The sequence below is a fragment of the Acetobacterium sp. K1/6 genome, assembly GCF_034438075.1.
GTDB lineage: Bacteria > Bacillota > Clostridia > Eubacteriales > Eubacteriaceae > Acetobacterium > Acetobacterium carbinolicum.
Genome location: NZ_JAXQGA010000010.1, coordinates 57,251 through 114,921, shown reverse-complemented (window position 1 = coordinate 114,921; position 57,671 = coordinate 57,251). Strand labels below are relative to the sequence as shown.

Below are 57,671 nucleotides of genomic sequence, written 5' to 3'. Positions count from 1 at the left end.
GAACCTCCTGTTTATTAGCGCCATAATAATAACCACCATCGTCACTGCAGATAGGATGTCCTTCGCACCTGAGTGCATTAACAATGTCACGGATCTTCCTTCCGCTCATCTGAAACCGAAGTTCTAATCCCTTACTCTGAACAGCCCTCCCTGCACCTGTGTGATTTCTTTTTAAGTGAACTAAAAATCTCTCATTTAAATTTACATGTTCCACCTCCTCGCCTCCTTTTCTGGTGGGATAGTTTCTAGAAATAAAAAAAGGCCGCTTGATTCACTGCATATTGCAGTTTTTCAAGCGGCCCATTGGATTTATGGCATAAAAAATGTACGGTTTAAATGCCGTACCCTTATACCATTGATTATTCATTTGATTGAGTTCTAGTACTATTATCTTTTACATGTTCATTCCTCCCATACCTTGCTTTTGCTCATTGTCCATTGTTTCCTCAGAAGGCTTTGTAATTACTTTGAACTGATCTTCCCCAGGAACGATGCCCAGTGTTCTACCATTATCCCATTTCATGTGAAGTGTACCTGCATCGTCAACAATTTCAACGGTTCCCTGTGTCCCAGACTCAATAGGTGCATATGGATCATCCATACCGATGAGTTCAATTCGAGTGCCTACAGGGTACTGCTCTTTGATGCTTTCAACTTCTCTTCGAGATTTAAATCCGTTCATATTAGCGATACCTCCATGTTGTTTGATTTCTTGATTGTCATGTACAAATCTAATCCCTCCATTTCGTTTTGTGGCAATAAAAAAAGCCACACATCCTACAAATTTTGCTTTTGCAGAAAGGTAGCTTATTTAAACTTAACTTGGAACACTGCCGCTCTGTATTTGGCAATGAGTATTGAATGAATGATTGCTTTGAATGCCTGATCACCTATTAAAAACTTGTCAGCGATTTCATCCAGTCTGATATATTCTTTTGCTGTGTAGATGGTCTTTGCCATTTGATAGATAGCATAGCCATCAGTATTGATACCGCTTAGATTCATTTTCTTAAAATCAAAACTATCAGCATAAACATGATCCTTAGCTGCAGACCAGAGTTTATCATCAGCAGACAATAGAAATAAAACGGCCAGATGGATTGGACTTCTATTTTCGACTGGAATCTCTTGTAGGCGACAGACAGAACCGAATCTCCCTCTGTGTGATTGGCTTATGAAAAAATCACCTGCGCAGTTTCTAATCAAATGCTCAAGACGACTTTGAAGCCGGTGCGACTTACACTCATGAAAGCAACTTGAAATGAATCGATCATAGGATGCACCTCTACCATTACTTTTCAGACATTCAATATCTAAATCAAATCTAAATTGCTCTGGTAAGTTTGGCAAGACCTCTTCTTCTTTTTCTTGTGCATCTACCTTTCCAAATCCGTGTACCACAATTATTCCTCTACCCCTTGGTGAGAAATTTGGAACCAACATCATCAACTGCTCTAGCTCTTGAAGTTCTGAATCATTCATAAAATACTTTGACATCTTTTTTCCCTCTCTTTCAGAATTTTGAACATAAAAAAAGAGGCGGAGTCTGATGGTCATCCAAGTTGACCTAAAAACTTCGCCTCATAATCTTAACTTTTTTATCAATTTAATATTATTGTTTTACTTACACTCTCTTTTTTTACACATAGATATTCTATTTATGATTGGATTAAATTATCTTAGGTAGTTTAATGTCAAATTTACCACCTAATGCGGCTGTACCTATTCCAACAGCAATGAGCACTACAAAACTTGCGGTGCTAAGAGTCTTCCAATTAAACTCTTTCTTTTCTGAGTCTTTTTTATCGGCTAGCTGGACAGCTTCCATTTCCTGTACTCGTATATCTTCGTCCTTTTTATCCACCATTCGGAGAATCTCCATCTCGCGATCAATAATTTCATTCTGTTGTTCAGGAGTCAAATTTGGATTATCAAGGCACTTGCTTAAATCGGAACGCACTTTATCAGCAAATAGAATATACTCTTTCCTACTTTCTTGAAAACTCTCAATTTCTTTGTTTAAGATATCATACACTTGATTTGTGCTCTCATCATCACTTGAAATGATTTTATCAAGAATCTCTTTGTACTCAACCAACGAAGACTGAATCAGTTTTGAAAGTTCAGGAAACTGCGCAAGAAACTGCTGCGCCACTTCTGGACGCAACTCATTCAGTTTTGAAGCGTAACTCAACACATTACTATTTGGTATATTTCTGAAATCAGCCTTCTTAATAAGAGACAGGACTTGTTTTTCTACATCAGTATATTCCATATTCATACGCCTCCATTTGTAATGGTTTATTACCAATTTAACATTAATCGCATCTAAATTGATCCGCAACATTTACCTCATATTATACACTTATTCAACACTCAGTTGTTCCTTACAAACTGACCCCAAATCATCGAATTCTTCAATTTTGAGATATGTCATCTATATTTTAGCCCTTTTTCAGGGGTCAAAAAACGTCATTTTTTTATCTGTTTTTTGCCCAAAATTCAGGCCAAAACCACTATATGTTGTGGTCCACCTCTACTTTTTATCGCCCGAACCACTACGCGTCATCAGAATTATCGCTTCTACGTGCCCCCCATGCGGAAACATATCCACCAACTGTACCTTCTTCACCGCATACCCCGCCGCCACAAAAAACGGCAGATCCCGGGCCAGCGATGTCGCCTTACAAGACACATATACAAACACCTTGGGTTTAAAATCGAGAATTTTAAAGATCGCTTTGGGGTGGATGCCGTCCCGGGGCGGGTCCAGAATAATCACATCGGCCTGATCATGGAGGTTGGCCACTTCCACCATCACGTCGCCGGCGATAAACTGGCAGTAGTCGAGGCCATTCTTGGTGGCATTGGCCTTGGCGGCTTCGACCGCTTCGGCGACCAGCTCGATGCCGACCACCTTTTTAGAAACGGGCGCCAGTACCTGGGCAATGGTGCCGGTGCCGCAGTATAAATCATAAATCACTTCGTTTTGTTCCTGACCGACAAAGTCCCGGACGACGGAATAGAGTTTTTCGGCTCCTAAGGTATTGGTCTGGAAAAAGGAAAAGCTGGTGATTTCAAAGGTCAGTCCTAAAATCTTATCTTCAATTTTATCTTCGCCGTATAGAATTCTAGCCGTTTCGGCTTTGACCACATCGGCGACGCCATCGTTTTGGGTATGCAGAATTCCCCGGATCTGGCCGATAAGCGGTAGCTCCAGCAGGCATTTAACAAAGGCCGCTTCGTCCAGCGTTCCCTGGGTGGTGGTGGCCAGATTGATCAGCAGATCGCCGGTGTGTTTGCCCTTGCGCACGACCAGATGTCTTAAAAAGCCTTCGTGACTGCGTTTATGAAAATAGCTGTCCCCGGTTTGGGCAAAATAGCCCAGCACCGCCGTTTGAATCTGGTTAAAATCTTCATCGGTAATCTTGCAGCCATCGGTTTTGACGATATTATAAAAGCTGCCCTGTTCGTGAAGTCCCAGCATCAGCGGGCCCTCTTTTTCGTTATCGCCGAAAGAATACTCCATCTTATTCCGGTAACCAAAAACCTCGGGGCTGGGGACAATCCCCTCATAGGCAAAGTCTGTTATCCCGGCCTGATTAAGCAGGTTTAAGACGTAGCTTTCTTTGAGTTTGAGCTGTTCTTGATAGGGCAGGTTCTGGTAGGTACAGCCCCCGCATTTGGCAAAGACAGCGCAGGCGGCGTCAATTTCATTAGGAGCTTTTTCCAGTACTTCCACGATCCGGCCTTCATATTTTTTTCGTTTCTTGGCAATATTCACCCGTACCCGTTGGCCCGGCAGGCCGTTTTTCATAACGACTTTTTTTTCGCCATGCATGCCCCAGGATTTACCGGGGAAATTAAATCCTTCTATCGTTAATTCAATCTCTTCATTCTTTTTCATATGGACTCCTTAAATTTTCTTGTTGCTTATTTGGGGCTGTTTATTCAGCCGGTCTTCGCTGTTATGCTTTGGTCAGTTCCTGAAAATAGCGGGAAACGGCAAACATCCGGGCCCCGTTGATAATATCCTTGATGCTGATGGTGATTTCCTCGGGCGATTGTTTCATCCCGTTTTGCGCCCAGTCAATGATCATCCCCACCACCCCATAAGATAAAAATTCGGCGGTGAATGTTTTCTTCTGGGGCGTCATCACCGGGACTGCTTCCGAGTTCATTTTGCGATCACGGGACAGGTGTTCAATCATTTCCATAAAAATTTCCTTGGTGACGGTAAACAGATAGTTCTGAAATTCGGTGCCAGCGATCTCTTTTAGGGTCGTTTGATAAAAATGGCTATCACTTTTCATCGTCGTTAGTAGCTCCAGCACCTTGACGTCCCAGTTTTCGATCGTCAGATCTTTTCTGATCACGAGGATCGCTTCCTGATAAACGATCCAGTTGATCAGATCGTATTTATCCTGAAAATGATAATAAAAGGTCTGGCGGTTCAGACCACACTCGGCGGTAATTTCAGCGATGGTGATTTTTTCAAAACTTTTATTAGTTAGAATATGCTTAAAGCCTTTGGCGATGGCTTTTTTGGTAATTGACGCATCGGACATGCAGATACTCCTCATGATCTTTTTTAAGAATAATTATATCATTTCAGCTTGTTATTTCAAAGTGATCGACGGCAAATAAAAAGAACCCCACATATTGATGATATGCAGCGTTCTTTTTATTTTGGTCTATATATATTGAATTAAAGATTTTTGCAATTGAACTGGTCATTGTGCAGTGTGCGGGCGAGGGTCTGACCCCCTGGTCATCACTGATCGCCCCTATCTTAAATATTTAATTCTACTTATTTAGAATGACTGGTCTGAATTCAGTTCGGCTTTGACCGTCATATCTTTTTTATCAGCTTTCCGTTTCTTAATCATGGTCAGTAAAATCGTGGCGGCAAAGAACACCACCAGATAAATAGCCAGAATCAGGAAACTATGCCAGAAGTCACCCGAAATCGCACCGGTAATGGTGTCCTTAAACACCACTACTGAATAGGTCATCGGCATAAAGGGGTAAAGCACCTGGAAGAATCTTGGCACCGTTTCGATCGGGAAGGTCCCGCCACAGGAAGTCAACTGCAGAATCAGCAGCGTCAATGCCACAAATTTCCCGGCATCGCCCATGTGGATAATACAGAACTGGACAATCGCCAGGAAGGTCATCGAGACCAGACAAACTGATACAAAGTATAAGCCGGTATGGGCGATTTCCAGCCCTAAAGCATATTTAATGATACTGCCCAGCAAAATCGCCTGGGCCAGGCCCAACAACAGGTAGATAAAACTGCGGGCGGTTTTATTACTGCTTTCCCGGGACAAAATCTTGAATTTCTGATCGGCATCAAAATAGATCCCAAAGAAGATAATCAAGGCCCCAACCCATAGCGACAGGGACATAAAGTAGGGCGAAAAGTAGGTGCCATAGTTGGCAATCGGGTCAATAATCTCATCGTCCACAGTTACCGGCTCGCTGACATAGGTGCCCAAACCATTTAATTTGGCGGTATCGGCATTGGCATCATTCACGGCGGTGGTGACGCCGTTCTGGGCGGTAGTAATGCCGTTGCCTAACTGCTGCTGACCATCGACCAGGGTCGTGGCACCACTCGCCAGGGTGGTAGCACCGTCAGCCAGGGTATAAACGCCATTGGTCAAGGTGGTGGCCCCGTTTGATACCGCAGTAGCGCCGTTTGTCAGTGATGAGGCGCCATCTGAAACGGCACTGGCACCATCTGAGATACTATCAGCGGCATTGTTTAATTGACCGGCGGCGGCACTGACGATGGCAATCCCATCATCCAGATTGCTGGTACCGGCGGCCAATGCCTGGGTGCCGGTAGCAATGGCATCGGATGCTCCGCTTAACTGACTGCCCGCCGCTTCCAGTTGGGCAATGCTCTCGGCATTATCGCTGGAGGCCATATTCGAAATAAAGGCCGCAAACTGGGGATCGGCCATTAATTCGGGATGTTCGCCGACAAAGTCTGAAATAAAAGCCGAAGTCTGGTTGACATTGCCAATCAGGGTATCGACCCCAGCGGTATAGGCCTGAATCCCCTGATTAAGCTGCTCGGTTCCGTCAGCCAGGGTCGATGCGCCATCACTGACCTGGGCTGAACCGCTTTTGAGGGTACTGATGCCATCATTGAAATCAGTAAATTTTGCGGCAAATTCTGATGTTCCGGCGGCCAGGGTTTGGGTCCCATCGGCCAGGGTCTGACTGCCGGCGGCGAGGGCCTGGGTGCCAGATGCCAGAGTCTCCGAGCCCGTTGCCAATTCCCGGGAACCGGCGGCCAGCGAATCGGTGCCGTTAGCTAAGGTCTTAGAGCCCGTCAGCAATTGGGCCGAGCCACTGGAAAGCTGGCTTAACCCATCGTTAAGGGTCCCCAACTGACCGGGCACCTTGGCGACCTGATCGGTCAGATTGTTGACGATTTCGCCAGAGATACTCTCGCGTAAGCTGGTTTCCATTTGCAGCTCAGCTTTTCCTAAAATCTGACTGGCTAAATAATTTCGTTTTTCGTTGGGCGAAAAGATAATGCTGGCCGCCTGTTTATTGACGGTGGCCGCAGACGCAATATTTTGTGAAAAACTGCGCGGCACCACAATCATGGCATAGTAATCATCCGCTTCGGTCCCGGCTCGCCCGGTGGCTTCATCGGTGATCACGTACTTAAAGGTGCCATCCTTAATCAGTTTATCGAGAAATTCGTCACCGAGATTTCGCTGTTGATTATTGATGCTGGCGCCCACATCGTTATTGACGAGTGCGATTGGTAAATTATCCAGTTTTGAGTAGGGATCCCAAAAGGCACTGAGATAGAAAAAACTATACATAAGGGGAATAATAATGACGCCGATGATAACGATAAGTCTCACCGTATTGGCTTTGTTGACTCTATTTTTATTCATTTTTGCTCCTTTCATGTGCGTAAAGGAGTATAGCACGACGCTGTTCAGCTTGTAATTATACGATTGATTAAACTTGTCTAAAATCCCGACAACTTGGCTGATTTGTCTTAAAATGAAAACGGTCTCCTTATTTTTCTTAAGGTTTTGAATATGAATCTAAAAAAAAGAACCACTCCTTAATGAAGTGATCCCTCTTTTTTATTGCTTAATTAACCGGCATAATAATTTAGCTTATCTACCAAAACGCCTTTTGACTGGAGCCCGACAATGGTTTCGACGACTTCGCCGTTTTTGAATATTTTCATCGTTGGCACACTCATTACCCGGTATTGCTGGGCCAGGCTCTGAGTCTGATCGATATCGACCTTATAAACACTGGCTTTGTCTTTAATCTGCTCAGCGACGTCTTCTAAAACGGGAGCCAATGCTTTACAGGGCCCGCACCAGGTCGCAAAAAAATCTACCAGGACAACGCCTTTTCCATTTATCACCAAGTTATCAAATTCTGTTTGATCTAGTATCTTTGCCATTTTTTATCTCCTTTTTTTTAATCTCTTTAATTTTTAGCCAGTGGCGTATTTATTTTTTGTGCAATTTCTTCCAGTTCGTTCAAACACGTTGTGTTATCCAATGCTGGTCGCTCATCGGTATGGGAAAACTGAACAAAGCCGATTTCATCACAACTCAGGGTTTTTTTATACCATTCCAGGGTGTTATCAATGGCCTGAAACTGACGTGGATAATGAGGTGCCCCACCGACGCCAATAATCAGAATTTTTTTCTTTTTGATCGATGATTTATCTTTAAGGTTATAAATCATCTGGGTTCGATCAATCAGGGCCTTTATTTTTGATGGAAAAGCACTAAAATAAACCGGACTGGCCACAATCAGCAAATCACAGCTTTCCATTTTCTGATAAATCCCGGTCATATCATCTTCAATCACACATTCTCCCTGATGCGGAATACAATAATCACAGGCGATACAAGCCTGAACGTTTATTTGATTAATATTATATTCAAATAACTCGTACTCCACATTAAGTTTGCCAATAAAATAGTCGACGGCTTTCTGAGTGTTGTGATTATTTCGATGACTTCCCATAATTGCTACAATTTCCATTGGTATTTCCTTTCCTGCCTTTAGTTACTTAGGACTATTATACCCGACTTTTAGTAATATTAACACTATCGAATTATCTGATGCAAATTCTTTTTACGTCTTTGTTAACTTTTTTCAAAAAAGAAAAAAACCGAAGCCGTGTGAAAAGCGCTCGGTTTTTTCTAAAAACTTTGAAAGAGGGTAACTTGTTATGACTAAATAATACTCTATTTCTCTTAAGATTTCCTTAAAGCTATCATATTTTGACCAATTTTTTTAAAGTATCTATGAATTTCCCGGTACATTGGATCTTTGCACTACAAATTTTTCCCTGTGTTTCATATTGGACCATATATTTTCGTTTTCCGTCCATATTTGTCAGGGTGAAATTGCGCGTCTGTCCTTCAACTTTTTTTGCTTCCTCAATTGGCAGAATTTTTTTAATTTCCTCAATTTTTACTTCCAGGACGGTTTTCTTCCAGAAAAATATTTTTCGGTCAATAATTAACCGGTCGTGGGTGATAACCATCTCATAGATGGTTGTAATATAACGTAACGAAATCAAAAAGCCACCCATCATAATTACCAGGCTGATCACACCAACGATGGTTTTTAAACGATAATCTTCCAGGGTATTGGCAAACTGATTGTATAAAAAAGTATAGCCAACCACCACCACCATTAATATCCCCAGGGTTGTGATGCTGATTTGTTTGCTCTCAAGGGTTTCCCGTGCTTTAACTGCCATATGTCCTCCATATTTCTAAAGTCATTGTCATTATAACCCATTGATCCCATAAAAAAAAGAGCTTTAGCTCTTTTTTGATTGTTATTTTCTAGTCTTCCGGCGAAAAATCTTCTTTTCCGACACCACACAATGGGCAAACCCAATCGTCAGGAATATCTTCAAAAGCGGTTCCTGGGCTCACACCACTATCCGGGTCCCCGACCTCAGGATCATAAACATAACCACAAACATCACATACGTATTTCTGCATTTTTCCTCCTCCAGATTTCATCTGTCATAATTTTATTTCTTGAATATATATTTACCCCGGTATCTTATAATCTAACACCATAAAATAAAATCTGTTTTAAAACAATGCCACGTTAAAGGCACCTTCCAGAAAATCTGAAAGGTGCCTTTTCTTAACACTTCTAACTAGTCTTGAACAATTGCTTCTACTGGACATTGTTCCGCGCAAGCGCCACAGTCAGTACAAGTAGCTGCATCGATAACATAGATATCGCCTTCAGAAATTGCTTCTACTGGACATTCATCCATGCATGATCCACAAGCTATACATTCGTCTGTAATTTTATAAGCCATTTAAAAACCCTCCTTTTAGCATTAACAACATCTTTATTATATCCTTTTTTGTAGTGAAATCAAGATGATTATTTGTCTTTTTTGACTTTTTCGAATTTTTTTACTTCAATTTCTTCCAGAAGGTATCTTTTTACCTCCGTTTCGTCTTTATTGACCTGAATTTTGACGAAAACGGTTTCTTCCAGAATGCTTAACTTAAATACTTCACCCTCGCCATCGGCTGTAATGACTCTTTGTCCCACCTTGGGCAATTTTTTGGAAACTTCTTCGTAAAACTCCTGTTCATAGGTCAGACAACATAAAAGCCGACCGCAGATCCCTGAAATCTTAGTCGAATTAAGGGAAAGGTTTTGTTCCTTGGCCATTTTAATCGACACCGGTGTAAAATCACCCAGCCATTGGGCACAACAGGTGGTTCGTCCGCAAACGCCCAAGCCTTTAAATAGTTTGGCCTCATCGCGAACCCCAATTTGCCTCAGCTCAATCCGCACCTTAAAGATGGAAGCCAGATCTTTGACTAATTCTCTAAAATCCACCCGACCTTCGGCCGTAAAATAAAAGATCGCCTTTTTCTGATCAAAGGTGTATTCGACATCGACCAGTTTCATTTCCAGCTTGTGTTTTTTTGCCTTGGTAATAAAAACCGCTTTGGCATCCTGCTCGCTTTTCTTGAGCTTATTAAACTCAATGGTATCGGCTGCTGTTGCTTTACGGATAACCGGTTTGACCGGAGCCACTATTTCTTCCTCATCCACCACTCTGGCGGTCAAGGCAATTTCGCCATACTCAACGCCCCTGACGGTTTCCACAATAACCGGATCAAACTGTTCAAATGCTATATCCAGCGGATCAAAATAGTATATTTTGCCCACTTTTTTAAATCGTACGCCGACGACTGATTTTCCCATTGGATTTATCCTTTCTGAATTTTCATTATCTTAATGAAACACTTTTCCCATTGTAATCTTAAGTTAACATTATATTGTATCGTCGCCATCATTTCAAATAAAGTTTTAATAATGGCCTGATTTTTTTCGTTTTCCAGCAAATGGTGGTACGCTCTGTGGGCCGGGTTGGGCTCGCCATGATTCGGCAGGGGATGACCTTCCAGCAGCAAACTCACCTCATAAAACCAGTGAATAAAAAACTCCAGGATCGCCTGACTGGTGGCCTTATCTTTGGATAACACCTCCGCCAGGGTAAAGACCTTGATCTCATCGCCCTTTAAAAGGCTGTAAAGCTCCCTGAGAAAATGGGTCCGTTCTTTCTGGATCTCGCTATTACTCAGCAGATATAAGGCCATTCCCGGGGACCCACCGGCGGCCCCCACAACCTCCGAGACCGTATTCTTATCGAAATCAGTTTCTTGACAAAGAACGGTCTCCAGATCGACAAGACTCAGCGGCTGAAAATGATAACTCTGACAGCGCGATCGGATGGTGGGCAAAATGGATTGGATATGACTGGTGATGAGAATAAAAATATTATAACAAAGCGGCTCTTCTAATGATTTTAGCAAACTGTTCTGAGCTTCAGGGGTCATTCTTTCGGCCCCATCCACGATATTAATCCGCCAATTACCAGAGTAGGGTTTAATTGACAGCTCACTGATCATTTCCCGGACCTGACTGATCTTAATGCTGGCTTCACCGGCTTTGGGACCAATAATTTTAACGTCCGGGTGGTTTTCATGATCAATCTGGGTACAGACCGGACAATGGCCACAGCCTTTATCACGCTGATCCTGACATAAAAGCGCTTTGGCGAATTCCCGGGCCGTTTTCTTTTTTCCGAGGCCGTCGATTCCTGAAAAAAGGTAAGCATGACTGACCTCGCCGGTCTTTATTTCTTTCTCAAGATGACTGGTGATGGTTTGATGCCCCTGTATCTTTTCAAACATTTTTTTCCTCTCCAAGACAGTGACTAATTCGGTTTATTCTTTTTGCTATTATTGCTATCATCGCTGTCATCCCAATCCTCAGTATCCAGCCCCAGTTCTTCATCTAATTCGGCACTGAACTCTTCATAATCCAGAAGTTTTATCGCCTCTTCTAAATCACTCTCTTTGACAAAAACCTCAATATGAGCCGGCGTAAAATTTCCCATGAAGATACTGCGGATGGGTCCACCAAACCCTTTTTCTTTAGTGATTACCGGTATCCCGTTGGCACTTAGATAATTTTTAAGCAGGATAAAATCCATATCTGAGTCGGCCATGGTTAAATAGATATATTGATCTTCAATCATTTTTTTTACGCTCCTCTATGCATTCCCAGATTTCCTCATGGATGCTTTTTATACTTCGCAACTGGTTATTTAAAACACAGTTTATTTCCGTCCATCCGTATTCCGAAACCAGGGCCAAGGCACTGTGGTAGGAATCCCTCAGATGCTCCGGGCTGCTTTCGTGGATGTCTTTTTCCTGTTTGCCCGTTATTTTATTGTTCCGATTTTTAATCAGCTGCTGATTGATCTCCGGGGGAATGTTAAGAAAAAACACCTGATCCGGAATCGGCAGACCATAGAGATTAAATTCATAATCCCACAGCCAGTCAAGAAAACGTTTCCGTTCCCCAGGATCTTTTATTTTTCCCGCCTGATGGACCATATTAGAGGTGGTATAGCGATCGACCAGGACCAGTCCGCCCTGATTCAGAAAGTCCTCGTAATCTTCTTTATAGGACGCATAACGGTCGGCTGCGTAAAAGGTGGATGCAATGTACGGGCTGATGGTGCCGGGATCTTTTCCGAAGGCCCCTTCCAGATATAATTTTACCATGGCTGAGGATTTTTTGTCATAGCGGGGATAAGCAATTTTTTTCACTTTTTGCCCCTCTTTTAACAGCCGGTCATAGAGCAGCTCTGTTTGGGTTTGTTTGCCACTGCCGTCCACCCCTTCGATGACGATGAGTTGTCCCTGATGATTCTTTTCCATTTTTACCGGCTCCTTTTTTATGATTGTTATTTCTCTTTTTGTATCAATCCCCACCACCGCGACCTGCTGATCCAACAGATCATTCAGATAAACGACCATTTCCGGGCTGATCCGGCTGCCGGGCAGTAAAACCGGTATCCCCGGGGGATAGGGAATAATGAAATCCCCGACGAGCTGGCCAGCGGCCAGCTCCAGTTCTATCTTGCCGCGGTGTTCCGAAGCAAGGGCTTCCCAAAGAGGCATTTCTGTTTGCACCGCGGCGGTAAAATTTATGTGCTCCCAAAGACGGGTCTTTATTTCTTTTTTTTCAGGCAAACCCTGCCTGACGATTTTATTTATATCACAGATAGCTTGGGTTATTCTTTTTAAATCATCCTGGCTTGTTCCCATCCCAGTCATTGCCAGCACGTAATGATCTGCTGAAAGCTCACATTGAATGCCATACCTTGCTGACAGCCACGCTTCCACTTCGGTTCCCGTAATACCCCGGGTCACAAAAAGCCACTTGCTGCGGTCATACCGATTAGCCGGGTCACTGCCCTCATACAGGGTAATCGGCTGCTTGTCGTTCTGATTCCGGCAGAATTCCTGATGGGCCAAGGCAATGGTATTAAAAATAATTTCGCCCTTTTCATAAGCGGCGTCGACGGCCTCTTCTACCGAAATCATCAGCGGATAACTGGGTGACGAACTTTGGAGTAAGCTAAGAAACGATTTAATCTTTTGCCGATCGACCAGGCTGCCCTGAAAATGAATCAGCGAGCTTTGAGTCAGGGACCCCAGTAGTTTATGGGTACTCTGAATCACCACATCGGCTCCGGCCGACAGGGCGTCCAGGGGCAGTTTATCACTAAAAGCCAGATGAGCGCCATGGGCTTCATCTACAATTAAGAATTTTCCCTGTTCATGAAGAATTTCGGCAATTTTTTCTAAGTCGCTGGTGGTACCGTAATAGCTGGGGTTGGTCAGAATCATGCCCCCAATTTGGGGATTTTGGGACAGGGCCGTCTGGACCGAGGCGACACTGATTGAGCGGCCAAAACCCAAATCCTCTTCAAGCTCCGGGGTGATAAAAACCGCTTCAATGCGACCCAGACTAAGCGCTCCAAAAACCGCCCGATGACAGTTAGTCGGCACCAATAACTGTGCTCCCGGGGAACAGGTCCCCATAATCGCACTGTGAATGCCGGTGGTGGTGCCATTTACCAGAATCGCCGCTTCGTCGCTTTGATAAATCGTCGCCAGTTTAGTCTGGGCCTGGGCAATGATCCCCTGGGCATCGTGGAGATTATCGGCACCGGGTATTTCCGTAATATCGTAGTCGTATAAGGCAAACGCTTCACCCCGGCCCTTATGTCCGGGCATATGAAACCGACAGGTATTCTGGCTGTTAATTTTATCGAGTTCGTTTTTTATGATGCTCTTTTTTATATCCATCTTTTTTGTCATGCTCATTTTTTTCATGACTTTATTCTAACACAACCGTCTGCCTTTAAACTGAGAAATTTTACTTTTATCCTTTAAACTTCGTGGGAATTATTATATAATGTTTGCGCAAATACATTTATGAGGTGAAAAGAACAATGTCCAGTGAAAAAATTATTAATATCAATATGGAAAATTTCGAAACCGAAATTTTATCCTATAATGGCGCTGTCATGGTCGATTTTTGGGCAGAATGGTGTGGGCCTTGTAAAGCGCTGTCCCCGACCATTGATGAAATTTCTCAGGAGCTTGGCGAAAATATGAAGGTTTGTAAGATCAATGTGGATGAAAACCAGACCCTGGCCCAACAATTCCGGGTCATGAGTATTCCCACCGTGGTTTTCTTTAAAAACGGTGAGGCGATCAATCGATTCGTTGGTGTCCGTGACAAAAACGAATACCTCGACACGATGAAAAACCTTTAATCCGGTACTTTAAAAAAGTCTTAACAGCACGATGCTGTTGAGACTTTTTTTAGTGTGTGCTTTATTAACAAGGATCAATTCCCGGTTTTGGAGGCGGGGGGAAAAACGGAAATGACACACTTTTATGGATGTGGTAAAATGATTATAAAAAAGTTAATGGCCGTTCACAAGGGTTGTAAACGGTAAATGGCGATTATTTATATGAGTCTCACATCATTTCTTCAAAGCGGAGCGTCTATGAAAAATATTATTGCTTTTGTTTTAGTAGCACTGATCCTATTCCCGGGATTCACAACACCCGGTTATGCACTGTCGACGTCGCAATCTGATTCTATCCAAACCTTGTTGGATGATGCCTGTCGTGTCTCAGGTGTACCCGGGATGTCCCTCTCAATACTTGCGAATGACCAGGTGTACTACTTTTCTTCCGGGTATGCAAATCGTGAAAAGCGACAAGTCGCAAATGAAAACACGCTCTATGAGCTGGCTTCGGTCAGTAAAGCTTTTACCGGCATGGGTATCCTGCTAATGGAAGAACAAGGGCTACTGTCAATGAATGACCCGATCCAAAAATATTTACCCTGGTTTACCTTAAACTATCAGGGGAAACCCGTTGATATGCAAGGTGTCACCCTTAATACCTTTTTACACCATACCAGCGGCTTAACAAATCGCCTTCACAGTCAATACATTCCCCAGGGCAATACGCCGGATATGCTAAAAAAAACCGTCGCAATGCTCGTCGATACTAATCTGTCATTTTATCCGGGTGAGCAGTATGATTACGGAACGGTTAATTATGATGTCTTGGGTTTGGTTATTGAGGTCGTATCCGGTCAGCGCTATGAAGACTACATGAAAAAACAAGTGTTTCAGCCGTTAGGGTTAAACCAGACCTATGTTTACAAAGAAGCTGCTCAAGCTACCGGACAATTAGCCCAGGGCTACCGCTCTTGCTTCTTTATCACGACCCCCTATGATGCCCCGGATTTTACCGGGAATAAACCGGCCGGCTACATCATCTCATGCACCCATGATATGGCTCGATGGATGGGCATCCAAATGGGGATTGTTTCGGATATACCCGAAATATTCCGTAAGGTTATTAAAACCTCGCATCAGGGGGACCAATCCGTTTCGGATGTCAACGGCATGTTTTATGCCGCGGGATGGTCCGTCAATTCCGACCAAACAATTATTGAGCACGCTGGCGGCAACCCCAATTTTGCCACCCAAGTGGTCCTGCTGCCAAGAGAAAATACCGCCATCTGCTTGTTGAGCAACGGCACAAATACGAACCTCAATTTAGTGTTAAAAGTTAAGGATATCCTGGCGGGTAATCTGGCTCAGTCCTATCAAATAAACGCGACCCAGTTTCTTGACATCGCCTTGTCCTCGGCCACCATTATTTGTGGGCTCTTGGCGCTGCTGTTCTTTGTTTGGGGTTTACGCCAAAAGAAAATGCCCAAGCGACAGCCTATAACAAAAAAGCACATCATCGCAACGGGTAGCTGTCTGATTGTGACTCTAATCTGCTGGGCTTTGCTTGTACTTATCGGGCCGAATTGGTCAACCATCCTGATTTGGCAAACGTCTAGTATGCTTACCGCTTTACTTTCACTGGCCTTATTCGCAACCAGTATTACCTGGTTTGTAGCCACGCGCCGCTAAGCTTCATGGCTGGTTGACTTACAACCATTTTCAACCAGCCAGCAAATCGTTCTAATTATTATGAAACTTTTCCGCCGGAGGGAATACCATCGACCGTCACCAATGACAATTTTTTGCCCTTGGTCGCGGCTAAAATCATCCCGTTGGATTCCAGACCCCGGAGGTTGACCGGTTTTAAGTTAGCCACCAGAATGACGGTTTTTCCAACCAGATCTTCCGGGGCATAATATTTGGCAATACCAGATACCACCTGACGTTTTTCCTGACCCACCAAAAGCTGTAAAACCAGTAATCGATCGGCATCGGGATGGGGTTCACAGGCCACCACTTCGGCCACCCGCAACTTCACCTTGGCAAAGTCGTCAATGGTGATCAGGCCCTCCGGCAGTTCTTGTTGCGTTTCGGCATCCTTTTCTTTTTTGGCTTTCGCAGCTTCTTTGACCGGTTTAGCTTCCTTTTTTTCAAGCTCAATCCGCGGGAACAGGGCGTCGCAACGTTCAATTTTGAGGCCTTCGGGATAGCCCCCAAAATGCTTTAAGCTGTCCCAGGTTAAACAATCCGCCGGACATTTTAGCTGTTCGCCGATTTTTTGGGCGGTTTCTGGCATTGCCGCGGAAATCAGCACCGTGACAATCCGTAGCGCTTCGGTCAGGTTATACATCACCTGGGCCAATCGGGCTTGTTTTTCCGGGGTTTTTCCCAGTATCCAGGGTTGGGTTTCATCAATATATTTATTGGAACGGGAAATCAGTTTCCAGGTTTCTTCCAGGGCCCGGCTAAAATCCAGTTTGTCCATGTAAGCACTGACAAGCCCCGGGGTTTTCTCGGCCAGTTCAATCAGGTCACGGTCGATTTCAGCTTTTTCCCGTTCTTTGGGAATCACACCGCCAAAGTATTTATCGGTCATCGCCAGGGTCCGGCTGAGCAGGTTGCCGAGGTCATTGGCCAGATCGGAATTGATATGGCTGACTAGCAGGTCTTCATTATAAACGCCGTCGGAACCATAGCTCATTTCCCGAAGCACATGGTAGCGCACGGCATCGACGCCATACTTTTCCACGAGTACCACCGGATCGACCACATTCCCCACCGATTTGGACATTTTGCCACCTTTTAGAAGGATCCAACCATGGCCATAAACCTGTTTGGGTAGCGGTAATTTTAACGCCATCAGGATAATTGGCCAGTAAATGGTATGGAAACGGATAATATCTTTGCCGACCAGATGAACATCAGCCGGCCAGTACCGATCCATCAGGTTGGGTTTATCATTGAGGTAACCGAGGGCTGAGATGTAGTTGGGCAGGGCATCAATCCACACATAAACGACATGTCCGGGATCAAAATCCACCGGTACCCCCCAGGTAAAGGAGGTCCGGGAAACGCATAAATCCTGCAAGCCGGGTTTAATAAAGTTATTGATCATTTCATTTTTTCGCGATTCGGGCTGAATAAAGTGAGGGTTATCGTCAATATATTTCATCAGACCATCGGCATATTTTGACATTCTAAAGAAGTAGGCTTCTTCCGAGGCTTTTTCCACCGGCCGTCCACAGTCCGGACAATTCCCATCGACTAATTGACTTTCGGTCCAGAACGATTCGCACGGCGTACAGTACCAACCTTCATAGTTGGATTTATAAATATCACCCTGATCATAGAGCTTTTTAAAAATACGTTGAATCGTTTTTTCATGCTCGGGATCGGTCGTTCGAATAAACTGATCGTAGTTGATGTTCATCGTCTCCCAGAGGTTTTTGATCCCGGTGACAATCCCATCGACATAGGCCTGAGGCGCAACTCCTGCGGCTTCGGCCACCTTTTCAATCTTTTGGCCATGTTCATCGGTACCGGTTAAAAAATAGGTATCATAGCCCTGCAGTTTTTTAAACCGGGTAATTGTATCCGCTGCCACCGTGGTATAGGTATGGCCGATATGCAGGTTTCCACTGGGATAATAAATGGGGGTTGAAATATAAAATGTTTTGTCTGTCATAAACTTCTCCTTTTATTGATTCTTCCGTATTTGATGGCTTAATCCACAAAAAACCCCCCGTCCAGTTAAGGGCGAAGGGTTCGCGTTACCACCTTAGTTCGCACTATTCTCACAAATAATGCCTTCATAAGTTATCTAAACTTTCAGTTTTATCGCGTCAAGCGGTCCAGGCTAAAACATTCACCCAAACTTACTCCGAGGCCATCTTCAATGCTTTTTCTGTCACCGGCTTTCACCATCCCGGCTCGCTCTTCACAGTGCCCACACCTACTCTTCTCTTCATCGTAATTTTTTATTGCTTTTTTAATTGCTATCCCTATTATACTTTAATTCCAGATTTTTTCAAGGGCTTTATCGTTTAACCGCATTATAAACATCCCGCCTGGAAATATTCCGGTCTTTGGCCACGGCTTTCATGGCTTCTTTTTCCGGCAGGCCCGTATTCAGATAATATTCCAGATGTTCTTCGAGACTCAGGCTTTCCAGTTCCAGTCCAGCTGCGGCGTTGCCTTCGTCGGCGGTCCGGCCTTCAATACAGAGCACATATTCGCCGCGGGGGGACTGCTCCTGATAATAATGAAGGTGTTCCTTGATCGTGCCATAGCGGGTTTCCTCGTAGCGTTTGGTAATTTCTCTTGAAATACTCATCTGCCGGTGACCCAGACCCTGCTGATCAAGAATTTCCAGGGTTTTTGATAGCCGGTGGGGGGATTCGTAAAGGACGACGGTAAACTCCGATGCTTCGATTCGTTTAAGGCCTTCTTTAACGGCCTTATTTTCTTTGCCTAAAAAACCGAGAAACAAAAAAGAGCGGGTATTAAGTCCTGACAGCACCAGACCGCAGAGTCCGGCGTTAGGGCCGGGAACCACTTCCAGCGCAATGTCATTCTCAACACAGCTTTTTACCAGCACCGATCCCGGATCAGAGATCAGCGGCATCCCGGCATCGGAAATCAGGGCGATGTCCTGGCCTTGTTTTAACAGTTGCATGAGGCCTTCACTGGACTGTTGTTCGTTATGTTGATGATAGGCCACCATCTTTTTGGAAATTTCAAAGTGATTGAGCAGCTTAATCGAATGTCTCGTATCTTCAGCAGCGATCAGATCAACCTCCTGCAAGACTCTTAATCCCCGGATGCTCATATCGTCCAGATTCCCGATTGGAGTACCAACAATATATAGTTTTCCGGACATCTATTCGTTATAGAGGTTTCTGGCCACATACACCCCATTGGCGGATGCCTGCATCAACCCCCTGGTTACCCCGGCACCATCACCCAGCACGTAGAGATTCTTAATGCTGGACTGAAAGTTTTTATCGACCGTTACCTTATTGGAATAAAACTTAACCTCCACCCCGTAAAGCAGGGTTTCGTCACTGGCTAAACCAGGTGACACATGATCCAGGGCCTGAATCATTTCATCAATGTCCTTCATAATCCGGTAGGGCAAGACTAAGCAAAGATCCCCGGGCACCGCATCAATTAAGGTCGGCTGGATGTTATTACGCATCAGCCGTTCCTGAGTGGTGCGCCGACCTCTTAAGAAGTCACCGTAACGCTGAACCATGATCTTGTTGCCGGTAAGCATGTTTCCCAGGCTGGCAATGTGCTTGCCATAAGCCACCGCTTCCCTAAAGGGTTCCGTAAAGCTTTTAGAAACAAGCAGCGCAAAATTGGTGTTGTTCGTTTTTAACTTATCGGATTTATAGCTGTGGCCATTGACCACTGCCAACTGGTTATCATAGTATTCAGTCGAAACCACGCCGCCGGGGTTTGAACAAAAGGTTCGGACACTGTCATCAAAAGTAGGGGTATAATAGACCAGCTTACCTTCGTAAAGGGCATCATTAATTTCCTGCATGACCTCGTTTCGGGTTTCTAACCGAATCCCGATATCAATTTTTCCGACCTTTGTTTCAACCTTGTAAGATTCACACATCGAAGTAAACCATTCGGAACCATCCCGACCGACCGCCACGAGCACCTTATCGGCCCTGTAGGTTTCACCCTTGGCCACAACCCCAACAACCGTGTTATCTTCGACCACTAGACTTTGCACCGCAGTCCGAAATTTAATTTCAATGCCCAGATCATTAATTAAGTAGTTTTGAATCCGCTGATAAATGGTATAACCGACCTCGGTGCCCATATGGCGGACCGGACATTCAATCAGTTTTAAATTGCTCTGGATCGCTTTGGTGCGGATATCGCGGATTTTTTCGGGATTATCCAACCCATGAACCCGTTTGTCGGCACCAAACTCGATGTAGAGATCATCGACATACTTAATCAGATCGACCGTCGCATTATAGCCGATATATTCTGGCAATTCACCACCAACATCGGGTGAAAGCGACAGCTTGCCATCCGAATAGGCTCCGGCGCCAGCAAAACCGGTGGTAATATTACAGGGCTTGCAGCCAATACAGACATTGGTCTGGCGTTTCGGACAAATCCGTTTTTCAATGGAATTGCCTTTTTCTAACATCAGGATCTTTAGGGTCTTATTTTTCTTCGCCAGTTCCATGGCAGCAAAAATACCGCTAGGTCCCGCTCCGATGATTATCACATCATATTTCATGTTGTTCTTCCTTTATGCAAACGCATCTGGGCCGTAGTCATCATTGTAACCTGGCGCCAGATCGTTGAATTTTGTATATTCGGGAATCCATGCCAAACGAATGGTTCCGACGGGACCATTACGTTGCTTGGCAATGATTAATTCTGATAAATTTTTGAGCTCCGGGTTTTGATCATAATAGAATTCCCGATACAAGAGCATGATTACATCGGCATCCTGCTCGATCGAACCCGATTCACGCAGATCCGACATCACCGGGTGATGATCGGTCCTTGCATCCGGCGCACGACTAAGCTGAGACAGCGCAATCACCGGAGCTTCCATTTCCCGGGCCAGGGCTTTAAGACCCCGGGACATTTCGGAGATTTCATTTTGCCGGTTTTCACTACGGTTGCCGCCGCTCATTAGCTGCAGGTAGTCAATCACAATCAGATCCAGGGATTTCTCGGTTTTTAGCCGTCGACATTTGGAGCGAACCTCCGAAACCGTGATCCCCGGGGTGTCATCAATAAAAATGCTGGCCCCGTAGAGGGTATTATAACCAACCACCATCCGCTCCCAGTCTTCCTTACTCAGGTTACCGGTACGGACGTTATTGCTGTCCACCAATGAGGCGGCACAAAGCATCCGTTGAACCAACTGCTCTTTGGACATTTCCAGGCTGAAAATAGCCACCGACCGATTATCTTTGACGGCAGCATTTTGGGCAATATTCAATGCAAAGGCGGTTTTCCCCATCGATGGCCGGGCCGCCACAATAATCAGATCCGACGGTTGTAAGCCGGAGGTAATATGATTAAGCTCGGTAAAGCCCGTTTCGATGCCGGTGAGCTTGCCTTTTTTACTTTCAATGGCTTCTATTTGAGCCAGAGTGGTGCTAAGGGTTTCTTGAATACTTTGAAAATCACCGGTTCGTCGTCCCTGAGAAACCTTGAAGATTTCCTGTTCGGCCCGGTCAATCACATCCCCGATATTTTCATACTGACCATAACTGTCTTCCAGAATCTGAGTCGCGGTTTGGATAAGATTTCGAATCACCGCCTTTTCATGAACGATCTGGCAGTATTCCAGATAGTTTCGATTAATTGGCACCATCTCAATAAGCTCACTAAGATAACCAACGCCGCCAATTTTTTCCAGCACTCCGCGGTTCCTAAGCGAGTTGATCAGCGTGACGGTATCGATGGGTTTTCGTTCGTTGTGCAGATCAAGCATCGCTTCATAAATCTCTTTATGGGCCCCCCGATAAAAGTCATGGGGCGATAACAACTCTTCAGCCCGGGCAATATTAGACTCATCCATCAGGATGGCGCCTAAAACAGACTGCTCCGCTTCTAAATTATGTGGTGGGACTTTGGCATTTTTCACCACTTAGTCTCCTAGGCTTCGCCTTTGATAATAACGGTCAGTTTTCCCATGACACCCTGGTAGGTTTTAATTTTAACCTCAGCGCGGCCCACATTTCGCAGTGGCATCTCCAGTTCAATCTTACGTTTATCAACCTTGATGTCCTTTTGCTTTTCCAGCGCTTCGGTAATATCTTTACTGGTAACCGATCCAAACAGCTTGCCATCTTCTCCGGCCCGTTCGGTAATGGTAATTTCTGTTTGATCAATTTTTTTTGCCAACTCAACCGCTGCCAGTCGCTCCGTTTCAACCTTATTCGCTTCATCCGCCTTGTTTTGTTCCGCCATGGCAATGTTTTCCTTATTGCCAATAATACCCTTGCCGGTTTTAATCAGGAAGTTTCGACCATAGCCATCTTTAACTTCAACAATATCACCTTTATTTCCAACATTTTTTACATTTTCTAATAATATTACTTTCATGATCCATTCTCCTTCTTATATTCTTTAATGGCGGTGAGTAGTAGCTCTTTTCCGGTTTCAAGATTATTTTCCCCCGGGAATTGCGCTCCGGCAATGGCTAAATGCCCGCCGCCGCCGAGTGTTTCCAAGATTACCTGTACATTGACTTCGCCCATCGAACGGGCGCTGATGGCCAAACCTTCATCATTTTTTAAAATAATAAAGGAAGCCACAATCCCTTTGATGTTTAGCAGTTCATCGGCTGCCTGGGCAGCGATAACCTTGCCATAATCAGTATTGTTTTCAAAGGTTGAAATGGCAATGTTATCAAAGTATATTTTAGCATTTTTGACCGCATCCGACTTTGCCGTATACGTCGTTAAGTCATCCTGCAGCAGGATCTTACTGATAATCGTATCCGCGCCTTTTCGTTTTAAATAGGATGCCGCTTCAAAGGTTCGCACCCCGGTTTTCATGGTAAACATTTTGGTATCCATACAAATCCCTGCCATCAGCGCGTTGGCCTCAATGACCGTCAGATGATTCTTCTCATCAAAATACTGGAGTAGCTCCGTTACCAACTCACAAGTCGATGAAGCATAGGTTTCGGTATAGTTCAGCAAGGTTTCCTTAATTGCCTTCCCGGATCGCCGATGATGATCGATAACGACAATCTTAGGGATCTGATCGACGAGACCTGGCATTTCCAGATAATTCACCGTTTGGGTATCAACGATGATCAGTAAGGTGTTTTTAGTCGCATAGTTTTCTGCTTCTTTAGGAGTGATAAACGCATCCTGATAGGCTTCGTTTTCCAGTAAATAGTCAAAAAGTGATTTAATCGAGTAGTTAATTTCGCGAACGACTATTTTTCCTTCTTTACCCAGAGATTTACAGGCTCCCAGCAAACCTACCGCTGAGCCCAGACAATCCATATCCGGATTCTGATGCCCCATTAGCAAAACGTGATCGGCTTCTTTAATCAGCTCTTTCAGACCATGAGCCTTAACCCGGGCCTTGACCTTGGTTCTTTTTTCGGTGGCTTCAGTTTTGCCGCCGTAAAATGACATTTTTTCATCTTGCCGAACCACCGCCTGATCACCACCCCGGGCCAGGGCAATATCGAGTGCCGACTTGGATAATTCCTGGGATTCGACAATTCCCAGAATGCTCTCCGAGATTCCAATACCAATACTGAGGGTTATCGGAATTTTTTCATCGTTTTCAATTTCCCGAATCTCATCTAATATTTTAAAGGTTTCTTTTTGCAGCGCACAGATTTTGCCCCGCTCAAAAATCATTAAATAGCGATCACTTTCATACTTGATAATGGCACTGCCAAGCTGCTTGGCCCATTCGTTTAACTTAAGATCCACCTGTCCCAAAATCGCCGAGCGTTTATGACTGGGGATTTGTTCAATGATATCATCATAATTGTCGATGACAATATAGCAAAACAAGGGCGAATTTTTTCGATACAGTTGGCGTTGCTTACTCTGTTCGGTGATATCAAAAAAATGGAGCAACTCAAAACTGTGCACCTTATCTGAAAAGGCGTTGGTGACCACCCCATAATCCCGCTCTTCATGATGGAAGGTAAATTCATCCGCTTTAACCGCTTCGGCCAGATTAAAATCCAACTCGTTGACGATGTTTTTTTTGAACAAGCCTTCTTTCTCTTTCTTAAAGGCCTTTCCAAAAGCCTGATTATACCAATAAATCATCCCCTCATTATCGACAATGGTCATGGCGATGGGCATTTCATACATCCGCTCCTGATTGATCTTATCCAGATCGCCGTATATTTCATCAATCGCCTTATCGATCTTAATCTCATCAATATTAATGTTTTGGGTATAATAAATAATCAGGATCACAAAGATCGCCACTCCGGCAATACCCCAATAAATATTATAAAAGCCAAGAATGACCGAAACAAGCAACTCGGCCGCAATAGCAAACCGGACAACACCTTTCTTCGATTCTTTCATTTTATCTGGGACTCCCTTCGATAAATCTGGCGAATTCCGATGTAAGTATCAGCCACTCCGACAATGGTAATAACTGAGCTGAGCAAAAAACTGAGCAGAACGACTAAAACCTTCACCCCTGTATTTTTTATTTTTTTGTAATCCAGGTAGTTAAAAATAAGCGCAATACCCATCACAAAAAAAATAATATTTGTAAAATTCATGACGGTCACAATGTAAATGAGCGGAATACTGGTTACCTGAAATAGACTGATAATAAAATCACCCAGTAAGATTACCATCAGAAAATATTTGAGTGTGACCGGCATTTCCCATTGGCTCAGCGGTTTAAAGGTTTTTACCGGATAACCAATTCGTTTTAAGATCATGTCTGAAACTAAAACATTTATCATTCCAAAAACAACTGGCATTAACAGAAATGTGCTAGGCAGTGCCAGTTTCATCATTTCAATATTCATTGCCATGTCATCTTTAGCGATTGATACTTGTTCGGCATCGATTAAATTGGTACTTTCATAAAGCGTTATCACCTCACGGGTACTCTGCTCCAGGGTCTGAAACAGCAGATCGGTAAAACTGATCCCCATCACAAACTCATAACCGACAACCACCGCGATCAGTAAAATCAAAAAACCAATAATACCGATAACAACTTTTTTTAATGGCGCTAAATCACGATGATATGCAAATCCTAAACTGCACCCGACAAAGAGCATCAGGGCCCCAAAGGAAATCCCATTGAGGGGTCCTAAAAACAGACCGATTAGAATGGTGGCCGCGACGCTAGAAAGAATACTGACCTTCAAACCCTGGCGTTTCCCCAAAATTACCATTGGTACCGGTATGAAACATACTAATAGTATAAAGAACGGCAGATAATAGCTGATTAAAGTAAGCATGACTCCCAGTGCACAAAATATCGCACCTTCTGTTATTCCGCGTGTTTTCATTAATCCTCCAAATTGGCAACTTAACTGTTCACATACGCAGTTTATTTATGCGTAAAAAGTTACCAAACCATTATATCACAATAAAAGAAAATGCCCATTATTTTTGTGCGTGTTTATCCCGAATTTCTCAAGAATGCGGTTTTTGGTATTTTATCGTTTTGGCTATCGGAATAATCGACTTCCCAAATGATTCGCTCTTTGTGGGCCCCGTTTATCCTCGATAACATGCAAAAAGCTGTTTGTTTCAGGACCTTCCTGAAACAAACAGCTTTAAAATTTCTAGTTATTTGAGCTATATGGTAAAAGGGCAACGTTTCGCGCACGTTTAATCGCTTCAGTTACCTTTCTCTGATGTTTAGCACAGGTCCCAGTGGCTCGTCTTGGTAGAATTTTACCACGTTCGGAAACGAATTTCTTCAGTGTGATTACATCTTTATAATCAACATTTTCTACTTTTCGTTCGCAGAACTCACAAACTTTTCTTCGCTTTTTAAATGGTTTTGGCATTAAATTTTTCCTCCTATCTTAAAAAGGTATATCGTCATCATCGGCCATTAAATGAAAATCTTCATCTAATCCCATTACTGACATATTATTATTATTTGCGCTTTGTGGCGCTGAAGTTTGTTGGAAACCGGCGCCGGCGTTAGAAGATTTCTGGCCGGAAGACACGAAATTAATCTCATCTGCAACAACTTCTGTGATATAGCGTCGTTGACCATCCTGTGCTTCGTAACTTCTTGCTTCTAGTCGTCCAGATAAACTGATTTGGCTTCCTTTAGTCAGATATTGCGCCGCAAATTCTGCCTGTTTTCCCCATACCACAATGTTAATAAAGTCGGCTTCTTTTTGACCGTCTTTATTTTTAAAGCGACGATCGACAGCGAGACTAAATCGGGTAACTGCTTTACCTGTGGTGGTGTTTTTCATCTCAGGATCTCGGGTTAGTCTTCCTAGTAAAATTACTTTATTCACAGAATTGCCCCCTATTTCTCTTTTTTAATTACAATACTTCGAATAAACTGTTCGTTTATTTTGTATAAATGATCCAATGCATCAAGCACTGAGTTCTCAGCTTTGAAGTCGATTAATACGTAGAAGCCTTCTTGATACTTTTTAGCAATTTCGTAGGCTAATTTTCTTTTGCCCCATTCATCGACTTTTTCAATTTCTCCAGCCGCTTCAATAACAGCTTTTACTTTGCCAACTAATTCTTCAATCGCTTCTTTTTCAAGATCCGGTTTTAAAACAAATAATGTTTCGTACTTTCTCATTCCATTTCACCTCCTCATGGACTATGGCTCACTTTTCCAGCAAGCAAGGATTACAGCTTTTAATTATATCATATCTTTCAATTCATGCAAGTGTTTTGTTTTAATATTTTATTCACGCCGGCAGAACGACATTAAAAAGAATTGGCGTCAAAAATGTTTCAATAAATGCCGCAACGAAGAAGAGTGGGATGACCCATAATACGTAAATACGCAAACATCCTATAAATGCCTGTTTCAATTCGCCTTTAATACTTCTTTTTAGAATTGCTTTAACTAACTTAAAGCAGATATTAACCCCTAATGTCACCCCAAGGATCAGTGCCGGGATCTCAATAATCCCATGTGGTAAAATACCAACTAAAAAGACAAACCAACCAAAGCCGTTTGTTTGATAGACGGCTCCAATAAGCCCGATCACGATGGCATTGGAGGCCAATGAAAACATTGGTAAAAACAAAAAAGGAATCATTCCCAAAAGGATGCTGATCCCACTGGCGATGACGTTATTAAAGAAAATTCCAAACCATAATTCGACGCCAGTGCTGTTAAGAAATTCCTTTTGATTGAATAAAGACTGCAATTCTTTAAAATAACTTTGACTCAATCCGGGATCATTTAGAAATAGTAAGGTATTTAAAATAATCATTATTCCAAAAAATGCCAGACAAAAATAGTATGTCGATTTTAGATTTTTTTCAAAGTACGTTTCTGCACCATTCCAATGGGTCATAAAATAAGTTTTCATTTTTCTACCTTGTCCTCATTGATCACAACTTTTTTTATCTGCTTATTAAACTTGGAGCGCGGTAGCATAACAATATGGCCACAACCAAGACACTTAATCTTGATATCCGCCCCCATCCGGATGATTTCCCACTGGAAACTCCCACAGGGGTGCTTTTTTTTCATTTCAACCCGATCCCCAAGTTCATAAATCTTTGTTTCCATGTTTCACCTCAGCTTTTTTCATGCATTTTTTTAATTGCTTCGCGATTGTAAATAACGGTTTTATTATATGGTATTTCGATCCCTCTTTCATCAAAGACTTCTTTGATGCGCTGTCTTAGGGTATTTTCAGCCATAAATTTAGATGAGGCGTCCTCATCGCAAACGACACGAATATTAACTGCCGATGGATCCAGTCGGGTTACACCCAGTATTTCTGGTCGTATTTTAAACAGATCCTGATGATTCTCATGAAGATCCGTACATATTTCTTCCAGTATTTCCTTCACCTTGTTAATGTCTTCCTCATAAGCAAAACCCACATCGACAATGGCTTTTACATATCCCTTGGAAAAATTTATTAAGCGGTCAATTTTTCCGTTATGAATAATAAAGAGCCCGCCATCAAATTCCCTGACACTGGTGGTGCGGATGCCAATACTCTCCACGATCCCATAGTGTGTCTCATCGATGATCACATAATCGCCGACACTGAATTGATTTTCAAAGACAATCACAAAGCCGCTCATTACATCTTCGACAATACCCTGGGCACCAAAACCAATGGCCAGTGTTCCGACTCCAGCTACTGCCAGTAGTGAACCCACATTAATAAACTGACCCAGGATAATCAAGCTCGCCAGGGTCCAGACGCCGGCTCTAATGGCGGCTTTTGTAACATGGTTTAAGGTCGTGATTCGACGGATATCCCGGGGTTCAAGACCGAGCTTTTCGGGGTCAAAAACCCGATTGACCACACCATAGGTTATTTTTAGGCTGATCACTACAGCAATCAGCACAATTACCGAAACCAGAGTTTTTTGTAAAAGATTCGAAAAATCGATTTGGCTTAAATAAGATGAAAAACTTGCTGTTAAAGACTCCATTATTATCTCCTATTGAATTCCGATATAGCTACGCACAATTGGTACCACTATTTGAATCAGACTGCTATTCTCGGCCGTTGGTAAATTTGTGACACCGCCGGTTGAAAGATTGATTGCTGAAAAGATCCAAAGCATAACGGCGATGATTGAGCCCCCTAAAATCAGCCCAAGGAGCGTTCCCGCCAGACGATTGATTGTTCCAATGACGGGCATTTTGGTGATCCCGAGAAAAATAATCTGCAGGATCCAACATAAAATAGTGACCCCCAAAACAATGATTCCAAAACTGATGCTTTGAGCAATCCCATGCCTAATCAACCCCGCTATCGCGGTTAGGCTCTGGTCCACTACCGATTGGCCACCGCTTATGAGCGCGTCTCCCAACAGCGAGGTGGTTAAGCCACTTTGCTGGGCCCCAAGATCGATCAGCGACTGCGAAACAGCTTCCACATTTATGGTTTCGAACAGGCCATTAAGTACGCCTGACTGAATCAGCCAGTCTGCCAGCAGTGGTGAAAAAATCCAGGCTATTACAAAAGATGCAATAAATCCCCCGAAACTAATCAGGGTATTTATTGCACCTCGTTTGTATCCTGCGATTCCTGAAAGCAAGCAAATCAGGATGCAAATAAAATCAAGTGATGTTAATGATGATAAACTCATTTTTTATTCCTGTAATATTCTTCAATATCTTCTTCATTAATAATCCGCACTGCGCTGGTTTCTTTTAAAAACGACTTATCGTCTGTTTCTTCATGCTGATTTATACCTTTGTTTAAATCATCCCGTTCAATGCGATTCGATTGGTTCCATTGATCGACCGAATCCGACTGCGCCTTGCTAGCAGCCTTAGCTGCTGCTATTTCCGGTATCGCCGCTGGCTTAATATCCGTTTCAAACGTTGGCGGAACTTTTTCAGCGTTAAAGCGTTTTTCTTCCCCAGTGGCGTCAACACTCTCGAAAAGACCGGATTCGGACCTTTCTCGACGTGGTTTTCGGTAATTTATTCGTTCTGGTGCAACATAATTCTCTTCAATGATTACCCCTGTCATGCTCATTGTTTCGGTATCCTTAGGTGTGAAACCTTCATTGATCTGTTCATTAGAAAGTCCATCCAGACCAATACTTTCCCGTTTCGGCATTTTTGATTTTCGACGGGGTTTTCTCTTGTCTTTCTTTGCTTCTGCTTCAAACTCCAAATCCCGCTGATCTTCCGCTCTCGTCTCTTCCCGATATTTTCGGCCGATGATTCGTCCTAAAATAATGCCAAAGAGCTGAAATACAATTGTCAGAATTAAGGCGATTCCGAACAGGATAAAGATTGATATTTCACTGCCAATCAGTTGATAAATTAACCCATATGGCAAATACCAAAAGATCGTCGGCGCGGCAATAAAGGAAAATTGATTCCAGATACTATTGGTGTCCTGTCCCGGATTCATAGTGGCAACAACGGTTAATGTGACCGTTAAAACAATAATTGGTATCAAGCTGTAAACTACATATTTAAGTGCCCTTGGCTTTTCATTTCCACTGATGTTTTTAAAACTGATGGCAAACAAGATTATCCAAAACATCCCAATGGTTAGCAATTGAACGCCATTAAATAAATAGTTAAAATCACTTGACCTGAGTTGATCAAAGACATTTTTAAATATCAGAACAATCACAATATAGAGGATATTTCCCAATACTGCAGCTTCTAACGCCGACAATCGCCTCTTTCTTTTGATTTGATTCATTATTTTCTCCATTTCATAATTGAATTGTCATAATTTGACGGGTTTTAGTTTGTTTTTTCATATCCCAATTGTTCGAGCAGACGATCCAATTCTTCCAGTGACGAATAGACAAACTCAATTTTCCCTTTTTTACCGCGGCTGCTTAAATGAACTTTAGTCTCAAATTTTTTCTCTAAAGCATCCTGAATTTCGATGATATATCCCTTATTATCTTCTTTTTTCTTCTGCAACGGTTTTGCCAAACCTTCTGCCTGCATTTTTTTTATGCGGTTTTCTGCTTCCCGGACACTCATTCCCTTTTCAATGATCTCATTCGCAAAGGTGATCATTTTTTCCGGATCATCCAAAATCAGAATGGCTCGGGCATGGCCCGATGTAATCTCACCCTGAGCTAACTGCTCCTGAATTACTTTAGGCAGTTTTAAAAGCCTGAGCGTGTTGGCAATGGCTGTTCGGCTTTTCCCGATTCTTATGCCAATTTCACCCTGAGTTAGATTGAAGTTTTCCATCAGCGCCACAAAAGCCATCGCTTCTTCCATGCTATTTAGGTTTTCCCGCTGCACATTTTCAATAATGGCAATTTCCAGAACTTCTTCCGGGGGCAAGTCTTTTACGATTACCGGAACCTCTTTCAAGCCAATCATGTTTGCCGCCCGCCAGCGTCGTTCTCCCGCAATAATAGTATAACCTTTTGCTTCAGGTTTAACCACCAGTGGCTGAACGATGCCATGTTCTTTGATTGAAGCGCCCAATTCTTCCAATTTATTGCGATCAAAGGTTTTTCGCGGTTGTTTCGGATTTGGCTTAAGATTATTTGTTTTTACATAAAAAACAAGCTTCTCAAGATCAACCGCCAAAACCTCATCTTCTTGTGAAGTAACCATCGCTTCTTCAGGAAACAACGCTCTCAAACCTTTTCCTAAACCTGTATTTTTTCCCATAACTACTCCTGTCTCTGTATGAACTCTTTTGCAAGGGCAAGATATGCTTTTGATCCCTTTGAAGCGTTGGCATATTCAAAAATAGTCTGCCCGTAACTGGGTGCTTCTGCTAGCCGTATATTTCTGGGAATCATCGTTTCATAAACCTTATCCTTGAAATAATCAACCACCTCATCGACAACCTGGTTTGATAAGTTCGTCCGGCTATCGAACATGGTCATCAGAACACCCTCAATTTCCAGTTGAGGATTGAGTCCCTGTTTGACCAGACTGATGGTATTCATCAGTTGACTTACTCCTTCTAAGGCATAAAACTCACACTGAATCGGGATTAGTACCGTATTTGTCATCGCCAGCGCATTAATGGTTAATAATCCGAGTGATGGCGGGCAGTCAATAAATATATAATCATAGAATGGTTTGACATTCTCAATGCTATTTTTGAGGCGCAATTCTCGTTGTGACATGTTTGTCAGTTCAATTTCAGCCCCAGCCAGATCGGGATGGGATGGAAGAATATGAAGATTCTCGTAAGAAGTAGTCAAAATAATCTCTTTCAGGTCGTCACCATGGATAATGCCATTATAAACACTTTTTTTTAGATTATTCTTTTCAATTCCGAATCCGCTGCTGGTATTGCCCTGGGGGTCAATGTCAATAACCAGGATCCGGTATCCTTCTAAACTGAGGGCAGTGGTTAAGTTGATATTGGTGGTGGTTTTTCCAACCCCACCTTTTTGATTAAATACTGCCACGATTTTCGCCATACTCTACTCCTTAAATTTAATCACTCGCACTATCCTTGCAAAACGACCATAAGCAATCTGGCTCGTTTAGTTCTGATACTGTTAATTATTACGGGCCTCATGTTTCACGTGAAACATGAGAAAAACTAATCCTCTGTATATTTCATGTTTAAGCGATGTTTCACGTGAAACATCGCTTAAAAACCCGATCAAATAGTATCATAAAAGCCTTTATTTCTTCTTGCAATTTTGATTTAAACGGGAAAGGCTTCCTTTTTAATCTTACCATTCATTCGCGGAAAAAGATCGGGTGTTGATTTAATTTTTTCAACATTCATTATAACATGAACATAATCGCTTTGCAGTAATAAACCTTTTTCGATTTCAACTATTTTTCCACCTAAAACGGCAATTGACTTTCTGGCCGCCTCCAACTCTTCCTGGTAGTCGCGCCCTTTCATCGATAAAAACTGTCCGCCGACCTTTGTCAGTGGTAAACAATATTCAGAAAGCAGGGTCAGGTTGGCAACTGCCCTAGATGTGACAACCCCATACTTTTCACGATAGTTACTGTCCTGCCCCAATTCTTCCGCCCTGCCATGAAGGACTTGTACGTTTTTTATACCTAACTCCATGGCAATGGAAGAAACCACATTGAGCTTCTTTTTAGTGGAATCCATCAGGGTAATCTGGGCGTCCGCTAATAATATCGCCAAAGGGATTCCGGGAAAGCCGCCGCCGGTTCCTACATCAAGGATGCTCGCCTGAGGATCTTTGATTAGCTTAAGCAAGGTCAGGGAATCAAGTAAATGAAGCTTAATGAACTCATCTTCATCAGTTATCCGAGTCAAATTGATGTGTTTGTTTTTTTCCAGAAGCTGATCCATATAAGCGATCAGCTTTTCTCCCTGTTTTTCGTTAATGGTAATTTCAACCTCTTTGCCCAGATTAATTAATTTCTCGATACGATTATTCATGATCTGTTCCCTCTTTATCTGAATTTCTTCGGCGTTGCTCCAGGGCGATTAATAAAACCGAAATATCCGCTGGTGACACACCAGAAATTCGAGATGCCTGACCGATCGACAATGGTTTTATTTCCTGAAGCTTTTCGGCCGCCTCAATCCGGAGTCCCCCTATTTTTGCGTAATCAAGCGCCTGGGGAATCAATTTGTGTTCGAGCTTTTTAAATTGCTCCACCTGCAGTAATTGTTTTTTGATATAGCCTTCATATTTAATCTGTACCTCAACCTGTTCCACCACGCTCCAGTGAAGGGCTGGTCGTTCTGGATCAAAGACCTCCGTTTGCAGGTATTTAATTTCCGGTCGCCTGAGTAGCTCCCCGATTGGTAAACCATGCTCAATCTCTGAGCTGCTAAAAGATTTAAGCATCGCGTTGTTTTCCTGATTAGGCTTAACAACAACCTGACTTAAGCGCACGATCTCCTGTTTTATTTGTTCCTTTTTCTCCAGAAATCTTTGATAACGGGCTTCGGCAATCAACCCCACCCGATAGCCGATCTCGGTTAGCCGCAGATCAGCGTTATCCTGCCTTAACAATAATCGATATTCAGCCCGGGATGTCATCATTCGATAGGGTTCGTCAATCCCTTTTGTTATAATATCATCGATTAGCACCCCGATGTAGCCTTCAGATCGATCAATAATCACTGGTTGTTCACCCCGTAAATAGAGTGACGCGTTAATGCCAGCAATCAGCCCCTGAGCAGCCGCTTCTTCGTAACCGGAGGTGCCATTAATCTGGCCGGCAAAAAATAACCCCGTTACCTCCTTGGACTCCAGAGAGGCCTTTAATCGAGTCGGATGAATACAGTCATATTCAATGGCATAAGCCGAACGCATAAACTCTACCTCTTCCATTCCCGGCACCGTTCGGTATAGGGCAATTTGAACCTCTTCCGGCAAACAGGACGACATTCCCTGAACGTAGATCTCGTTGGTGTTAAGACCTTCCGGCTCCATAAAAATCTGATGCCGCTCTTTATCGTGAAAGCGCATCACCTTGGTTTCAATGGAAGGGCAATAACGGGGACCAATACCCACCACGTCACCAGTATACAGTGGTGATCGTTCAATATTGGCATTGATAATATCATGGGTTTCTGCGTTAGTATAGGTCAGGTAACAGGGTACCTGATCAATTTCAATTTTTTCCGTTTCAAAAGAAAAAGGAACAATGTGAGCATCCCCCTCCTGGATAATCATTTTGGTGTAATCCAGGGTTTTCGCATCGACCCGGGCTGGCGTACCCGTTTTAAAGCGCTGCAGCGCGATACCATTTTTTTCGAGGCTGTCCGATAAATACATGGCTGGAAATAATCCGTTGGGTCCACTATCATACTTTACATCGCCAATGATAATGCGTCCCTTTAAATAGGTTCCGCTACAGATAATTACTGCCCGAGCGTTGTAAATGGCTCCGGTATTAACCATCACACCGGTAATCTTCCCGTCTTTTACAATAATCTCAGTCGCTTCCTGTTGTTTTAAAAGTAGGTTCACCTGGTTCTCAATCACTTCTTTCATCCGGAACTGGTAGGCTTTTTTATCGGCCTGCGCCCGCAGCGAATGAACAGCCGGGCCTTTGGCAGTATTTAACATCTTGCACTGAATCATCGTTGCATCAATGGTCTTACCCATTTCGCCGCCAAGGGCATCGATCTCTCTAACCAGATGTCCTTTTCCGGTGCCGCCAATGGACGGATTGCAGGGCATCATCGCTACTGAATCCAGATTGATCGTGAGTAACAGGGTTTTTTGTCCAATTCGGGCACTAGCAAGTGCTGCTTCAACACCCGCGTGGCCAGCACCAATGACGACAATGTCGTAATCTCCTCCTGGATATGTCATACTACTTCCTCTACTTTCCAATGCAAAAATTTTTAAAAATCTGATCGATAATATCCATCCCAACAGCCTTGCCGGTAATTCCCCGAAGCGCCTCTAAGGCCTCCATGACGTCAATACTGACGAGTTCCAGAGGCATTTGACTGGCCATTGTTGTGATGGCATTTTCCAGACTATTTTTAGTTGTTTCCAACAATTGAATGTGCCGGGTATTGCTAATCAGGTAATCGGCATCCTGATTGACACTTCCTTCAAAAACCATATCCAGCATTTTCTGGCGCAGCGTTTTGATCCCCTGTTCTTCCAGTAGCGACATTGGAATCCAGGGCGCTGGTATCTCGAGCGCGGTTTCGGTGATGGTATCGGTCTTGTTGGCAATATAAATGGTTTTGCGGTTTTTAAGTAACTCGATTAATTCCTTTTCGCCGGCGGACATTTCCTTTGAGATATCGCGCATAAAGATCACCAGATTCGTTTGGTTTAAAAGGGCTTTGGATTTTTCCACCCCGATTTTTTCGACCAGATTATTCGTTTCTCTGATCCCGGCAGTATCGATAATTTTAAAGGGAACCCCTTCAATATTAATATATTCTTCAATGGTATCCCGGGTTGTTCCCGGTATGTCGGTGACGATCGCTTTGTTTTCCATTAATAAGGTATTTAATAAGGATGATTTTCCGACATTAGGCTCGCCCAGAATCGCGGTGGTGATACCTTCACGATAAATTTTCCCCGTTTCTGCCACCATCAGGATTTCTTTTATCTTGGTTAACAGCAATCGGATCTGGTTACTCACAAAATCATAGGAGATTTCTTCAATATCGTATTCAGGATAATCAATGTTAACTTCCATATGAGATAGAATCTCAACCAAGGTTGCATCCAGCGCTTCTAATTTTTGCGCGAGCCGTCCTTCTAATTGGGCCACCGAATACTCCAGACTTTTTTCGGTTTTAGCATTGATGATATCAATAACAGCTTCGGCCTGAGTCAGATCCATTCGTCCATTTATAAAAGCCCGCTTGGTAAATTCCCCGGGTTCTGCCAACCGTGCGCCAGAAGCAATGACCAGTTTTAATATTTTGCGCATCGGGACAATTCCCCCATGACAATTAATTTCTACCACATCTTCGGCCGTATAGGAGTGGGGTGCTTTCATTTTTGAAATGAGCACCTCATCAATATCTTTTTTTGTTTCTGGATCGACAATTCGTCCGTAAACTAATTCATGACTTTTAGCCGCTGCCAGGGTTTTTCCCCGGGGATTGACAAATAGCTCATTGCCAAGTGCCACGGCCTGGGCTCCGCTGATTCTAATAATACCAATACCAGCACCACCCATACCGGTAGCAACCGCTGCAATGGTATCTTCACTTTGAAATAAGACTTCCACTTTTTTCTCCTGTCTTAATAATCGTTTCCTAATCTATTATAATATAATAAAAGCCAAAGGATAACAAGTATTAAAAAAGCACTTCACAATTAACTCTTAAGCTAACTTGCAAAGTGCCTGATTATTTCTAAACGTTCTTTAGATCCTTAATTTTTGTCTTTTAATTGGATAACAACCCGGCGATAGGGTTCTTCGCCTTCACTAAAGGTAAATACCTTATCGTGATTTTGAAGTTTTGCATGGATGACACGTCGTTCTGAAGGATTCATCGGTTCTAGCAGCATTTTTTTATGATAATATACTGCTTTATTAGCCATTTTCTCACCCAGATCTTCCAGTGTCTTTTCCCGCTTAGCCCGGTAGTTTTCGGTATCCAGAATCACCCGAACATATTCTTCATGCTGTCGATTGATGACTAAACTAACTAAATACTGGAGAGAATCCAGCGTTTGACCACGACGCCCAATTAAGACGCCCATATCATTACCTTCCAGATCAATGAATAATACTTTATCCTCGAGACGGGTATGGATTTTACAATGAATTTTCATGGCATTAAGAACATCATTTAAAAAATCCAGGGCCCGTTGTTCGGGATTATTTATCAGTGCTACCTCAACGATGGCTTCTTTTTTCCCAAAAAGCTTCATTAATCCACTGTCCGGTACTTGCAATACTTTTGTTTCAACTTGTTCTTTTGTTACACCAAGTTGTTGCAAACCATGGTTAATAGCATCTTCTACGGTTTTACCAGTACCCGTTACTGTCTTATTCATTTTCCCTCTCCTTAGCTTTTTGTCATCATTTTACTTGTTATCATTACGTTGTTTGGCTTTTTGATAAGCTTCTTCCTGAACTGCGTCGCGCTCGGGAATTTCTACTGATGGTTTTTTTCGCTGTACATCAGGTGGCTGATAGGATTTTGAACTTTGTATTTTTTTATTTGACGCTGGCCGTGTTAACGGTTTTTTCGGCTCGTCACTCTGCTCTTTTTTACTGCTTTTAGAGGTATTAGGATTAGCGGCAGCCCGTTTAGCTGCTAATTCAGCTTTCCGTTCTTCTTCCGCTTCACGAACCCGACGCTCCGCTTCTTCAATGGAAATATCCGGTTCTGGAATTTGCATCATAATAAATTGCTGAACAAAAGTAAAGATGTTCTGGACCACCCAATAAAGTGCTACCCCTGCCGGCATCGATATCGAAATATAACCAATCATCAATGGCATCGCATAGAGCATGATTTTTTGTGTTTTAGCATTAGGATCATCCGGATTAGTATTTGGTGATGCTGCCATTGTAAACTTCTGTGTGACAAAGGTAAATACTGCCGCTAAAATTGGCAATACATAAATTGGATCCGGCACGCTTAAACTTTGCATCCATAAAAAAGACATATCAATTGTTTCAATGATCCCATTTGGAAATACCCAAACATCAGGTGCTCTTAATGTGCCATATAAACCAATTAAAATTGGAAATTGGAGTAACAGCGGTAAACAGCCGCCTGCCGGGTTTACTTTAAAGGTTTTGTACAACTTTAAGGTTTCTTCATTTAATTTTTCTTTATTATTTTTATACTTTTTGTTAAGCTTTTGTAACTCCGGCTGAAGGCGTTGCATATCCTTCATGGATTTAGTTTGTTTAATATTAAGCGGTAATAATAATACCTTAATTAATATTGTAAATAGTATAATTGCTAGTCCATAATTTCCAACTAAATTGTAAATTTGAAGTAGCAGCCAACCAAAGATCTGGTATAAAAACTCCATTCATTAACTCCTTAAGTTTTTCTCCCTAATCATTCTAAGGAAGGGGGTCATATCCCCCAGGATTAAAAGGATGGCATCTGAGAATGCGTTTTCCACCCAAATAGGTTCCCCTTAACACACCGTATTTTTCAACGGCTAAAATAAAATACTCTGAACAAGTGGGACTAAAACGACAATTATTTCCTAAAAGAGGTGAAATAAATTTCTGATATCCTCTAACAATTAACACCAGGAATTTTTTTAACATCCTATGGCCTCATGAGATTCTTCTTATAAAACAAATGTTTTAACGACTTTTCCAAACTACTGTACGGCACTTCTTTAATGGATTCCTTAGCAATTAGAATAATATCATACCCCATTTTAAAAGAATCTTCATTATGACGATATGCCTCTTTTATTCGTCTTTTTACCTTATTTCTAATTACAGCTTTTTTAGAAACCTTTTTACTGACAATTATCCCTAAACGATTGGTCTGCGCTTCGTTTTTTAGAAAGTAAATCACAAAGATTTTATTTCCGAAGACATCCCCAATTTTAAAAACACGTTTAAATTCATTTTCCTTGCTCAGGGACTTTATTTTCACCAAAGGAATTCTCCTAATTTTTATTAAACAAAAGACCGCTTTTGATAAACGGTCTACAAAGGATTATGCTGATAATTTTTCTCTTCCTTTTTGTCTTCTCTTCTTTAAAATAAGCCGACCGCTTTTTGCAGACATTCTTTTTCTGAAACCATGTTCTTTTTTTCGTTGTCTAACTTTTGGTTGATAAGTTCTCTTCATTTCGACACCCCCTGACTAAACCTTTATATTCATTTGTTTATAAGCTAATAAGACTTTTACCCTAGAATTATATAATCTCACTTATTTTATGTCAAGTCATATTATCAAATCTAAAGGTTTTTAGCAAGGTTTATGTTTATTTTAATTATATTGAATGACTCACCACAATTTGTTATACTAGGTTCATCAACCAAATTGTGGATAAGTTCTTTAAATTTAGTCAATTAATCCACAAATACCAATGTTTTGTGGATTAATTGGGGATAACTTGTCGATATTTCTGAACTTTCCATTCATTCCTATCTTTTTTATTGGTAAAACTTTTTTAAGTTATCAACAATGTTTCTTATAATTTGCTTGATTTATTTGCCTATTCACATTAAAATAGATTCTCTGTGCATAAGTTAAACTATTATCCACAACGACACGACTTAAATTTATTAGAAATTGGAGGTTCATTTAATGGACACTTCCTTTAAAAAAATATGGGATGCCGCACTTGAAATTATTAAACCGGATATTAGTCCGACCAGTTTTAACACCTGGTTCTTAAAAATAAAGCCCATAAACTATGTCAATAATACTTATTATTTTTTATCGGAAAATGAATTCGAAAAAGGAATCTTGGAAAGTCGGCATATTCCTTTAATCACCAATGCTCTGGCCGAGGTGACCGGAAAAACCGGTCAGGTCAAAATTGTTTTAAAAGAAGAAGATGCAATGATCTCCCAAAATGATGCTTCACCGCAGATATCGCTCACTAATGTGGATGACAAAATATCAAACTATCAAAATAATTCGATGAATCCCAAGTACACCTTTGATAGTTTCGTTATTGGTGAAAATAACCGCTTCGCCCATGCCGCCTGTGTTGCTGTTTCTGAAGCACCATCCGAACGTTACAACCCGCTTTTTATCTACGGCGGTGTTGGTCTGGGAAAAACTCACCTGATGCAAGCAATTGGCCATTATATTTTATCTTATGCGCCGCAAAAAAAGGTTGTTTATGTTTCTTGTGAGAAATTTACCAATGACTTTATCGATGCCATTCAAAATAAGACCAATATTTCGTTTCGCAACAAATACCGAAGCGCGGATATCCTTTTAATTGATGATATCCAATTTTTAGCCAAAAAAGAAGGTACTCAGGAAGAATTTTTTCATACCTTTAATACCTTGCACCAGGAAAATAAACAGATTGTCATCAGTAGTGATCGCCCGCCCAAAGAGATACCAACTCTTGAAGAACGGCTTCGCTCCCGCTTTGAAAGCGGTTTAATCACCGATATTTACGCCCCCAATTTTGAAACCCGGATTGCCATTATCAGAAAAAAAGCCGCCTCTTTCAGCGATGAGATACCAAACGAAGTACTCAGTTTTATCGCTGATAGTATCCATTCTAATATCCGGGAACTTGAAGGCGCTTTAACCACTGTCTTTGCTTATTCTAAACTGCATAAGGTTCCCATTAATCTGGAATCAGCTAAAAATGCCCTAAAAGATATTTTTAGAAAAAAAGAAGATATTGTGATTACCAGTGAATATATTAAAGAAGTGACAGCCAAATACTTCAATATTACTGTTGAAGACATGAATTCTAAAAAAAGAACCCGCTCTATTTCCCTGCCCCGACAGGTTGCCATGTATATTACCCGGGAAATCACTGATTTATCATTGCCCCGGATTGGTGAAGAGTTTGGCGGCCGGGATCATTCAACCGTAATCCATGCCTGTTCAAAAATTGCGGAAGAAATGACAACCAATACTGATTTTAAAAATCTCATCGTCCGAATTGAGCGGGAAATTAACGGCAATTAATAACCCACACGCTTTGTCTGAGTAGTAAGATAGTTATCCACAATTTATCCCCTGGTTTTTTTTCGGTTTTTTGTATCAATGACGCATTTGCCGAGTTATCAACACTGTCCACACCCCCTACTACTATTACTATTACTTTAATCTATATATTTATATATAAAAGGGGTTTTCAAATTTTAAAAAGGAGCGATTTTTATGAAATTCAATTGTTCAAAAGAAAGTTTAATGGCTGCATTATCGATTGCTCAAAAAGCAGTTTCATCAAAAACAACGATGAAAATATTAGAGGGAATTCTTTTTATTGCTGCTGATAATAAATTATTATTAAGAAGTACTGATTTAGAAATTGGTGTGGAAGTAACCATTCCAGCTGAAGTTGAAAGTAGCGGCGAGATTGTGTTAACCGCTAATATCATTGGCGACCTGATTCGTAAAATGTCTGGTTCGGATATTTTCTTTGAAACGGATGCACATCATCAGATTAAAATCGAGTGCTTATTATCCAGTTTTACCTTAAAAGGATTATCGGATGAAGAATTTCCGGACTTTCCGGAAGTTATTGACGACCATATCTTTACCATTGAAGCCGCTGTTTTGAAAGAACTGATTAAGGGAACCTTATTTTCAGTAGCTACAAATGAAAATATCCCCGTTTTGACCGGCGTAAAAATAGAACTTCATGATGATGTGATCAATTTAATCGCCCTTGATGGGTATCGCTTAGCACTTCGAACCGGCACCATTAAAACTCCGGTGACAGAGGATCTTAGCGTCATTATTCCGTCCAAATCATTATCTGAAATTAACAAGGTGTTGGCCAGTTACACGGGTGATGTGGTCGTTAAATTTTCAAAAAATCAAATCTTTTTTGAAATGGACACGATTCAGTTCACCTCCCGACTACTGGAAGGGGATTTTATTAATTATAAACAGATCATCCCTGGCGAAAAAGCCACTCAGGTTAAGGTCAATCGGCGGTTGCTGTTAGAAAGCAGTGAACGGGCGGCACTGTTAGCCCGCGAAGGAAAAAATAACTTAATCAAAATGGATTTTAATCAGGACCAGCTGATTTTAACCTCCAATGCGGAAATTGGGGATGTTTTTGAAGTGATCCCGATTGAGAACCATGGCGAATCTATAAAAATAGCCTTTAACTCCAAATTTTTAATCGAAGCCTTACGGGTAATTGAAGAGGAAGAACTGATGATTGATATGACAACTTCGGTTGGACCGGGGGTTTTGCTTCCTATCGAAGGTAATGAATTTATTTATTTAATCCTTCCGGTGCGAATTGCCGAAGAAAATTAAAAATTTATGGTTAAGATCGTAATTTAAAAAGGGATTTAAATCGAATTAAAAATAGTTTAAAAAATCATAATTATAGAAATGATGTGTTGATTTTTTAGACTATTTTTATTTTTTATGTTATAATACTTAGGTTAGAAGATAAATATATGAAAATTTAATCAATTTTGGCATAAATAAAGGGGATTCGTGCAATTCTCTTTCATTTTTGCCAAAAATATAATGAGCGGGGAAAAATATGCAAATAGTTGAAATTAACACAGAGTTCATAAAAATTGATCAGCTCATCAAATATGCCGGCATTGTCGGAAATGGCAGCGATGTAAAATTGATGATTTTAGATGGTTTAATTTATGTGAACGGGGAGTTGTGTACCCAGCGAAATAAAAAAATAAGAGATGGTGATCTGGTGGAAATCAAGGATTATGATACCCTGCAAGTTAAAGGGATCGGGAAACCATGTTTATCGAAGAGTTAAAACTCATTCATTATCGTAATTATGAAAATGAATCCATCACACCTCAAAAAGGAATTAATATTATCATGGGCGAAAATGCCCAGGGAAAAACAAATCTTATTGAAGCTATGTTTTTTTTATCCCGAGGTTACAGTCATCGTGCTTCAAATGTGGCAGAACTTGCCCAATGGGATCATGATGATTTTTTTATGGCCGCCCAGGTGTTTAGCGATGGCGTCAAACATACCCTTTCGGCTAAAAGTTATCAGGGAAAACGGCAGTTTTTGTTGGATGGAAAGGTAAAAAAAAGAGATAAGATCAATGGGATTTTTAATACCATCCTTTTTGAACCGGATGATTTGAAAATAGTCAAAGAAGGACCTGATAAAAGACGGCGGTTTTTAAATCAGGAAATATCGGGCTTTCGGCCGGAGTATCATTATATTTTAAGAGATTATGAAAAAATACTGAATCAGAGAAATTCCCTGCTTAAAAATATTCATTACGAACCCAGTCTGATTACAACTCTGGATGTTTGGGATGAACAGCTTATTCAAACCGGGGTTCGGCTGATGAATCACCGGATTCGGTATCTGCATCGGCTTAACCGGGAAGCAAATAATCTGCATCAAATACTCAGTCTTGGAAAAGAAACGCTTTCATTATCCTATCTGAATAATATTATCGATTCGCTAGAAGAACTGAACGAAATAAAAAGTTTATACAAAAAACGTTTAGAATCCAGCCGGGAGGAAGAAATTTCACGGGGCGCAACCATTTATGGACCCCATGTGGACGACATGATCATTCAAATTAATGGGAAGGATGCCAGACGCTATGGATCCCAGGGTCAGCAGCGTTCCGCCGCGATTTCACTAAAATTATCCCAAATAGAGATATACTATGACAACACCGGCGAATATCCGGTGGTCCTTTTAGACGATATCTTTTCTGAATTGGATGAGCATCGCCGAAAAAGCATTCTCTCGCTTTTAAATAAAACCCAATCCTTTATCACCTGTACAGAAGATATCTTAAACGATGGCGAAAGTTTTAAAGAAAACCGACACGTCATTGAGATTGTAAAGGGGAAGGTAATCATTAATGAACCATGAAAATCAGGAGGAAACTATGCCAGAAAATAAAGTAGATAATTATACCGCTGATCAGATCCAGGTCCTTGAAGGATTGGAAGCTGTTCAAAAAAGACCGGGGATGTATATCGGCAGCACCGGGTCCCGGGGTTTACACCATTTAGTTTATGAGGTGGTGGATAATAGTATTGATGAAGCCCTGGCCGGCTATTGTAAAAACATCAGTGTCACCATTCATCAGGACGACTCGATTACCGTTGTCGATGATGGTCGGGGGATTCCCACCGGGATGAACCATGCCCAGGGAAAAACCGGGGTTGAATTGGCCTTAACGGTTCTTCATGCCGGTGGTAAATTTGGTGGCGGTGGCTATAAGGTATCCGGCGGTCTTCATGGGGTTGGGGTCTCAGTAGTTAACGCTTTATCCGAAAAATTAACCGTTGAAGTCAAACAAAAGGGCCAGATCTTTTTTCAAAGCTATGAAAAAGGCAAGCCAACCTGTGACTTGACCGTCACCGGTACCACCAACCGCACTGGTACGACCATTTATTTTAAACCCGATAAAGACATTTTTGAAGAAACGGACTATGATTTTGATATCCTTGAGCATCGTTTAAGAGAACTGGCTTTCCTTAACAAGGGGGTTTCAATTAATCTGACGAATGAAAAAGAATCACCTAAAAAGAAAGAAACCTATCATTACACCGGCGGGATTCATTCTTATGTGGAGTACATGAACCGCAATAAAGATCCGCTGTATGATAAGATTACTTATTTTGAAAAAGAACAGGACGATTATGCTCTGGAAATCGCCTTTCAATATACCACCGGTTATTCGGAGAATATTTTTTCCTATGCCAATAACATCAATACCCCGGAAGGGGGAACTCATCTTAATGGATTTAAGAGTGCCCTGACCCGAACGGTTAATACCTATGCCCGTAAAAATGGCTTTTTAAAGGGGAATGATAAGAATCTGACCGGTGAAGATGCGCGCGAAGGTTTAACGGCGATTGTCAGTATCAAGCTGCTCGATCCCCAGTTTGAAGGTCAAACGAAATCAAAACTGGGAAACACCGAAGTGAAGGGAATTGTTGAAACCATTGTCGGTGATCAACTATCAGCCTTAATGGAAGAAAATCCCAGTATCGCTAAAAACATTATTGAAAAAACCTTATCGGCCGCCAGAGCCCGTGAAGCCGCTAAAAAAGCCCGTGAATTTACACGCCGAAAAAGTGCCTTAGATTCCACTGCACTACCCGGAAAACTAGCGGACTGCCGGGAAAAAGATCCTGCTCTGTCAGAAATTTATATCGTCGAAGGGGACTCGGCGGGTGGTTCGGCCAAATCGGGCCGTGACTCCAAAACCCAGGCGATTCTACCTCTGCGTGGTAAGATTTTAAATGTTGAGAAAGCCCGCTTGGATCGGATTTTAACCACCGACTCCTTAAAATCGATGATTATTGCCTTTGGTACCGGGGTCGGAGAAGAATTTAATGTCGAAAAAGCCCGTTATCATAAGATTATTATTATGACCGATGCCGATGTCGATGGTGCCCACATCAGGACTTTATTACTCACCTTCTTTTACCGCTATATGCCAGGTCTGATCGAAGCCGGATATGTCTATATTGCGCAGCCCCCACTTTATAAAATCACCCGGGGAAAACAGGTTGATTATGCCTATACCGATCGGGATCTGGAGAAAAAATTAGAAGGTGTGGATGATCGTTCCCGCATCAGTCTGCAGCGATACAAAGGTCTTGGGGAAATGGATGCCCATCAACTCTGGGAAACGACCATGGATCCTGGCGTTAGAACCTTGCTTCAGGTTAATATTGAGGAAGCCTCCTATGCCGATGAAATCTTCACCATTCTGATGGGCGACAAGGTTCAACCGCGTAAAGAGTTCATCGAACGGAATGCTAAAAAAGTTAAGAATTTGGACATCTAGTCAAGAAGGAGTAACGTTAAATGCAAGAAATAATTGAATTTGATCGGATAAAATCGATTAATATTGAAGAAGAAATGAAAACTTCCTATATTGACTATGCCATGAGTGTCATCATAGGTCGAGCCTTACCGGATGTTCGGGATGGCTTAAAACCGGTTCATCGCCGGATTATTTATGCCATGAGCCAACTGGGCTTAACTCCGGATAAAACCTTTCGTAAGTCAGCCCGTATCGTCGGGGATGTTTTAGGTAAGTACCACCCTCATGGCGATTCATCGGTTTATGATGCGATGGTGCGAATGGCTCAGGAATGGTCGATTCGTTATCTGATTGTTAATGGTCAGGGTAACTTTGGTTCAGTCGATGGCGACAGCGCCGCAGCGATGCGTTATACCGAAGCAAAGATGGGCAAAATAGCCGCTGAGCTGCTACGGGATATTAATAAAGAAACCGTCGACTTTGTTCCTAACTTTGATGAGTCAGAAACTGAACCATCGGTTTTGCCATCAAAATATCCTAATCTTTTAGTAAATGGGTCCTCCGGGATTGCCGTCGGGATGGCCACCAATATTCCGCCCCATAATCTGGGCGAAATCATTGATGGTACCATCGCCTTTATTGATGATCCGGAGATTACCATTGATGAGTTGATGAAGCATGTCAAAGGACCAGATTTCCCAACCGCTGGTATTGTCTTAGGTAAATCTGGCATTAAAAGTGCCTATCGTACCGGCCGAGGACGAATTAAGGTTCGTGGTAAGGTTGATGTGGTCACCACCAAAAAAGGGAAGAAGCAGATTGTTATCACTGAAATCCCCTACATGGTTAATAAATCCAAGCTGGTTGAAAAAATTGCTGAGCTGGTAAAAGAGAAAAAAATTGAAGGAATCTCGGATTTAAGAGATGAGTCCGACCTGAAAAAAGGAATGTCGATCATCATTGATTTAAAACGGGATGCCAACGAAACGATTATTTTAAATCAGTTATATAAGCATACCCAGCTCCAGGAAACCTTTGGGGTGATCATGCTGGCTTTAGTCAATAATGAACCCAAGGTGCTTAATTTAAAAGAAATTCTTTTTCACTATATTGAACATCAAAAAGAAATTATTACCAGACGAACCATTTTTGATCTTAAAAAAGCGGAAGCCAGAGCCCATATTTTAGAAGGTTTAAAAATTGCTCTGGATCATATTGATGAAGTCATTAAATTAATCCGGGCGGCTGCCGATGGCAAAGTCGCCAAGGAACAGTTAGTTTTACGGTTTAGCCTCTCAGAAATTCAGGCCCAGGCGATTCTGGACATGCGACTCCAGCGTTTAACCGGTCTGGAACGGGAAAAGATCGAAGAAGAATACAAAGAACTGATGATCACCATTGCCAAATTAAAAGCAATTTTAGGTGATGGTCAACTGGTTCTTAATATTATCAAAGAAGAATTAATCGAAATTAAAGAAAAATATGGCGACAAACGTCGCACGAACTTTGATATTGATGTCGAAGACTTTGAAATTGAAGATTTAATCGAAGAAGAAGAAGTCGTCATCACGATGACCCATATTGGTTATGTGAAGCGCATTACCGCTGATAATTACCGGTCACAAAAACGGGGTGGCAAAGGCATTACTGCACTTAGCACCCGCGAAAATGACTTTGTTGAACACCTCTTTACCACCACCACCCATCACTATTTGATGTTCTTTACTAATCTGGGTAAGGTCTATCGCTTAAAAGCCTTTGAAATTCCCGAAGGTGGACGTACGGCCAGAGGAACGGCGATTGTCAATCTGTTGCCACTCGAAGCAGGGGAACAGATTGCAACCATGATTCCGGTCAAAGAATTCACCGCCGATAAATGCCTGATTATGGCAACTAAACAGGGAATTATCAAGAAAACCGATTTAACCGAGTATGATACCTCCCGTAAAAATGGTATTATCGCCATTAATTTAAGAGAAGGTGATGAGCTGATCAATGTCCGGTTGGTTGTTCAGGATGAAGAAATTGTCATGGGAACCCAATGTGGTTATGCAATCCGCTTTAGCTCCGAAGAAGTAAGACCGATCAGCCGAACATCAATTGGTGTCCGGGGGATTGATCTGCGGGCAGATGATGTGGTTGTTGGGATGGATATTGTTAAAAAAGAACTCTTCGTCCTTTGCGTCAGTGAAAATGGCTATGGTAAACTCAGTGCCTCTGATCTGTATCGTCCCCAAAAACGTGGCGGCAAAGGGGTGCAAACCTATAAAGTCACCAAAAAAACCGGTCAATTGGTTGGTTTCTGCGTGATCAGCCGGGATGGCGAAATTATGATGATCAATAATCAGGGCGTTGTCATTAAGCTTGGCGGTAATGATATTACCGCCGTTGGCCGCAATACCCAGGGTGTTCGTCTGATGAAATTAAAACCGGAAGAATCCATTGCCACCATTTCTAAAGTTTATAAGGAGGATCCAGTGGATGATCTCGACGACGATGACGGCGAAAATCAGATGACACTCGTTGATACCACTGAAAAACAATAATGGACTCGTTAATCCATATCGATCGCATTCAAGTCAATTGTACGGTCAAGGATCAGTTTGATGCCATTGCGTTAGCAGCCACACCGCTGCTTTCGCAGGGGTGTGTTACTGAAGATTTTGTTGAAGCGGTCGTGGAAAGAGAAAGAACCTTTCCGACCGGCTTACCCACAAAAATAGGGGTGGCGTTGCCCCATACTGAAGCGAAATATGTATTAAAAGAAAGTATCTCCATTGTGACGTTAAAAAACACCATTGTTTTTGCTGGCATGGGGAATCCCAGGGAAAGTATTTCGGTCCAGATAATTTTTTTACTGGCCATTAATAATCCTGAAAAACAACTAAAGATCTTACAGACGATCATTACCATTATTCAAAATGAAAAAATGTTACAAAAAATAAAAGATGCAAAAGAGCCGCAAATCATTTACAATCTTATTAAGACCTTTTTATAATCCGGTTACAGCATTTCAAAAGGAAAGTAGATATCAATGAATATTAAAATAGCACCCTCGATGCTCAGTGCAGATTTTTCTAATCTGGAACGGGATCTAAAAGAAGTTGAAAAAAATGGCGCCGATTATCTCCATGTGGATATTATGGATGGACATTTTGTGCCCAATATTACCATCGGTCCGGATCAGGTGGCGAGCCTGCGAAAGACCATAAAGATCCCCTTTGATGTTCACCTCATGATTAGCGAGCCGCTAAAATATATCGATCGGTTTGCTGATGCCGGAGCGGATATCATTACCGTTCATGTGGAGTCGGATGGGGAGATTAAGGACTGTATTGACGCCATTGTAAAAAAAGGAGTCAGACCCGGACTGGTGGTTTCTCCGGATACTTCTCTGGAGGTGATAAAGCCGTATCTTGATCACATTAGCATGATCCTGATTATGTGTGTCTATCCCGGTTTTGGCGGACAAAGCTATATTCCAGAAAGCACCGAAAAAATAAGCGCCTGTCGCCAAATGATTGGTAATCGAAATATTGATCTTCAGGTTGATGGGGGAATTAATTTTAACACCCTAAAAGAAGTAGTGGAAGCTGGGGCCAATGTCATTGTTTCCGGATCCTGCTTATTTAAAGGCGATATGAAAGAAAATTTAGGACAGTTCAAAAAAATCATCAAGGGATAAATTCTAAAATTCTAATTATTGAAAGAGGGAATTAACGATGAAACTTGTTTTAGTTGCGTGTGGAACTGCCCTGGCAACCTCGACTGTAGTTGCCAAAAAGATTGAACAGATTGCGCTGGAAAATGGGATTGCCTGTCAAACTGTTCAAGCCAAAGCGGTAGATGCCTTTAAAAAGTATCAAGAATTACATCCCGATGCGATTGTCTGTACCTGTCAACTGGAAGGGGACATTGATATTCCGGTGATTAATGGCCGCGCTTTTTTAACCGGGATTAATTTACAAAGTACCATTGACCAGTTGATTGAGATATTAAAAAAATAGAATTGACAATTAATAATAATTTAACGTATAATTTATTTAGGTTGGATCTAAAAACTAGAGGATAACAAATATTGATTTAAGATCAATAGAAAGGCCATGAAGGTTAAGTTTATTAATTTTCGTGGTTTTTTTTACAAAAATTTTAGTTGTTTACCTAGCTTTTCAGAATGACAGCAGAGGTGTAAGTTAAAACAGAGTCTTGACATTTGTTTTGTTCTGATATATATTACCCAAAAATAATTAAATATTAACCAGGTGTCAGCTGTCATTAAAAATTGATAAGCTGGTGAAAAGGGAAGTTGGGTGTAAATCCCACGCGGTCCCGCCGCTGTAAGAGAAAAGTCACACCAGAAATGCCACAAATAGGCAGGATGTGATGTATTGAAACTTGAGCCAGAAGACCTGCCTGTTTATTGTCTTAATACTCTACGGAAGATAGAGGATGATTTTGTGCTGTGAAAAATACAAACTCACTGTCTTTTATGGATAGTGAGTTTTTTTATGGGCTCAAGGAAAAATCAATTGACATGATGTATAGAGTTAGAATATACTAACAAAATAAAAATCAAGGAGTGAATGCGTGGGAAAATATATTAGGAAGCGGTTCGTGCAGTTAATTCCAATACTGCTTGGTGTTAGTTTTATCACCTTTGCATTAATGTATCTTGCGCCTAGTGACCCCGCTGAAATGAAACTCTCAGCTCAGGGAACCGCAGTCAGCCAGGAGATCCTTGATGAAACAAGAGAAGAGATGGGATTAAACAAACCCTTTCTGGAACAATACCTGAGCTGGCTTTTAAATCTTTTAACAGGTGATATGGGGGTCTCTTATGTTGATAATGTACCAGTTAGTCAAAAAATAGTAACGGCAATGCCCTCAACCATTATTCTGGCCGTCAGTTCGATGCTCTTAACGCTTTTAATTGCCATTCCGCTGGGGATTTTAGCAGCTATCCGGCAAAATCAATGGGTTGATTATAGCATTCGTTTTTTTACCTTTGTGGGCACCTCAATTCCCAACTTTTTTCTGGCATTGGTTCTGATTTATGTTTTTGCCATGCAATTAAACTGGTTGCCAGTGTTAGCAACAGGATCGATTCGAGGCTTGATTTTGCCCACCATTGCACTATCGACGGTGATGATTTCAAAATATATTCGTCAGATTCGCGCTGCCGTTCTGGAAGAACTAAATAAAGATTACGTGATGGGAGCCCGCTCCCGGGGGATTCAGGAAAATGTTATCCTGTATAAAAATGTATTAAGAAATTCAATGATCACGGTAGTAACCCTGATTGGTCTATCGATTGGGTCGCTTTTAGGCGGCGCAGCAGTGGTGGAAACCATCTTTGTCTGGCGGGGGTTGGGAAAAATGGTCGTTGATGCCATTGGCGCCCGCGATTATCCCGTGATTCAGGGCTTTGTGGTGTGGATGGCAATTATCTATGTTGTGGTTAATTTATTAACCGATTTATCCTATCATCTTTTAGATCCGCGGGTTAAAGAAGGGTGGGAAACCTAAAATGAAAAAAATAAAACTGCCAATGGATGCCGTTCACAAACGTTTGTATTTTCTTTTCGGTGTTGTCCTGATTCTAATCGTTTTAAGTCTAGTAGCACCCTGGCTGTGTCCCCATGATCCAAATTTAACCGATTTAAAATTGGCGAAGCAACCGCCCTCGTCAGAATATCCTTTTGGTACCGATAGTTATGGCCGATGTGTTTTTTCAAGAGTGTTAATGGGTGCCAAGGTTTCCATCTTTGCTTCCCTGGCATTAGTAATGGGGACCTTTATCTTTGGAACGGCCTATGGGGTGGTTTGCGGATATTATGGCGGAAAGGTTGACCGGGCACTGATGGGTGTGGTTGATATATTGTTGGCTTTTCCGGATATGATTCTGGCCATTGCGGTAGCGGGTATTTTAGGTGGTGGTCTGATCAATGCCATGATTGCCCTGGCGGTGACCGGCTGGACCCAGTATGCACGATTAGCCCGGGGCAGTGTCATGGTAGTAAAGTCTGAGGTTTATATTCAAGCCGCCAGGATTTCCGGAAACAGTCATTCCCGGATCATGTGGCGGCATATGTTACCGAATATTTCAGGACCCTTAATTGTTACGGCAACCCTGCAAATTGGTGGAATGATGATGGGCATCGCCGGATTGTCCTTTCTAGGAATCGGCGTGCAGATTCCCCAGGCCGAGTGGGGCTCAATGATCAATGAAGGCCGTAGTCTGATGCAGACGGCCCCTTGGATTATTCTCTACCCAGGGGTAGTTATGTTGGTAGCGGTGATGATTTTTAATCTTCTCGGTGATACAGTTCGGGATTTATTAGAACCCAAACAACAAACGATCTAAAACCAGCTACTGGTTTTAAATAAAAATAAAAAGGAGTGAATATGAAAAGAAAAGTATTGATCATGTTGTTGTCATTGATATTAATGGTTGCTGTTTTAGCAGGGTGTGGAAACAGTGAAACCGGAAGCTCGGGAGAAAAACATCTGGTTTGGGGTGAGACACAGGCGGTGAGCTCGCTTGATCCGGCTGTCGATTGGCAGGGTTGGTTTACTGTCCGTTATGCTATTTCAGAGACCCTCTTTAAATTGGACATGGAGCTGGTACCAGAGCCGTGGTTGGCGGAGTCTTATGAAAATGTGGATACCAATACCTGGAAAATTACCATTAAGGATAAGGTCACCTTTTCTAACGGCGACCCGTTAACCGCCGAGATGGTTGTAAACAACTTAAAACGGGTTGGCAGTACCAATAAACGAGCCGCTGCATTTGGCGAAGCCGCTTATGTTGTGGCGGGCAATGTTATAACAATCACAACGGCCAGTCCGTTTCCTACCCTGATTAATGAATTGTGTGATCCTTATACGTCGATTATTGATCTGGATAAAACCGCAGATCTTGATAAGGCACCGATTGGAACCGGTCCCTATGTGGTCGCAGATTTCGTTGAAAAAACGACGATCGATTTAACGGCGAACAAAAATTATTGGGATGGCACACCAAAAATTGATACGGTTCAGGTCAAATTTGTAACGGATACGGATACGATGGCGATGGCCCTTCAATCAGGAGAGGTTGATGTGGCAATGAATTTAACCTCCGACAGTCGGGAAACCTTTGAATCAAATAACGATTTTAAAATTGAAGAAGTATCAACCTCCCGGGCTTATTTCTTGTATTACAATCTTCAGACGGTAGCCGATCAGGCTGTGCGTCAAGCGATATCGATGGCCATTGATAAAGAGGGCATGGCAGATTTCCTTTTTGATGGATCAATTACACCGGCAGTGGGAGCGTTTCCAAACGATCTGGCCTACGGCGGCAGCCATTTAAAAGGAGCAATCTTTAACGTGGAAGAAGCAAAAAAAGTACTTAGTGCGGCCGGTTATATTGACACCGATGGTGATGGGATTGTTGAAAAAGACGGAAAACCGCTAAGCGTGAGCATTGTTACCTATAAACGATTAAAAAATGAAGCCATTGTGACCGAGCTTCAGTCGGAACTAAAAGCCATTGGCATCGGGGGAGAAGTAACGGTTCATGATAATTCGGACTTTTTTAAAGCCGGTGAATTTGATATTGGCATTTACAGTATTGTAACTACCGCTGTAGGCGATCCGCAGGCGTTCTTAAGTGGTACATTGGGAACCGCTGGTGTGACGAATTTTGGACATTACTACAATGCTGAGACAGATCAATTGTTAACCGAATTAAAAGCTGAATTCGACAGTGATAAGCGGGCTCAATTGGCCATCGAGGTGCAACAAAAGGCTTTAGATGAGTTTGCTTTTGACAATATTGGTTTTGTCAATATGGCAATGTATATGGATGCCAATATTACCGGTTTAAAACCACATCCAACCGATTATTATCAGATGAATGCGGAAATGGATATGAACTAAAAAAGCAATCCAGGAGGTTTGACTGTGCTCGGATTAGTGTCTCATAAACGAATTCGAGCGCAGATGTTTTAATGTCCGGACAAAAGATAAGGATACCAAAAAACGAGAGGAATCAGGATGAACAGTCTTTTGGAAGTAAAGAATCTTGATGTTGGCTATGGCAAGATAGAGATCATTAAAAATGCCGAGTTTTCGGTAGAAAAAGGTGAAATCCTTGGCATCGTCGGAGAAAGCGGCAGCGGCAAAAGTACGCTCTTAAAAGCCATTATGCAATTATCCGATACGGGTGTGACTATTCAACAGGGAAATATTTATTTTCAGGGAAAGGATATGAGAAATTTATCCAATGAGGAAAAAAGAGCCTTCCGCGGTTCGCAGATGGGCGTTATTTTTCAGAATCCCGGTTCGTCTCTAAACCCGCTCAGACGGATAAAAAAACAATTCATTGAAACCATGCAGAGTCATGTTAAAATCGATAAAAAAGAAGCTGGGGAACGGATATTAAGTCTTCTGGATAAACTGAATCTAAAGGATGGCGAACGCGTTTTAAACAGTTATCCCTATGAATTAAGCGGGGGCATGAATCAGCGGATTGCCATTGCTCTGGCAATGATTATGGAGCCAAAACTTTTGTTGGCAGATGAACCAACCAGTGCTCTGGATGTAACGATTCAAGCTCAGGTAGTGGATGAGATGATGGGGCTGCGGGAGCGCTTTGGCACATCAATTGTGATCATTACCCACAATATGGGGGTTGTTTCAAAAATGGCTGATAAAATTGCGGTTATGTACGCCGGACGGATAGTTGAATATGGGGAAAAAGCAGAAGTAATCAGAAATCATCGCCATCCCTATACCCGAGCTCTCTTAGAAGCCATCCCCAGGCTGGATGGCAAACGACCGGTGGGATTAAAAGGACGACCGCCGACGTTTAATGAAGTTAAATGCGGCTGTGGTTTTGCCGGTCGTTGCATCCATGGCTGTGAGGCGTGTAGAACAAAAAATCAGGATTTGTTTAAGGTTGCCGAAAATCATTGGACGAGTTGTCAGCATGGCTGTGGAGTTTAATAAAGATGAATAAAAAACCGGTTCTTGAGCTCAAAAATATAAGCAAGTGTTATAAAAAGGCAAAATTTGAAATAAGCGCACTTAGGCAACTCAGTTTTTATATTAATCAGGGCGAAATTTTTGGTTTTGTTGGCGAAAGTGGCAGCGGCAAAAGCTCGGTAGCAAAACTGATTACCCGACTGGAAAATCCCAATGAAGGTGAGATTTTTCTAAGTGGACGGGAGATCACACACCTGAAGGGGAAGGATCTACTTAAAGTATACCAGGATGTCCAAATGGTTTTTCAGGATCCCAAGGCATCTTTTAATGGACGAATGCGGATAGAACAGTCGATTAGAGAAAGCTTTTGTAATTTACGATGCAGTCAGAATAAACTGGATCTAGAAGCGCTGTTTAAAATGGTCGATTTGAAAGAAGAATACGCCGGCCGTTATCCCCATGAATTAAGTGGGGGTGAATGTCAGCGCGCAGCCATTGCCAGGGCCATTGCCGTTCACCCAAAGCTGTTAATTTGTGATGAAGCGACAAGCGCACTGGATGTGTCAGCCCAAGCGCAGATTGTTGATTTGTTAGTGCACTTAAAAGAAAAAATGGATATGGCCATTCTTCTTATTTCTCATGATCTGGCACTCGTAAGCAGTATCTGTGATCGTACTGGTGTTTTATACAAAGGGGAGCTGGTTGAAATAGGAGAAACGCGTGATGTCATTGATCATCCCAAGGCTGCTTATACCAAAAAACTAATCGCCTCTGTCATGGTTGTCGAGGATTAAAGATAACTTGTAGGGTACTATTTAGTGGTTTTAAGAAGCAGTTTTTTTAGTGATAGTAAGAATTGATTTGTTAAAGATAGAGGAGAAAAAGTAAATGAAAAATAACAGTTTAACAGAAGGGGTCATATGGAAAAAATTGTTGTTTTTCGCATTGCCTTTGTTGGGAACGAGTTTTATTCAGCAACTTTATAATACCGTTGATTTAATCTATGTCGGTAATTTTTTAGGAAAAGAAGCAGCGGCGGCTGTTGGTGCCAGCGCTTTGTTTGTAACCTGTCTGGTGGGCTTTTTTTCAGGAATGTCAGTGGGTTCCAGTGTCGTGGCATCCTATGTTTTTGGAACCGGTGATAAGAAAGAATTAAAAAGTGTGGTTCATACGGCCATTGGCCTGGGTTTTATCTGTGGCATTATTATTATGCTTATTGGTTTGATCGGAGCACCGTATTTTCTTAAACTAATTAACACCCCGGATGAGATTATGGGTTTAGCGGTAGCCTATATTCGGGTTTATTTTATCAGTATTATCTCGGTGGTCACCTATAATATGGGTTCTGGGATTATCAGAGCACTGGGAAATTCAAAAACACCGATGTACATCCAACTGTTTGGCGGAATTGTCAATGTTATTATGGATGGGGTGTTTATCGTGATCTTTAAATTTGGGGTTGTCGGCGCGGCTTATGCCACCCTATTTTCACAAACGGTTGCGGCACTACTGGTTTTACATTACCTGATGCATGTTGATCGTGACTATAAATTAGAACTTAAAAAAATAAAAATAGCCAAAGTACATTTTTACAAAATCCTTAAAATTGGTGTTCCCACCGGCTTTCAAGCTCTGGTCATTACCTTGTCCAATGTCTTTGTTCAATACCATGTTAATAGTCTTGGTGTGGATGCTATTACTGCGTTCACGGCATATTTTAAGGTTGAACTGCTAATTTATCTGCCGATTCTTGCTATCGGTCAGGCGATAACCACCTTTACCAGCCAGAATATTGGCGCAAAGAATTATGACCGGGTCAAAAAAGGCACCAGGGTCTGTTTAATGATGGGTATTGGCGTTACTGCGGTGATGAGCACCTTTGTGTTATTCTTTGGCAGGCAGGCCTTTGGGGTGATTAATAGTGATCCTTCCGTGTTGGATTATGGCCTGCAGATTATTAGCATTACCTTTCCTTTTTATTGGATTTACCTGATCCTGGAGGTATTGGGAGGAACCATTCGCGGGGCAGGAAAGTCAGTGCCGCCGATGGCTATTATTCTCACCAATATTTGTGTGCTGAGGACGGTACTGTTATTTTTATTAATGGCCTCGGTTCAGGGGATTCAGGGAATTGCCATGACCTACCCGATTACCTGGGCTTCCACAGCGCTCTGTATGGCTATTTACTATTGGAAGGGAGATTGGATGGGTGAGTTTAAGCGCTTGTCGATGGCAAAACTAGAAATCTAATTTAAAAAGCTTCGAATAGGTAAGAGATTGAAATTTGATAGACTAATAATATGATTTTCCATGGTTGCAGAATAACGCTTGACAGAATAGTGAGATTATGAGAAAATAGCACTAATTAAATACAAGTATATACAAGAAAGTCATGAAGACTTAATTCGATCAGAAGATCGGCTTATTTCTTTGTGGCTTTTTTTATTTTTTTAGGTGCGAAAAGGAGAGACAAATGATGGAAAATATTCTTGAAAAAGTGGAGAATTATTGGGATAAACGCTCAGAAGGTTATTCCGAGGTTAATGTAGCGGAGCTCAATAGTTATAAAATGGATGTTTGGAAAGAGTTGATTAATCGTCATAAGCCAGCCGTGATTGGCCGAAAGTTGCGGGTTTTGGATATCGGCACCGGCCCGGGCTTTTTTGCCATTACCATGGCCTCCTGCGGCTACGATGTGACGGCGGTGGACTATACGGATGCGATGCTCCATAAGGCAAAACGCAATGCCCAAAATTACCGGAACCAGATTAAGTTTATGCAGATGGATGCCCATCAATTAAATTTTGAAGACAGTTGTTTTGATCTGATTATAACCCGAAACCTGACCTGGAACCTGGAACGGCCGGATGATGCCTATCGTGAGTGGCACCGGGTACTGGCTCCTGGTGGGAAAATGTTAAACTTTGACGCCAATTGGTATTTACATCTTTATGATGAAGAAAAAAGAGAGGCGTATTTTAAAGATCGCGTTAATTCAGAGGTAGAAGGGGTCAATGATCACTATGTTCGTACAGATACTACTGCGATGGAAGAAATTGCCAAAAATCTGCCACTGAGCCGAACCATGAGACCCCAATGGGACGCGGCAGTGCTGATTAATACCGGTTTTAAAAAGGTGATGGTTGAGCAGGGAATTGGCGAGTTGGTCTGGGATAAAGAGGAGCAAGTCAATTATGCATCCACCCCGATGTTTATGATTTCTGCTGAAAAATAGAATCGTGGATTTTTTAATCAATCAACCATAAAATAATAAGCCAGTGAGGTAGTTATTCTCCGAAGAGAATTCTACCTCACTTTTTTAATAAAAACTAAGATTGAGACACTGAAAATGACAAAGGAGAAGAGATGGATAACAGACCAAGCTGGTTCGTAAGTGTATCTCCTAAAAGCAGAAAGGCTCAAACATTGACGTTTATCAAAGAAGGTTTTTGGGAAAATCATTATTCTGACCAATCCGTAAATCTGATCAATGAGATAAAAGCAGGAGATCGCATTGCATTAAAAACTACCCACAATAAAAA

Annotated in this window: 60 protein-coding genes, 1 pseudogene and 1 riboswitch (2 of these 62 running past the window's edge); of the genes and pseudogenes, 19 read left to right on the top strand and 42 right to left on the bottom strand. The window is 42.1% G+C overall.

Annotated elements, in window-relative coordinates; genetic code table 11:
• The 17 genes and pseudogenes from U2P91_RS10850 to U2P91_RS10770 form a co-directional block, all read right to left on the bottom strand.
• Positions 1 to 214 carry the 5' portion of a hypothetical protein gene (locus tag U2P91_RS10850; protein WP_111888595.1) on the bottom strand. The gene continues 143 nt to the left of window position 1, outside the view, so only the first 214 of its 357 coding nucleotides appear in the window; its start codon is at positions 212 to 214; its stop codon lies off the left edge, out of view.
• A gap of 180 nt (positions 215 to 394) precedes the next feature.
• Positions 395 to 772: a DUF4314 domain-containing protein gene (locus U2P91_RS10845; protein WP_242988494.1), complete on the bottom strand. Its 378-nt coding sequence runs from the start codon at positions 770 to 772 to the stop codon at positions 395 to 397.
• Between the two features lie 35 nt (positions 773 to 807).
• Complete coding sequence (locus U2P91_RS10840; protein ID WP_162624512.1) at positions 808 to 1,497, bottom strand: hypothetical protein; 690 nt, start codon at positions 1,495 to 1,497, stop codon at positions 808 to 810.
• 172 nt (positions 1,498 to 1,669) lie between these two features.
• Positions 1,670 to 2,275: a hypothetical protein gene (locus U2P91_RS10835; protein WP_111888592.1), complete on the bottom strand. Its 606-nt coding sequence runs from the start codon at positions 2,273 to 2,275 to the stop codon at positions 1,670 to 1,672.
• A 261-nt stretch (positions 2,276 to 2,536) separates the two neighbouring features.
• Complete coding sequence (rlmD, locus tag U2P91_RS10830) at positions 2,537 to 3,907, bottom strand: 23S rRNA (uracil(1939)-C(5))-methyltransferase RlmD (protein ID WP_111888591.1); 1,371 nt, start codon at positions 3,905 to 3,907, stop codon at positions 2,537 to 2,539.
• 61 nt (positions 3,908 to 3,968) lie between these two features.
• Positions 3,969 to 4,568 (bottom strand): TetR/AcrR family transcriptional regulator C-terminal domain-containing protein, encoded by a 600-nt coding sequence (locus tag U2P91_RS10825; RefSeq protein ID WP_162624511.1) that lies wholly within the window; start codon positions 4,566 to 4,568, stop codon positions 3,969 to 3,971.
• Positions 4,569 to 4,814: 246 nt separating this feature from the next.
• Positions 4,815 to 6,926: a YhgE/Pip domain-containing protein gene (locus U2P91_RS10820; RefSeq protein ID WP_162624510.1), complete on the bottom strand. Its 2,112-nt coding sequence runs from the start codon at positions 6,924 to 6,926 to the stop codon at positions 4,815 to 4,817.
• Between the two features lie 209 nt (positions 6,927 to 7,135).
• Positions 7,136 to 7,456: a thioredoxin gene (trxA, locus tag U2P91_RS10815; RefSeq protein ID WP_111888588.1), complete on the bottom strand. Its 321-nt coding sequence runs from the start codon at positions 7,454 to 7,456 to the stop codon at positions 7,136 to 7,138.
• 26 nt (positions 7,457 to 7,482) lie between these two features.
• Positions 7,483 to 8,049, bottom strand: coding sequence for a flavodoxin family protein (locus tag U2P91_RS10810; protein ID WP_111888587.1), 567 nt, complete (start codon positions 8,047 to 8,049; stop codon positions 7,483 to 7,485).
• 235 nt (positions 8,050 to 8,284) lie between these two features.
• Positions 8,285 to 8,776 (bottom strand): hypothetical protein, encoded by a 492-nt coding sequence (locus U2P91_RS10805; RefSeq protein ID WP_111888586.1) that lies wholly within the window; start codon positions 8,774 to 8,776, stop codon positions 8,285 to 8,287.
• Positions 8,777 to 8,864: 88 nt separating this feature from the next.
• Complete coding sequence (gene rd, locus U2P91_RS10800; protein ID WP_111888585.1) at positions 8,865 to 9,026, bottom strand: rubredoxin; 162 nt, start codon at positions 9,024 to 9,026, stop codon at positions 8,865 to 8,867.
• A 164-nt stretch (positions 9,027 to 9,190) separates the two neighbouring features.
• The gene (locus U2P91_RS10795) at positions 9,191 to 9,358 is read right to left on the bottom strand and encodes a 4Fe-4S binding protein (protein WP_070370676.1); all 168 of its coding nucleotides are present in this window, start codon (positions 9,356 to 9,358) and stop codon (positions 9,191 to 9,193) included.
• Positions 9,359 to 9,426: 68 nt separating this feature from the next.
• Positions 9,427 to 10,266: a PSP1 domain-containing protein gene (locus U2P91_RS10790; protein ID WP_111888584.1), complete on the bottom strand. Its 840-nt coding sequence runs from the start codon at positions 10,264 to 10,266 to the stop codon at positions 9,427 to 9,429.
• Positions 10,267 to 10,271: 5 nt separating this feature from the next.
• Positions 10,272 to 11,258: a DNA polymerase III subunit delta' gene (holB, locus tag U2P91_RS10785; protein ID WP_111888583.1), complete on the bottom strand. Its 987-nt coding sequence runs from the start codon at positions 11,256 to 11,258 to the stop codon at positions 10,272 to 10,274.
• A 23-nt stretch (positions 11,259 to 11,281) separates the two neighbouring features.
• Positions 11,282 to 11,605 (bottom strand): DUF2007 domain-containing protein, encoded by a 324-nt coding sequence (locus U2P91_RS10780; RefSeq protein WP_111888582.1) that lies wholly within the window; start codon positions 11,603 to 11,605, stop codon positions 11,282 to 11,284.
• Positions 11,598 to 12,293, bottom strand: coding sequence for a dTMP kinase (locus U2P91_RS10775; RefSeq protein WP_242988710.1), 696 nt, complete (start codon positions 12,291 to 12,293; stop codon positions 11,598 to 11,600). The genes U2P91_RS10780 and U2P91_RS10775 overlap by 8 nt, the downstream gene beginning before the upstream one ends.
• 81 nt (positions 12,294 to 12,374) lie before the next feature.
• Positions 12,375 to 13,730: pseudogene (locus U2P91_RS10770) on the bottom strand (aminotransferase class I/II-fold pyridoxal phosphate-dependent enzyme); the annotation flags it as partial.
• 146 nt (positions 13,731 to 13,876) lie between these two features.
• On the opposite strand from U2P91_RS10770, the gene trxA (U2P91_RS10765) reads away from it, so the two are divergent.
• Together trxA (U2P91_RS10765) and U2P91_RS10760 are read left to right on the top strand one after the other, a co-directional pair.
• Entirely contained in the window at positions 13,877 to 14,203 is a 327-nt protein-coding gene (trxA, locus tag U2P91_RS10765) for a thioredoxin (protein WP_111888580.1), read from the top strand.
• 237 nt (positions 14,204 to 14,440) lie between these two features.
• Positions 14,441 to 15,874 carry a serine hydrolase domain-containing protein gene (locus U2P91_RS10760; RefSeq protein WP_111888579.1) on the top strand — a complete coding sequence of 478 codons (1,434 nt, stop codon included), beginning with the start codon at positions 14,441 to 14,443 and terminating at the stop codon, positions 15,872 to 15,874.
• Between the two features lie 58 nt (positions 15,875 to 15,932).
• Here U2P91_RS10760 and metG read toward each other — a convergent pair whose 3' ends face one another.
• From metG to rpmH, 25 genes are all read right to left on the bottom strand, one after another.
• Entirely contained in the window at positions 15,933 to 17,870 is a 1,938-nt protein-coding gene (gene metG / locus U2P91_RS10755; RefSeq protein ID WP_111888578.1) for a methionine--tRNA ligase, read from the bottom strand.
• 351 nt (positions 17,871 to 18,221) lie between these two features.
• Positions 18,222 to 19,064 carry a 16S rRNA (cytidine(1402)-2'-O)-methyltransferase gene (rsmI, locus tag U2P91_RS10750; RefSeq protein ID WP_111888577.1) on the bottom strand — a complete coding sequence of 281 codons (843 nt, stop codon included), beginning with the start codon at positions 19,062 to 19,064 and terminating at the stop codon, positions 18,222 to 18,224.
• Positions 19,065 to 20,453 carry an NAD(P)/FAD-dependent oxidoreductase gene (locus U2P91_RS10745; RefSeq protein ID WP_111888576.1) on the bottom strand — a complete coding sequence of 463 codons (1,389 nt, stop codon included), beginning with the start codon at positions 20,451 to 20,453 and terminating at the stop codon, positions 19,065 to 19,067.
• Positions 20,454 to 20,465: 12 nt separating this feature from the next.
• Positions 20,466 to 21,821: a replicative DNA helicase gene (gene dnaB, locus U2P91_RS10740; RefSeq protein ID WP_111888575.1), complete on the bottom strand. Its 1,356-nt coding sequence runs from the start codon at positions 21,819 to 21,821 to the stop codon at positions 20,466 to 20,468.
• Between the two features lie 11 nt (positions 21,822 to 21,832).
• The gene (gene rplI / locus U2P91_RS10735; protein WP_111888574.1) at positions 21,833 to 22,282 is read right to left on the bottom strand and encodes a 50S ribosomal protein L9; all 450 of its coding nucleotides are present in this window, start codon (positions 22,280 to 22,282) and stop codon (positions 21,833 to 21,835) included.
• On the bottom strand, positions 22,279 to 24,252 hold the full coding sequence (locus U2P91_RS10730; protein ID WP_111888573.1) for a DHH family phosphoesterase: 1,974 nt from the start codon (positions 24,250 to 24,252) through the stop codon (positions 22,279 to 22,281). Before U2P91_RS10730 ends, rplI begins: the two co-directional genes overlap by 4 nt.
• Positions 24,249 to 25,202 (bottom strand): YybS family protein, encoded by a 954-nt coding sequence (locus tag U2P91_RS10725; protein WP_111888572.1) that lies wholly within the window; start codon positions 25,200 to 25,202, stop codon positions 24,249 to 24,251. Before U2P91_RS10725 ends, U2P91_RS10730 begins: the two co-directional genes overlap by 4 nt.
• 279 nt (positions 25,203 to 25,481) lie before the next feature.
• Positions 25,482 to 25,709, bottom strand: a complete 228-nt coding sequence (rpsR, locus tag U2P91_RS10720) for a 30S ribosomal protein S18 (protein ID WP_026394929.1) — start codon at positions 25,707 to 25,709, stop codon at positions 25,482 to 25,484.
• A gap of 18 nt (positions 25,710 to 25,727) precedes the next feature.
• Entirely contained in the window at positions 25,728 to 26,177 is a 450-nt protein-coding gene (locus U2P91_RS10715) for a single-stranded DNA-binding protein (RefSeq protein WP_111888571.1), read from the bottom strand.
• An 11-nt stretch (positions 26,178 to 26,188) separates the two neighbouring features.
• Positions 26,189 to 26,476, bottom strand: coding sequence for a 30S ribosomal protein S6 (gene rpsF / locus U2P91_RS10710; protein WP_111888570.1), 288 nt, complete (start codon positions 26,474 to 26,476; stop codon positions 26,189 to 26,191).
• A 112-nt stretch (positions 26,477 to 26,588) separates the two neighbouring features.
• Positions 26,589 to 27,221: a stage II sporulation protein M gene (locus U2P91_RS10705; RefSeq protein ID WP_111888569.1), complete on the bottom strand. Its 633-nt coding sequence runs from the start codon at positions 27,219 to 27,221 to the stop codon at positions 26,589 to 26,591.
• On the bottom strand, positions 27,218 to 27,424 hold the full coding sequence (locus tag U2P91_RS10700; protein ID WP_111888568.1) for a DUF951 domain-containing protein: 207 nt from the start codon (positions 27,422 to 27,424) through the stop codon (positions 27,218 to 27,220). The genes U2P91_RS10705 and U2P91_RS10700 overlap by 4 nt, the downstream gene beginning before the upstream one ends.
• An 8-nt stretch (positions 27,425 to 27,432) precedes the next feature.
• The gene (locus tag U2P91_RS10695; RefSeq protein ID WP_111888567.1) at positions 27,433 to 28,308 is read right to left on the bottom strand and encodes a mechanosensitive ion channel family protein; all 876 of its coding nucleotides are present in this window, start codon (positions 28,306 to 28,308) and stop codon (positions 27,433 to 27,435) included.
• A 9-nt stretch (positions 28,309 to 28,317) separates the two neighbouring features.
• On the bottom strand, positions 28,318 to 28,971 hold the full coding sequence (locus U2P91_RS10690) for a CvpA family protein (protein ID WP_111888566.1): 654 nt from the start codon (positions 28,969 to 28,971) through the stop codon (positions 28,318 to 28,320).
• Positions 28,968 to 30,050: a hypothetical protein gene (locus U2P91_RS10685; protein ID WP_111888565.1), complete on the bottom strand. Its 1,083-nt coding sequence runs from the start codon at positions 30,048 to 30,050 to the stop codon at positions 28,968 to 28,970. Before U2P91_RS10685 ends, U2P91_RS10690 begins: the two co-directional genes overlap by 4 nt.
• Before the next feature lie 44 nt (positions 30,051 to 30,094).
• Positions 30,095 to 30,991, bottom strand: coding sequence for a ParB/RepB/Spo0J family partition protein (locus tag U2P91_RS10680; protein ID WP_111888564.1), 897 nt, complete (start codon positions 30,989 to 30,991; stop codon positions 30,095 to 30,097).
• A 2-nt stretch (positions 30,992 to 30,993) separates the two neighbouring features.
• Positions 30,994 to 31,758: a ParA family protein gene (locus U2P91_RS10675; RefSeq protein WP_111888563.1), complete on the bottom strand. Its 765-nt coding sequence runs from the start codon at positions 31,756 to 31,758 to the stop codon at positions 30,994 to 30,996.
• 233 nt (positions 31,759 to 31,991) lie between these two features.
• On the bottom strand, positions 31,992 to 32,714 hold the full coding sequence (rsmG, locus tag U2P91_RS10670) for a 16S rRNA (guanine(527)-N(7))-methyltransferase RsmG (protein ID WP_111888562.1): 723 nt from the start codon (positions 32,712 to 32,714) through the stop codon (positions 31,992 to 31,994).
• A complete protein-coding gene (gene mnmG / locus U2P91_RS10665; RefSeq protein ID WP_111888561.1) occupies positions 32,707 to 34,608 on the bottom strand; it encodes a tRNA uridine-5-carboxymethylaminomethyl(34) synthesis enzyme MnmG in 1,902 nt (633 codons plus the stop codon). The genes rsmG and mnmG overlap by 8 nt, the downstream gene beginning before the upstream one ends.
• Before the next feature lie 10 nt (positions 34,609 to 34,618).
• Positions 34,619 to 35,998 (bottom strand): tRNA uridine-5-carboxymethylaminomethyl(34) synthesis GTPase MnmE, encoded by a 1,380-nt coding sequence (gene mnmE / locus U2P91_RS10660; RefSeq protein WP_111888560.1) that lies wholly within the window; start codon positions 35,996 to 35,998, stop codon positions 34,619 to 34,621.
• A 146-nt stretch (positions 35,999 to 36,144) separates the two neighbouring features.
• Entirely contained in the window at positions 36,145 to 36,774 is a 630-nt protein-coding gene (gene jag, locus U2P91_RS10655; protein ID WP_111888559.1) for an RNA-binding cell elongation regulator Jag/EloR, read from the bottom strand.
• Positions 36,775 to 36,804: 30 nt separating this feature from the next.
• Positions 36,805 to 37,767 (bottom strand): YidC/Oxa1 family membrane protein insertase, encoded by a 963-nt coding sequence (locus U2P91_RS10650; protein ID WP_111888558.1) that lies wholly within the window; start codon positions 37,765 to 37,767, stop codon positions 36,805 to 36,807.
• A gap of 34 nt (positions 37,768 to 37,801) precedes the next feature.
• Entirely contained in the window at positions 37,802 to 38,014 is a 213-nt protein-coding gene (gene yidD / locus U2P91_RS10645; RefSeq protein ID WP_111888557.1) for a membrane protein insertion efficiency factor YidD, read from the bottom strand.
• Position 38,015: 1 nt separating this feature from the next.
• Positions 38,016 to 38,354 carry a ribonuclease P protein component gene (gene rnpA, locus U2P91_RS10640; protein ID WP_111889764.1) on the bottom strand — a complete coding sequence of 113 codons (339 nt, stop codon included), beginning with the start codon at positions 38,352 to 38,354 and terminating at the stop codon, positions 38,016 to 38,018.
• Positions 38,355 to 38,417: 63 nt separating this feature from the next.
• Positions 38,418 to 38,552 (bottom strand): 50S ribosomal protein L34, encoded by a 135-nt coding sequence (rpmH, locus tag U2P91_RS10635; RefSeq protein ID WP_041669680.1) that lies wholly within the window; start codon positions 38,550 to 38,552, stop codon positions 38,418 to 38,420.
• Between the two features lie 462 nt (positions 38,553 to 39,014).
• On the opposite strand from rpmH, the gene dnaA reads away from it, so the two are divergent.
• From dnaA to U2P91_RS10550, 17 genes are all read left to right on the top strand, one after another.
• Positions 39,015 to 40,370 carry a chromosomal replication initiator protein DnaA gene (dnaA, locus tag U2P91_RS10630; RefSeq protein ID WP_111888556.1) on the top strand — a complete coding sequence of 452 codons (1,356 nt, stop codon included), beginning with the start codon at positions 39,015 to 39,017 and terminating at the stop codon, positions 40,368 to 40,370.
• Positions 40,371 to 40,565: 195 nt separating this feature from the next.
• The gene (gene dnaN, locus U2P91_RS10625; protein WP_111888555.1) at positions 40,566 to 41,678 is read left to right on the top strand and encodes a DNA polymerase III subunit beta; all 1,113 of its coding nucleotides are present in this window, start codon (positions 40,566 to 40,568) and stop codon (positions 41,676 to 41,678) included.
• 235 nt (positions 41,679 to 41,913) lie between these two features.
• Positions 41,914 to 42,153 carry an RNA-binding S4 domain-containing protein gene (locus U2P91_RS10620; protein WP_111888554.1) on the top strand — a complete coding sequence of 80 codons (240 nt, stop codon included), beginning with the start codon at positions 41,914 to 41,916 and terminating at the stop codon, positions 42,151 to 42,153.
• On the top strand, positions 42,135 to 43,247 hold the full coding sequence (gene recF, locus U2P91_RS10615) for a DNA replication/repair protein RecF (protein ID WP_111888553.1): 1,113 nt from the start codon (positions 42,135 to 42,137) through the stop codon (positions 43,245 to 43,247). Before U2P91_RS10620 ends, recF begins: the two co-directional genes overlap by 19 nt.
• 16 nt (positions 43,248 to 43,263) lie before the next feature.
• Positions 43,264 to 45,180 (top strand): DNA topoisomerase (ATP-hydrolyzing) subunit B, encoded by a 1,917-nt coding sequence (gene gyrB / locus U2P91_RS10610; protein ID WP_111888552.1) that lies wholly within the window; start codon positions 43,264 to 43,266, stop codon positions 45,178 to 45,180.
• 20 nt (positions 45,181 to 45,200) lie between these two features.
• Positions 45,201 to 47,705 (top strand): DNA gyrase subunit A, encoded by a 2,505-nt coding sequence (gyrA, locus tag U2P91_RS10605; RefSeq protein WP_111888551.1) that lies wholly within the window; start codon positions 45,201 to 45,203, stop codon positions 47,703 to 47,705.
• Complete coding sequence (locus tag U2P91_RS10600) at positions 47,705 to 48,157, top strand: PTS sugar transporter subunit IIA (RefSeq protein WP_322519605.1); 453 nt, start codon at positions 47,705 to 47,707, stop codon at positions 48,155 to 48,157. The genes gyrA and U2P91_RS10600 overlap by 1 nt, the downstream gene beginning before the upstream one ends.
• A gap of 36 nt (positions 48,158 to 48,193) precedes the next feature.
• Positions 48,194 to 48,844 (top strand): ribulose-phosphate 3-epimerase, encoded by a 651-nt coding sequence (rpe, locus tag U2P91_RS10595; protein WP_111888549.1) that lies wholly within the window; start codon positions 48,194 to 48,196, stop codon positions 48,842 to 48,844.
• Positions 48,845 to 48,881: 37 nt separating this feature from the next.
• On the top strand, positions 48,882 to 49,166 hold the full coding sequence (locus tag U2P91_RS10590) for a PTS sugar transporter subunit IIB (RefSeq protein ID WP_111888548.1): 285 nt from the start codon (positions 48,882 to 48,884) through the stop codon (positions 49,164 to 49,166).
• 236 nt (positions 49,167 to 49,402) lie between these two features.
• Positions 49,403 to 49,591: riboswitch (cobalamin riboswitch) on the top strand.
• Positions 49,592 to 49,746: 155 nt separating this feature from the next.
• Positions 49,747 to 50,685, top strand: a complete 939-nt coding sequence (gene nikB, locus U2P91_RS10585) for a nickel ABC transporter permease (protein ID WP_322519604.1) — start codon at positions 49,747 to 49,749, stop codon at positions 50,683 to 50,685.
• Between the two features lies 1 nt (position 50,686).
• The gene (gene nikC, locus U2P91_RS10580; protein WP_111888546.1) at positions 50,687 to 51,523 is read left to right on the top strand and encodes a nickel transporter permease; all 837 of its coding nucleotides are present in this window, start codon (positions 50,687 to 50,689) and stop codon (positions 51,521 to 51,523) included.
• A gap of 41 nt (positions 51,524 to 51,564) precedes the next feature.
• A complete protein-coding gene (locus U2P91_RS10575; protein WP_111888545.1) occupies positions 51,565 to 53,082 on the top strand; it encodes an ABC transporter substrate-binding protein in 1,518 nt (505 codons plus the stop codon).
• Positions 53,083 to 53,199: 117 nt separating this feature from the next.
• Positions 53,200 to 54,150, top strand: a complete 951-nt coding sequence (locus U2P91_RS10570) for an ABC transporter ATP-binding protein (RefSeq protein ID WP_111888544.1) — start codon at positions 53,200 to 53,202, stop codon at positions 54,148 to 54,150.
• A 5-nt stretch (positions 54,151 to 54,155) separates the two neighbouring features.
• Positions 54,156 to 54,923, top strand: coding sequence for an ABC transporter ATP-binding protein (locus U2P91_RS10565; protein WP_322519603.1), 768 nt, complete (start codon positions 54,156 to 54,158; stop codon positions 54,921 to 54,923).
• Positions 54,924 to 55,017: 94 nt separating this feature from the next.
• A complete protein-coding gene (locus U2P91_RS10560) occupies positions 55,018 to 56,379 on the top strand; it encodes an MATE family efflux transporter (protein ID WP_111888542.1) in 1,362 nt (453 codons plus the stop codon).
• 223 nt (positions 56,380 to 56,602) lie between these two features.
• Positions 56,603 to 57,364, top strand: coding sequence for a class I SAM-dependent methyltransferase (locus tag U2P91_RS10555; RefSeq protein ID WP_322519602.1), 762 nt, complete (start codon positions 56,603 to 56,605; stop codon positions 57,362 to 57,364).
• A 131-nt stretch (positions 57,365 to 57,495) separates the two neighbouring features.
• A protein-coding gene (locus U2P91_RS10550) for a hypothetical protein (protein WP_111888541.1) crosses the window boundary here: on the top strand, positions 57,496 to 57,671 show its beginning. 1,189 nt of this gene lie beyond the right edge of the window; 176 of the gene's 1,365 nt are visible here — the first part of the coding sequence; its start codon is at positions 57,496 to 57,498; its stop codon lies beyond the right edge, outside the window.

Excerpts from the sequence above, each read along its gene's own strand:
- U2P91_RS10570 (WP_111888544.1), top strand. The coding sequence starts at position 53,200 with ATGAACAGTCTTTTGGAAGTAAAGAATCTTGATGTTGGCTATGGCAAG.
- U2P91_RS10810 (WP_111888587.1), bottom strand. The coding sequence starts at position 8,049 with ATGGAAATTGTAGCAATTATGGGAAGTCATCGAAATAATCACAACACT.
- rplI (WP_111888574.1), bottom strand. The coding sequence starts at position 22,282 with ATGAAAGTAATATTATTAGAAAATGTAAAAAATGTTGGAAATAAAGGT.
- jag (WP_111888559.1), bottom strand. The coding sequence starts at position 36,774 with ATGAATAAGACAGTAACGGGTACTGGTAAAACCGTAGAAGATGCTATT.
- U2P91_RS10825 (WP_162624511.1), bottom strand. The coding sequence starts at position 4,568 with ATGTCCGATGCGTCAATTACCAAAAAAGCCATCGCCAAAGGCTTTAAG.
- gyrA (WP_111888551.1), top strand. The coding sequence starts at position 45,201 with ATGCAAGAAATAATTGAATTTGATCGGATAAAATCGATTAATATTGAA.
- gyrB (WP_111888552.1), top strand. The coding sequence starts at position 43,264 with ATGCCAGAAAATAAAGTAGATAATTATACCGCTGATCAGATCCAGGTC.
- U2P91_RS10780 (WP_111888582.1), bottom strand. The coding sequence starts at position 11,605 with ATGATTGAAGATCAATATATCTATTTAACCATGGCCGACTCAGATATG.
- U2P91_RS10760 (WP_111888579.1), top strand. The coding sequence starts at position 14,441 with ATGAAAAATATTATTGCTTTTGTTTTAGTAGCACTGATCCTATTCCCG.
- U2P91_RS10775 (WP_242988710.1), bottom strand. The coding sequence starts at position 12,293 with ATGGAAAAGAATCATCAGGGACAACTCATCGTCATCGAAGGGGTGGAC.
- U2P91_RS10600 (WP_322519605.1), top strand. The coding sequence starts at position 47,705 with ATGGACTCGTTAATCCATATCGATCGCATTCAAGTCAATTGTACGGTC.
- U2P91_RS10805 (WP_111888586.1), bottom strand. The coding sequence starts at position 8,776 with ATGGCAGTTAAAGCACGGGAAACCCTTGAGAGCAAACAAATCAGCATC.
- yidD (WP_111888557.1), bottom strand. The coding sequence starts at position 38,014 with ATGTTAAAAAAATTCCTGGTGTTAATTGTTAGAGGATATCAGAAATTT.
- U2P91_RS10685 (WP_111888565.1), bottom strand. The coding sequence starts at position 30,050 with ATGAATCAAATCAAAAGAAAGAGGCGATTGTCGGCGTTAGAAGCTGCA.
- recF (WP_111888553.1), top strand. The coding sequence starts at position 42,135 with ATGTTTATCGAAGAGTTAAAACTCATTCATTATCGTAATTATGAAAAT.
- U2P91_RS10675 (WP_111888563.1), bottom strand. The coding sequence starts at position 31,758 with ATGGCGAAAATCGTGGCAGTATTTAATCAAAAAGGTGGGGTTGGAAAA.
- dnaN (WP_111888555.1), top strand. The coding sequence starts at position 40,566 with ATGAAATTCAATTGTTCAAAAGAAAGTTTAATGGCTGCATTATCGATT.
- U2P91_RS10590 (WP_111888548.1), top strand. The coding sequence starts at position 48,882 with ATGAAACTTGTTTTAGTTGCGTGTGGAACTGCCCTGGCAACCTCGACT.
- U2P91_RS10840 (WP_162624512.1), bottom strand. The coding sequence starts at position 1,497 with ATGTCAAAGTATTTTATGAATGATTCAGAACTTCAAGAGCTAGAGCAG.
- U2P91_RS10620 (WP_111888554.1), top strand. The coding sequence starts at position 41,914 with ATGCAAATAGTTGAAATTAACACAGAGTTCATAAAAATTGATCAGCTC.
- rpmH (WP_041669680.1), bottom strand. The coding sequence starts at position 38,552 with ATGAAGAGAACTTATCAACCAAAAGTTAGACAACGAAAAAAAGAACAT.
- U2P91_RS10795 (WP_070370676.1), bottom strand. The coding sequence starts at position 9,358 with ATGGCTTATAAAATTACAGACGAATGTATAGCTTGTGGATCATGCATG.
- U2P91_RS10835 (WP_111888592.1), bottom strand. The coding sequence starts at position 2,275 with ATGGAATATACTGATGTAGAAAAACAAGTCCTGTCTCTTATTAAGAAG.
- U2P91_RS10820 (WP_162624510.1), bottom strand. The coding sequence starts at position 6,926 with ATGAATAAAAATAGAGTCAACAAAGCCAATACGGTGAGACTTATCGTT.
- U2P91_RS10690 (WP_111888566.1), bottom strand. The coding sequence starts at position 28,971 with ATGAGTTTATCATCATTAACATCACTTGATTTTATTTGCATCCTGATT.
- U2P91_RS10695 (WP_111888567.1), bottom strand. The coding sequence starts at position 28,308 with ATGGAGTCTTTAACAGCAAGTTTTTCATCTTATTTAAGCCAAATCGAT.
- U2P91_RS10680 (WP_111888564.1), bottom strand. The coding sequence starts at position 30,991 with ATGGGAAAAAATACAGGTTTAGGAAAAGGTTTGAGAGCGTTGTTTCCT.
- rpsF (WP_111888570.1), bottom strand. The coding sequence starts at position 26,476 with ATGAGAAAGTACGAAACATTATTTGTTTTAAAACCGGATCTTGAAAAA.
- U2P91_RS10790 (WP_111888584.1), bottom strand. The coding sequence starts at position 10,266 with ATGGGAAAATCAGTCGTCGGCGTACGATTTAAAAAAGTGGGCAAAATA.
- U2P91_RS10565 (WP_322519603.1), top strand. The coding sequence starts at position 54,156 with ATGAATAAAAAACCGGTTCTTGAGCTCAAAAATATAAGCAAGTGTTAT.
- rpsR (WP_026394929.1), bottom strand. The coding sequence starts at position 25,709 with ATGCCAAAACCATTTAAAAAGCGAAGAAAAGTTTGTGAGTTCTGCGAA.
- metG (WP_111888578.1), bottom strand. The coding sequence starts at position 17,870 with ATGACAGACAAAACATTTTATATTTCAACCCCCATTTATTATCCCAGT.
- rpe (WP_111888549.1), top strand. The coding sequence starts at position 48,194 with ATGAATATTAAAATAGCACCCTCGATGCTCAGTGCAGATTTTTCTAAT.
- nikC (WP_111888546.1), top strand. The coding sequence starts at position 50,687 with ATGAAAAAAATAAAACTGCCAATGGATGCCGTTCACAAACGTTTGTAT.
- U2P91_RS10575 (WP_111888545.1), top strand. The coding sequence starts at position 51,565 with ATGAAAAGAAAAGTATTGATCATGTTGTTGTCATTGATATTAATGGTT.
- U2P91_RS10650 (WP_111888558.1), bottom strand. The coding sequence starts at position 37,767 with ATGGAGTTTTTATACCAGATCTTTGGTTGGCTGCTACTTCAAATTTAC.
- U2P91_RS10560 (WP_111888542.1), top strand. The coding sequence starts at position 55,018 with ATGAAAAATAACAGTTTAACAGAAGGGGTCATATGGAAAAAATTGTTG.
- dnaA (WP_111888556.1), top strand. The coding sequence starts at position 39,015 with ATGGACACTTCCTTTAAAAAAATATGGGATGCCGCACTTGAAATTATT.
- trxA (WP_111888580.1), top strand. The coding sequence starts at position 13,877 with ATGTCCAGTGAAAAAATTATTAATATCAATATGGAAAATTTCGAAACC.
- U2P91_RS10555 (WP_322519602.1), top strand. The coding sequence starts at position 56,603 with ATGATGGAAAATATTCTTGAAAAAGTGGAGAATTATTGGGATAAACGC.
- U2P91_RS10700 (WP_111888568.1), bottom strand. The coding sequence starts at position 27,424 with ATGGAAACAAAGATTTATGAACTTGGGGATCGGGTTGAAATGAAAAAA.
- U2P91_RS10705 (WP_111888569.1), bottom strand. The coding sequence starts at position 27,221 with ATGAAAACTTATTTTATGACCCATTGGAATGGTGCAGAAACGTACTTT.
- rsmI (WP_111888577.1), bottom strand. The coding sequence starts at position 19,064 with ATGTCCGGAAAACTATATATTGTTGGTACTCCAATCGGGAATCTGGAC.
- rsmG (WP_111888562.1), bottom strand. The coding sequence starts at position 32,714 with ATGAATAATCGTATCGAGAAATTAATTAATCTGGGCAAAGAGGTTGAA.
- holB (WP_111888583.1), bottom strand. The coding sequence starts at position 11,258 with ATGTTTGAAAAGATACAGGGGCATCAAACCATCACCAGTCATCTTGAG.
- U2P91_RS10730 (WP_111888573.1), bottom strand. The coding sequence starts at position 24,252 with ATGAAAGAATCGAAGAAAGGTGTTGTCCGGTTTGCTATTGCGGCCGAG.
- rd (WP_111888585.1), bottom strand. The coding sequence starts at position 9,026 with ATGCAGAAATACGTATGTGATGTTTGTGGTTATGTTTATGATCCTGAG.
- U2P91_RS10725 (WP_111888572.1), bottom strand. The coding sequence starts at position 25,202 with ATGAAAACACGCGGAATAACAGAAGGTGCGATATTTTGTGCACTGGGA.
- rlmD (WP_111888591.1), bottom strand. The coding sequence starts at position 3,907 with ATGAAAAAGAATGAAGAGATTGAATTAACGATAGAAGGATTTAATTTC.
- trxA (WP_111888588.1), bottom strand. The coding sequence starts at position 7,456 with ATGGCAAAGATACTAGATCAAACAGAATTTGATAACTTGGTGATAAAT.
- U2P91_RS10745 (WP_111888576.1), bottom strand. The coding sequence starts at position 20,453 with ATGAAATATGATGTGATAATCATCGGAGCGGGACCTAGCGGTATTTTT.
- mnmG (WP_111888561.1), bottom strand. The coding sequence starts at position 34,608 with ATGACATATCCAGGAGGAGATTACGACATTGTCGTCATTGGTGCTGGC.